55 protein-coding genes and 1 riboswitch are annotated in these 56917 nt (G+C 44.4%); of the genes, 26 read left to right on the top strand and 29 right to left on the bottom strand.

Going from position 1 to position 56917, the window contains the following annotated elements:
- Positions 1–84: 84 nt before the first annotated feature.
- Positions 85–3750, bottom strand: coding sequence for a phosphoribosylformylglycinamidine synthase (purL, locus tag BLS64_RS12765; protein ID WP_093113955.1), 3666 nt, complete (start codon positions 3748–3750; stop codon positions 85–87).
- A gap of 285 nt (positions 3751–4035) precedes the next feature.
- Positions 4036–5247 (bottom strand): RsmB/NOP family class I SAM-dependent RNA methyltransferase, encoded by a 1212-nt coding sequence (locus BLS64_RS12760; RefSeq protein WP_093113957.1) that lies wholly within the window; start codon positions 5245–5247, stop codon positions 4036–4038.
- 74 nt (positions 5248–5321) lie between these two features.
- Here BLS64_RS12760 and BLS64_RS12755 point away from each other — a divergent pair, with 74 nt between their 5' ends.
- A complete protein-coding gene (locus BLS64_RS12755; RefSeq protein ID WP_093113958.1) occupies positions 5322–6374 on the top strand; it encodes a WD40/YVTN/BNR-like repeat-containing protein in 1053 nt (350 codons plus the stop codon).
- Between the two features lie 62 nt (positions 6375–6436).
- Here the strand turns inward: BLS64_RS12755 and BLS64_RS12750 are convergent, their stop codons facing one another.
- The 7 genes from BLS64_RS12750 to BLS64_RS12720 all read right to left on the bottom strand — a co-directional run bounded on the left by BLS64_RS12750 (position 6437) and on the right by BLS64_RS12720 (position 13406).
- Complete coding sequence (locus tag BLS64_RS12750; protein WP_093114025.1) at positions 6437–6874, bottom strand: hypothetical protein; 438 nt, start codon at positions 6872–6874, stop codon at positions 6437–6439.
- A 1-nt stretch (position 6875) separates the two neighbouring features.
- A complete protein-coding gene (locus BLS64_RS12745; RefSeq protein WP_093113960.1) occupies positions 6876–7406 on the bottom strand; it encodes a hypothetical protein in 531 nt (176 codons plus the stop codon).
- A gap of 32 nt (positions 7407–7438) precedes the next feature.
- Positions 7439–7984 (bottom strand): RNA polymerase sigma factor, encoded by a 546-nt coding sequence (locus tag BLS64_RS12740; RefSeq protein WP_093113961.1) that lies wholly within the window; start codon positions 7982–7984, stop codon positions 7439–7441.
- Positions 7985–8286: 302 nt separating this feature from the next.
- Positions 8287–10110, bottom strand: a complete 1824-nt coding sequence (locus BLS64_RS12735) for an ABC transporter ATP-binding protein (protein ID WP_093113963.1) — start codon at positions 10108–10110, stop codon at positions 8287–8289.
- Between the two features lie 11 nt (positions 10111–10121).
- Positions 10122–11852 carry a phospho-sugar mutase gene (locus tag BLS64_RS12730; protein WP_093113964.1) on the bottom strand — a complete coding sequence of 577 codons (1731 nt, stop codon included), beginning with the start codon at positions 11850–11852 and terminating at the stop codon, positions 10122–10124.
- 53 nt (positions 11853–11905) lie between these two features.
- Positions 11906–12865, bottom strand: a complete 960-nt coding sequence (locus tag BLS64_RS12725; protein WP_093113966.1) for a glycosyltransferase family 2 protein — start codon at positions 12863–12865, stop codon at positions 11906–11908.
- 10 nt (positions 12866–12875) lie between these two features.
- Positions 12876–13406, bottom strand: a complete 531-nt coding sequence (locus BLS64_RS12720) for a DUF4199 domain-containing protein (RefSeq protein ID WP_093113967.1) — start codon at positions 13404–13406, stop codon at positions 12876–12878.
- A gap of 173 nt (positions 13407–13579) precedes the next feature.
- Here BLS64_RS12720 and BLS64_RS12715 point away from each other — a divergent pair, with 173 nt between their 5' ends.
- From BLS64_RS12715 to mtaB, 3 genes are all read left to right on the top strand, one after another.
- Entirely contained in the window at positions 13580–13831 is a 252-nt protein-coding gene (locus BLS64_RS12715) for a type B 50S ribosomal protein L31 (protein WP_093113969.1), read from the top strand.
- A gap of 134 nt (positions 13832–13965) precedes the next feature.
- Positions 13966–15138, top strand: a complete 1173-nt coding sequence (locus BLS64_RS12710) for a GlmU family protein (protein WP_093113970.1) — start codon at positions 13966–13968, stop codon at positions 15136–15138.
- A gap of 205 nt (positions 15139–15343) precedes the next feature.
- The gene (gene mtaB / locus BLS64_RS12705) at positions 15344–16678 is read left to right on the top strand and encodes a tRNA (N(6)-L-threonylcarbamoyladenosine(37)-C(2))-methylthiotransferase MtaB (RefSeq protein ID WP_093113972.1); all 1335 of its coding nucleotides are present in this window, start codon (positions 15344–15346) and stop codon (positions 16676–16678) included.
- Here mtaB and BLS64_RS12700 read toward each other — a convergent pair.
- Positions 16675–16974, bottom strand: coding sequence for an N-acetyltransferase (locus BLS64_RS12700; RefSeq protein WP_093113974.1), 300 nt, complete (start codon positions 16972–16974; stop codon positions 16675–16677). The genes mtaB and BLS64_RS12700 overlap by 4 nt on opposite strands.
- A 209-nt stretch (positions 16975–17183) precedes the next feature.
- Between BLS64_RS12700 and BLS64_RS12695 the strand changes: the two genes are divergently transcribed.
- Positions 17184–17882, top strand: a complete 699-nt coding sequence (locus BLS64_RS12695) for an alpha/beta fold hydrolase (RefSeq protein ID WP_093113975.1) — start codon at positions 17184–17186, stop codon at positions 17880–17882.
- A gap of 13 nt (positions 17883–17895) precedes the next feature.
- On the top strand, positions 17896–18837 hold the full coding sequence (locus BLS64_RS12690) for a lytic transglycosylase domain-containing protein (protein ID WP_093114027.1): 942 nt from the start codon (positions 17896–17898) through the stop codon (positions 18835–18837).
- 69 nt (positions 18838–18906) lie between these two features.
- Here BLS64_RS12690 and BLS64_RS12685 read toward each other — a convergent pair whose 3' ends face one another.
- On the bottom strand, positions 18907–19422 hold the full coding sequence (locus tag BLS64_RS12685; RefSeq protein ID WP_093113976.1) for a hypothetical protein: 516 nt from the start codon (positions 19420–19422) through the stop codon (positions 18907–18909).
- 164 nt (positions 19423–19586) lie between these two features.
- On the opposite strand from BLS64_RS12685, the gene rpmH reads away from it, so the two are divergent.
- The 3 genes from rpmH to BLS64_RS12670 all read left to right on the top strand — a co-directional run bounded on the left by rpmH (position 19587) and on the right by BLS64_RS12670 (position 23176).
- Complete coding sequence (rpmH, locus tag BLS64_RS12680; RefSeq protein WP_013071475.1) at positions 19587–19745, top strand: 50S ribosomal protein L34; 159 nt, start codon at positions 19587–19589, stop codon at positions 19743–19745.
- A 104-nt stretch (positions 19746–19849) separates the two neighbouring features.
- The gene (carB, locus tag BLS64_RS12675) at positions 19850–22702 is read left to right on the top strand and encodes a carbamoyl-phosphate synthase large subunit (protein ID WP_093113978.1); all 2853 of its coding nucleotides are present in this window, start codon (positions 19850–19852) and stop codon (positions 22700–22702) included.
- Between the two features lie 75 nt (positions 22703–22777).
- Positions 22778–23176, top strand: coding sequence for a DUF423 domain-containing protein (locus BLS64_RS12670; protein WP_093113979.1), 399 nt, complete (start codon positions 22778–22780; stop codon positions 23174–23176).
- Positions 23177–23185: 9 nt separating this feature from the next.
- Here BLS64_RS12670 and BLS64_RS12665 read toward each other — a convergent pair whose 3' ends face one another.
- The 7 genes from BLS64_RS12665 to BLS64_RS12635 are packed head-to-tail and all read right to left on the bottom strand — an operon-like array spanning position 23186 to position 30228.
- Complete coding sequence (locus tag BLS64_RS12665) at positions 23186–24145, bottom strand: bile acid:sodium symporter family protein (RefSeq protein ID WP_093113981.1); 960 nt, start codon at positions 24143–24145, stop codon at positions 23186–23188.
- Positions 24146–24691 carry an acyl-CoA thioesterase gene (locus tag BLS64_RS12660; protein WP_093113982.1) on the bottom strand — a complete coding sequence of 182 codons (546 nt, stop codon included), beginning with the start codon at positions 24689–24691 and terminating at the stop codon, positions 24146–24148.
- Positions 24692–24706: 15 nt separating this feature from the next.
- On the bottom strand, positions 24707–25843 hold the full coding sequence (locus tag BLS64_RS12655) for a serine hydrolase domain-containing protein (RefSeq protein ID WP_093113983.1): 1137 nt from the start codon (positions 25841–25843) through the stop codon (positions 24707–24709).
- Between the two features lie 6 nt (positions 25844–25849).
- Positions 25850–27220, bottom strand: a complete 1371-nt coding sequence (rmuC, locus tag BLS64_RS12650; RefSeq protein ID WP_093113985.1) for a DNA recombination protein RmuC — start codon at positions 27218–27220, stop codon at positions 25850–25852.
- A gap of 31 nt (positions 27221–27251) precedes the next feature.
- Positions 27252–28049, bottom strand: coding sequence for an ABC transporter ATP-binding protein (locus BLS64_RS12645; protein WP_093113986.1), 798 nt, complete (start codon positions 28047–28049; stop codon positions 27252–27254).
- A gap of 1 nt (position 28050) precedes the next feature.
- A complete protein-coding gene (locus BLS64_RS12640; RefSeq protein WP_245693466.1) occupies positions 28051–29082 on the bottom strand; it encodes an iron ABC transporter permease in 1032 nt (343 codons plus the stop codon).
- Positions 29083–30228 (bottom strand): ABC transporter substrate-binding protein, encoded by a 1146-nt coding sequence (locus BLS64_RS12635; RefSeq protein ID WP_093113989.1) that lies wholly within the window; start codon positions 30226–30228, stop codon positions 29083–29085.
- Between the two features lie 60 nt (positions 30229–30288).
- Positions 30289–30630: riboswitch (cobalamin riboswitch) on the top strand.
- Between the two features lie 32 nt (positions 30631–30662).
- Between BLS64_RS12635 and BLS64_RS12630 the strand changes: the two genes are divergently transcribed.
- Together BLS64_RS12630 and BLS64_RS12625 are read left to right on the top strand one after the other, a co-directional pair.
- Entirely contained in the window at positions 30663–32498 is a 1836-nt protein-coding gene (locus tag BLS64_RS12630) for a TonB-dependent receptor plug domain-containing protein (protein ID WP_093113991.1), read from the top strand.
- On the top strand, positions 32499–33542 hold the full coding sequence (locus BLS64_RS12625; protein WP_245693464.1) for a YncE family protein: 1044 nt from the start codon (positions 32499–32501) through the stop codon (positions 33540–33542).
- A 68-nt stretch (positions 33543–33610) separates the two neighbouring features.
- Here BLS64_RS12625 and BLS64_RS12620 read toward each other — a convergent pair whose 3' ends face one another.
- Both BLS64_RS12620 and BLS64_RS12615 read right to left on the bottom strand, forming a co-directional pair.
- On the bottom strand, positions 33611–35110 hold the full coding sequence (locus tag BLS64_RS12620) for a S41 family peptidase (RefSeq protein WP_093113993.1): 1500 nt from the start codon (positions 35108–35110) through the stop codon (positions 33611–33613).
- Positions 35111–35166: 56 nt separating this feature from the next.
- Complete coding sequence (locus BLS64_RS12615) at positions 35167–36618, bottom strand: S41 family peptidase (RefSeq protein ID WP_093113994.1); 1452 nt, start codon at positions 36616–36618, stop codon at positions 35167–35169.
- 128 nt (positions 36619–36746) lie between these two features.
- On the opposite strand from BLS64_RS12615, the gene BLS64_RS12610 reads away from it, so the two are divergent.
- From BLS64_RS12610 to BLS64_RS12595, 4 genes are read left to right on the top strand one after another with little or no spacing between them, the layout of a single operon-like run.
- On the top strand, positions 36747–37262 hold the full coding sequence (locus tag BLS64_RS12610; protein WP_093114031.1) for an RNA polymerase sigma factor: 516 nt from the start codon (positions 36747–36749) through the stop codon (positions 37260–37262).
- On the top strand, positions 37243–37680 hold the full coding sequence (locus BLS64_RS12605; RefSeq protein WP_093113996.1) for a hypothetical protein: 438 nt from the start codon (positions 37243–37245) through the stop codon (positions 37678–37680). The genes BLS64_RS12610 and BLS64_RS12605 overlap by 20 nt, the downstream gene beginning before the upstream one ends.
- Positions 37681–37690: 10 nt before the next feature.
- Positions 37691–38215: a DUF4252 domain-containing protein gene (locus BLS64_RS12600; RefSeq protein WP_093113998.1), complete on the top strand. Its 525-nt coding sequence runs from the start codon at positions 37691–37693 to the stop codon at positions 38213–38215.
- Position 38216: 1 nt separating this feature from the next.
- Positions 38217–38753: a DUF4252 domain-containing protein gene (locus BLS64_RS12595; protein ID WP_093113999.1), complete on the top strand. Its 537-nt coding sequence runs from the start codon at positions 38217–38219 to the stop codon at positions 38751–38753.
- A gap of 52 nt (positions 38754–38805) precedes the next feature.
- Here BLS64_RS12595 and purB read toward each other — a convergent pair whose 3' ends face one another.
- Both purB and BLS64_RS12585 read right to left on the bottom strand, forming a co-directional pair.
- On the bottom strand, positions 38806–40143 hold the full coding sequence (gene purB, locus BLS64_RS12590; RefSeq protein ID WP_176763480.1) for an adenylosuccinate lyase: 1338 nt from the start codon (positions 40141–40143) through the stop codon (positions 38806–38808).
- An 82-nt stretch (positions 40144–40225) separates the two neighbouring features.
- The gene (locus tag BLS64_RS12585; RefSeq protein WP_093114032.1) at positions 40226–40909 is read right to left on the bottom strand and encodes an SIR2 family NAD-dependent protein deacylase; all 684 of its coding nucleotides are present in this window, start codon (positions 40907–40909) and stop codon (positions 40226–40228) included.
- A gap of 123 nt (positions 40910–41032) precedes the next feature.
- Between BLS64_RS12585 and BLS64_RS12580 the strand changes: the two genes are divergently transcribed.
- Together BLS64_RS12580 and BLS64_RS12575 are read left to right on the top strand one after the other, a co-directional pair.
- Positions 41033–41689, top strand: coding sequence for a TrmH family RNA methyltransferase (locus BLS64_RS12580; protein ID WP_093114003.1), 657 nt, complete (start codon positions 41033–41035; stop codon positions 41687–41689).
- 32 nt (positions 41690–41721) lie between these two features.
- Entirely contained in the window at positions 41722–42249 is a 528-nt protein-coding gene (locus BLS64_RS12575; protein WP_093114005.1) for an SRPBCC family protein, read from the top strand.
- A 66-nt stretch (positions 42250–42315) separates the two neighbouring features.
- Here BLS64_RS12575 and BLS64_RS12570 read toward each other — a convergent pair whose 3' ends face one another.
- The 4 genes from BLS64_RS12570 to rlmH all read right to left on the bottom strand — a co-directional run bounded on the left by BLS64_RS12570 (position 42316) and on the right by rlmH (position 46150).
- A complete protein-coding gene (locus BLS64_RS12570; RefSeq protein WP_093114006.1) occupies positions 42316–43074 on the bottom strand; it encodes a carboxypeptidase-like regulatory domain-containing protein in 759 nt (252 codons plus the stop codon).
- A 58-nt stretch (positions 43075–43132) separates the two neighbouring features.
- Complete coding sequence (locus BLS64_RS12565) at positions 43133–44935, bottom strand: DEAD/DEAH box helicase (RefSeq protein ID WP_093114008.1); 1803 nt, start codon at positions 44933–44935, stop codon at positions 43133–43135.
- Between the two features lie 141 nt (positions 44936–45076).
- Positions 45077–45670, bottom strand: a complete 594-nt coding sequence (locus BLS64_RS12560) for a non-canonical purine NTP diphosphatase (RefSeq protein WP_093114009.1) — start codon at positions 45668–45670, stop codon at positions 45077–45079.
- 6 nt (positions 45671–45676) lie between these two features.
- Positions 45677–46150, bottom strand: a complete 474-nt coding sequence (gene rlmH, locus BLS64_RS12555) for a 23S rRNA (pseudouridine(1915)-N(3))-methyltransferase RlmH (protein WP_093114011.1) — start codon at positions 46148–46150, stop codon at positions 45677–45679.
- A gap of 50 nt (positions 46151–46200) precedes the next feature.
- Here rlmH and nadC point away from each other — a divergent pair, with 50 nt between their 5' ends.
- From nadC to priA, 4 genes are all read left to right on the top strand, one after another.
- Positions 46201–47058 carry a carboxylating nicotinate-nucleotide diphosphorylase gene (gene nadC, locus BLS64_RS12550; RefSeq protein WP_093114012.1) on the top strand — a complete coding sequence of 286 codons (858 nt, stop codon included), beginning with the start codon at positions 46201–46203 and terminating at the stop codon, positions 47056–47058.
- 2 nt (positions 47059–47060) lie between these two features.
- A complete protein-coding gene (locus BLS64_RS12545; RefSeq protein ID WP_093114014.1) occupies positions 47061–47978 on the top strand; it encodes a YihY/virulence factor BrkB family protein in 918 nt (305 codons plus the stop codon).
- A 21-nt stretch (positions 47979–47999) separates the two neighbouring features.
- Positions 48000–48560, top strand: coding sequence for a chalcone isomerase family protein (locus BLS64_RS12540; RefSeq protein ID WP_093114034.1), 561 nt, complete (start codon positions 48000–48002; stop codon positions 48558–48560).
- 97 nt (positions 48561–48657) lie between these two features.
- Complete coding sequence (priA, locus tag BLS64_RS12535; RefSeq protein WP_093114036.1) at positions 48658–51114, top strand: replication restart helicase PriA; 2457 nt, start codon at positions 48658–48660, stop codon at positions 51112–51114.
- Here priA and BLS64_RS12530 read toward each other — a convergent pair.
- Positions 51108–51818 (bottom strand): LytR/AlgR family response regulator transcription factor, encoded by a 711-nt coding sequence (locus tag BLS64_RS12530; RefSeq protein ID WP_093114015.1) that lies wholly within the window; start codon positions 51816–51818, stop codon positions 51108–51110. The two genes, priA and BLS64_RS12530, sit on opposite strands and share 7 nt — an antisense overlap.
- Before the next feature lie 165 nt (positions 51819–51983).
- On the opposite strand from BLS64_RS12530, the gene rpsF reads away from it, so the two are divergent.
- The 4 genes from rpsF (at position 51984) to BLS64_RS12510 (ending at position 53698) form a co-directional block, all read left to right on the top strand.
- Positions 51984–52322: a 30S ribosomal protein S6 gene (gene rpsF, locus BLS64_RS12525; RefSeq protein ID WP_093114017.1), complete on the top strand. Its 339-nt coding sequence runs from the start codon at positions 51984–51986 to the stop codon at positions 52320–52322.
- Between the two features lie 2 nt (positions 52323–52324).
- Positions 52325–52621, top strand: a complete 297-nt coding sequence (gene rpsR / locus BLS64_RS12520) for a 30S ribosomal protein S18 (protein ID WP_037324607.1) — start codon at positions 52325–52327, stop codon at positions 52619–52621.
- A 12-nt stretch (positions 52622–52633) separates the two neighbouring features.
- Complete coding sequence (rplI, locus tag BLS64_RS12515; protein ID WP_093114019.1) at positions 52634–53083, top strand: 50S ribosomal protein L9; 450 nt, start codon at positions 52634–52636, stop codon at positions 53081–53083.
- Positions 53084–53224: 141 nt separating this feature from the next.
- Positions 53225–53698, top strand: a complete 474-nt coding sequence (locus BLS64_RS12510) for a DUF6495 family protein (protein ID WP_093114020.1) — start codon at positions 53225–53227, stop codon at positions 53696–53698.
- A 96-nt stretch (positions 53699–53794) separates the two neighbouring features.
- Here BLS64_RS12510 and BLS64_RS12505 read toward each other — a convergent pair whose 3' ends face one another.
- A complete protein-coding gene (locus BLS64_RS12505) occupies positions 53795–55042 on the bottom strand; it encodes an ABC transporter permease (RefSeq protein WP_093114022.1) in 1248 nt (415 codons plus the stop codon).
- 143 nt (positions 55043–55185) lie between these two features.
- Between BLS64_RS12505 and hisS the strand changes: the two genes are divergently transcribed.
- Positions 55186–56556: a histidine--tRNA ligase gene (gene hisS, locus BLS64_RS12500; protein ID WP_093114024.1), complete on the top strand. Its 1371-nt coding sequence runs from the start codon at positions 55186–55188 to the stop codon at positions 56554–56556.
- Between the two features lie 77 nt (positions 56557–56633).
- On the opposite strand, the gene BLS64_RS12495 is transcribed toward hisS, so the two are convergent.
- Positions 56634–56917, bottom strand: a 284-nt coding sequence (locus BLS64_RS12495; protein ID WP_143019320.1) for an integrase core domain-containing protein, incomplete at its 5' end; no start/stop codon positions are given.

Here is a 56917-nt window from a genome sequence, read left to right as displayed (position 1 = left end):
TGGCAGATAAAAGGTGTTAGGGAAAGGTGAAAGAAAAAAGCTCCTGAACAAGAATTCAGGAGCTTTTCGATCTATAAAAATATTTTACTGGTGCTTTTCCAGCCATTTTCTGGCGTTCACCAAAGATTCGATCCATGGAGAGACTTCATCTTTCCTGTTCTTTGGGTAATAAGCCCAATTCCATGGAAAAGTAGACCTTTCCAGGTGAGGCATCATGGCCAGGTGCCTGCCGTCATCACTCACGATCATGGCCGCATTGTGATGCGAACCGTTAGGATTGGCAGGATAATCATCATATCCATATTCCCCGATTATGTTGTAGCGTTCCTTCTCATAAGGAAAACTGAACTTTCCTTCCCCGTGAGCCGCCCATATCCCGAGTCTTGTGCCCGAAAGCGAATGCATCATCACAGAATTGTTCTCTGCAATTTCCATGTTGGTGAAGGTACATTCGAATTTATGAGATTCGTTATGCAGCATTTTTGGCTTTTTTTCATGGCCGGGGTGTATCAATCCAAGTTCCATGAACAATTGGCAACCGTTGCAAACCCCAAGTGATAGGGTATTCTCTCTTGCGAAGAAATTGTCCAGCGCAGCTTTTGCCTTTTCGTTGTAAAGGAAAGCACCGGCCCAACCTTTTGCGCTTCCCAGAACATCAGAATTCGAGAAACCTCCAACCGCAGCAATGAAGTGGATATCCTCAAGGGTTTCCCGTCCTGTAATAAGGTCGGTCATGTGAACATCTTTCACGTCAAACCCGGCAAGGTCCATGGCGTAGGCCATTTCTCTTTCAGAATTCGAACCTTTTTCGCGAATGATCGCCGCCTTGATCCTTGGTTTTGAAGGGTCGATCTTCGGAAGCTTCCCATCGAAATGCTCCGGGAATTTAAAATGCAGCGGTTGCTTCGCGTAATTTTTATAGCGTTCGGCAGCGATATCTCTCCCGCTTTGTTTCTGGTCTAGCAAAAAGGAAGTCTTTGACCAGGTGTCTCGTAACGCAGGAATGTTGAATTCCAGTTCTTCACTTCCGTTCTTGATGGTCATGGTTTCCCCGTTCTTGGGAGAACCTATTTTAAAGAACTCAATTTTATTTTCTTCTAAAATGTCTTCTACGGAAGCATTTTTCGCCTGAAACACGATTCCGCAGTTCTCTGCAAAAAGCAGTTTTACGGTATCCTCTTCATTCAGTTGGGAAAGATCGAGTTTAGCGGCAAGATCCACATCAGCAAAACACATTTCCAGGAGGGTCGTTATCAGCCCGCCCGATGCCACATCGTGACCTGCTAGAATGAGATCCTTCTTAATCAGCTCCTGCATTACGTTGAAAGCGGCTGCGAACTTTTGATCATCCTGGATGGTAGGAGCTTCTTTTCCTACCTTGTTCAGGATCTGCGCGAAAGACGATCCGCCAAGTTTAAACGTATCCTGGGACAGGTTGATGTAGTAAATATCGCCACCGTCCTTTTGCAGTACAGGCTCAACTACTTTTTTAATGTCGTCACAATGCCCTGCGGCAGAAATGATCACCGTTCCCGGCGCCAGTACGTTCCCGTCTTCGTATCGCTGTTTCATGGAAAGTGAATCTTTCCCAGTAGGCACATTAATACCAAGGGAAATGGCGAAGTCTGAAACTCCCTGTACCGCTTCATATAAGCGGGCATCTTCTCCTTCATTGTTACAGGGCCACATCCAGTTCGCTGAAAGTGAAATAGATTTCAAGCCTTTTTCAAGCGGCGCCCAAACGATGTTGGAAAGCGCTTCCGCTATCGAATTCTTGGAACCTGCCACAGGATCGATCAGAGCCGAAACAGGGGAGTGTCCAATAGAAGTGGCTACTCCTTCTTTGCCTTTATAATCCAGTGCCATAACCCCGCAGTTGTTCAAAGGCAACTGCAACGGACCGGCAGTCTGTTGTTTGGCGACCCTTCCGGTCACACAACGGTCAACCTTGTTCGTTAACCAGTCCTTCGATCCTACAGCTTCCAGCTGCAGTACCTGGTTGAGGTAATCGTGCAGGTCTTCACGATAATATTCTACATCAGCATATTTTCGGTCAACCGTCTTATCTTTCATGATCATCTTTGGAGAACTTCCAAACATGTCGGTTAGGGCCAGGTCCATTGGTTTGGCTCCTGTTTTCTTGCTTTCAAAGGTGAACTGATGATCTTTGGTCACTTCCCCGACAGGGTAAAGAGGAGTTCGCTCTCTTTCAGCGATCTTCTTCATGTGTTCCAGGTCTTCTTCTGAAATGACCAGCCCCATTCTCTCCTGCGACTCATTCCCAATGATCTCTTTTGCCGAAAGTGTTGGGTCTCCTACAGGCAGTTTATCAAGGTCTATATTTCCTCCGGTTTCCTCTACCAGTTCGCTCAAACAGTTGAGGTGTCCCCCCGCGCCGTGATCGTGAATGGAAACGATCGGGTTTTTTTCGGCTTCCACCATGGCGCGAATAGTGTTCGCGGCACGTTTTTGCATCTCCGGGTTGGAACGTTGTATGGCGTTAAGTTCGATTCCGCTGCTGAATTCTCCGGTATCTGCGGAAGAAACCGCGGCACCACCCATTCCAATTCGGTAATTTTCACCTCCTAAAACCACGATCTGATCTCCTTTTTTGGGAGTATCTTTAATGGCCTGGTTCGCTTTCCCGTAACCGATCCCTCCTGCAAGCATGATCACTTTGTCATAGCCCAAAGCTCGACGGTCTTCGGAATGTTCAAATGTCAAAACTGAACCGGCAATAAGTGGCTGCCCGAATTTATTTCCAAAGTCTGAAGCGCCATTGGAAGCTTTGATGAGGATATCCATTGGCGTCTGGTACAGCCATGGCCTCTCGGGAAAGGCTTTTTCCCAGGGCCTGTTCTCCTCCAGTCGGGAGTAGGAGGTCATGTAAACCGCGGTTCCTGCAAGGGGAAGGGAACCTTTTCCGCCGGCAAGGCGGTCGCGTATCTCCCCGCCGCTTCCTGTAGCCGCGCCGTTGAAAGGCTCTACCGTCGTTGGGAAATTATGGGTTTCGGCCTTTAAAGATATGACCGAATCAAAATCTGATTTTTTATAGTAATCGGGTTTATCAGCCGACTTGGGGGCGAACTGCTCCACCCGCGGACCTTTCACAAAGGCGACGTTATCTTTATATGCCGAAACTATGTCGTTGGGATTTTCTTCGGAAGTTTTCCTGATGAGCTTGAAAAGGGAAGAAGGTTTTTCCTTTCCGTCGATTACGAAAGTTCCGTTAAAGATCTTGTGACGACAGTGTTCTGAATTCACCTGTGAAAATCCAAAAACTTCAGAATCTGTCAGCTTTCGTCCCAGTCTTTCTGAAAGTTTCTTCAGATACTCAACTTCTTCGGCATTCAAAGCCAGCCCTTCTTTATCGTTATAAGCGGCGATGTCTTCTACCTCAATAATTGGTTCCGGCTCAATGTTAATAGTGAAGATCTTCTGGTCAAGACCGTTATACTTCTGGGAGAGCATAGGATCAAAATCGTGGTAATGTTCGTCTACTTTGTAGAACTCTTCGATACGACGAATACCTTTAATGCCCATATTCTGGGTGATCTCCACCGCGTTGGTACTCCAGGGAGTGATCATGGCGGCACGGGGCCCAACAAAAAAATCTGCCAGGGCAGATTTCTCTAAATATTGTGCGTTTCCAAAAAGCCAGTCTAATTTGGCGATGTTTTCAGCCGAGAGGCTCTTATGCGTCTCCACCGCATAGACCTTGTTAGGATGATTTCCGAAGAATAGGATCATTCTGGGATAGTTTTGTGTTGTTGAGCGGCAAATTTACATTTTTTTAAATGAAATCCTTCAGCAAAAAAGCCTCAAAAACACCCTTTTAAAAGGGATCTTTATGGATGGTCTAATTGAATTAAGTTTGCCTAAAGCCCGGAGGATGACGATTGCTTTTTGTCCTCCGCCTGAAGGCGGAGGTAATTCATACTAAACTTCGAAAAGGATTTGCGAGAAAAATAAATAACCTCCGGATTTATCCGGAGGCTAAGAAGTTTGACTTGCAGATCGGGCTTTAGCCCAATATTATTTTTTCTCTAAAAGCGCCATATAAAATCCGTCGTAGCCGGTTTCGCTGGAGAGGATCTTTTCTTCCTTGGCCAGGCTGAAATCTTTTCCTTCTTCAGAAGCCAGGAATTTTTGTACCTGTTCCTGGTTTTCTGAGGGCAGCACAGAACAGGTAGCGTACACCATTTTACCGCCGCTTTTCACGATCCTGGAATAGGTTTTCAGGATCTCTTCCTGAGTCTTTTTGATGGTTTCGATGAATTCTGGCTGAAGTTTCCACTTGGCATCTGGATTACGGCTCAAGACTCCGAGACCGCTACAGGGTGCATCGATCAAAACGCGGTCTGCGCTTCCGTAGAGCTTTTTGATCACCTTGGAAGATTCAATAGCTCTGGGTTCAATATTATGAGCTCCGGCACGGCGGGCGCGTCTTTTTAGTTCTTTTAGTTTGTTGCCGTAAATATCGGTGGCGATCAATTGCCCTTTGTTTTCCATTAGAGCGGCCAGGTGCAAAGTTTTCCCACCGGCACCCGCACAGGTATCCACCACGCGCATTCCCGGTTTAACATCGAGAAATTCAGCTACCCGTTGTGAGGAAGCATCCTGCACCTCAAAAAGGCCATTTTTGAAGGCTTCTGTTTTGAAGACATTCGCTCTCTCTTTTAACTGCAGGGCATCGGGATATCCTTTTATGAATTCAGCCTCAATTCCTTCTTTTTGAAGTTCTTTCTGCAGTTTTTCTTTCGTTGTTTTCAAAGTATTGGCACGTAATATTACAGGCGCCTGCTCATTAAGAGCGTGGATCTCTTTTTCCCAGACAGGTTCTCCCAATTCCTTTACACCCATTTCATCCATCCAGTCGGGGACAGACTCGCGGTACTTCCTGATCTTGCTGAGCTCGTCAAACTTTCCCTTGATGCGGCGGGTAGGGGTAGGTTCTATCTGCTTCCAGTCGGGCAGGTCAATTCCGCGTAGCGTTGCCCAAACAGCGAACAGCCTGAAAAGATTTTCCCGGGAATAAGGCGCTTTCACTTCAGCGATCTCAGAATACAGCCTTTTCCAGCGAACAATATCATAAGTGGTTTCGGCTATGAAACTGCGATCTCGCGAACCCCAGCGCTTATCCCGCTTCAGGGTCTTTTCGATCACCTTATCGGCATATTCCCCTTCATTAAAAATTTCTCCAAGTGCATCTACGGTTGCAAAGACCAGGTTCCTGTGTAAGCGCATAAATTCTGTTTAAAGCCGCAAAGGTACGGTTTTTTGACCACGGAAAAATTTATCTTTACAGGCAAATTCCAGATATGAAAAGATTATTATTTCTGCTTGTAATTGTATTATTAAGTTGTAATTCAGATAAAAAGCAGAAGGAACCACCAAAGGAGCGTCAGCCTTTTTCTGAAGTTGAGGTCCAGGTCCTTATGGAAGATTCGGTGAGCATTAGGGCCATCGAGATCATGAGCGGGGGAGTGGCTTTCGCGGGATCGAACGGCTACTACGGATTTTACAATTCCGCAGAAGGAAAGGTTAAAATGAACCGGCAGCAGTATGACACCATTTATCCAGAATTCAGAGCGGTTGCTTCCACTGCGAATGATTTCTTCATGCTGAGCGTGGCAAACCCGGCACTTTTGTACAAGACCGGCGAGACCGGAAACATGGAACTCGTTTATAAAGAAGAACACGAAAAGGTGTTTTATGATGCCATGACCTTTTGGAACGACAAGGAAGGCATCGCCATGGGCGATCCCGTTGAGAATTGCCTGTCGATCATCGTAACACGCGACGGCGGAAAGAATTGGAGAAAATTGCCGTGTGAGCAGCTTCCCGAAGCGGCAGAAGGAGAAGCCGCTTTTGCAGCCAGTAATTCCAACATCGCGGTAGAAGGGGAGAAGACCTGGATTATTTCCGGCGGAATGAAGTCGAGAGTATTCTATAGTCCAGATAAAGGAAAAACCTGGGAGGTTTATGAAGCCCCGCTGGTGCAGGGGGAAAGCACAAAAGGTGCATATTCCCTGGATTTTTATGATGAGTACAACGGAGTAATAATCGGTGGGGACTATACTGCGCCCGAAGGCAAGACCGGGAATAAGGCTGTCACTTCAGACGGCGGGAAGACCTGGAAGCTAATCAGTGAAGGGGAAGGACCCGGGTACAAGAGCAGCATTCGCTATGTGCCGGGAGGTGAGGCGAAAGAGATGGTTGCCGTTGGTTTTACGGGTGTAGCCTACTCGGCTGATAAAGGACAGACCTGGCAGGAGCTTTCTGATGAAGGTTTTTACACCATCAGGTTCTTAAATGATACAGTTGCCTATGCCGCCGGAAAGAACAGGCTGGCAAAACTCATTTTCAGATAAAAAAAATGGTCCGGAAGGATAATTCCTCTCCGGACCACTTCAACTAACCAACCATACAAAGTTTACTTCTGCGAATTCTCGCGCCGGGAGCGGTATTCCCGCATCAGTTTCCGGTTGAATTCGTCTTCGAGCTGCTTGAGCTGCATGATCTTTTTGGCAGAGAAGATCTGCCTTAGATCACGATAATATTGTTTTTTAAGGAGGAAATCCTGTTTTTCGATCTCCACATATTCATTGAGCTTCCCGGTTGCCTCATCTTCGCTCATGCATTCCAGGTTTTCAATATCGGCTCTTTCCCTGCGGTAGAGATCCCTTCTTTTTTCCTGAAATTCATTATAGATGGGCCAGAATTGCTCAGCTTCTTTGGTCGTGAGATCAAGACCTTCGGTAATATGAGCAGTTTTGAGCGCCTTTATTTTTTCCCGGTGCTCATCCCTGTCCTGCGCCTGGCTTGTCATGCTGCCAAGTAGGAGAAGGAATAAAAAGATCAATTTTTTCATGTCATTCTTCATTAAGTAGGAGGGAAGGATCTTCCATGTTTTCGTTCAGGTACTCCAACAGGGCCTCCCTATCCAGGTTAGAACTGGGAGTTGTGGCAAAGCTGAAGTCACCTTCTTTAAGTAAATGTGTTTCTTCGGGGCTGGTATATTCAAAGGTTTCGAGCAAATAATTTTCCACTGCCAGCACGTCCAGGTCGTTATAATTAAAATTCTGTGAACGGTTAAACACCACAGAGCTAATGATCACCGCCAGCACGGCAGCAACTCCTGCCAGATAGGACAGGTGTTTTTTGTTGAACAGCGGCACCACCTTGACATCTTTCCTCTCTGCGGAAAGCTTTTCGTTCACTCGGGACTCGAAATCTTCAAAGTAAGTGTCGGGCACCTTAAAGGGAGAGGAGCTTTGTGGCAAGGCAGAATCCTTCTCTTCAGAATTGATCTGAGCCATTAGCCTGGCTTCAAGATTGGAAAAATAATTCTCCGGAACTTTAAAACCTGCATCTTTCCTGTATGGTAACCCGTTCTTTTTCATTTGATTATTTGACTGAATTTTCTCGGCAAGGTTTAATGGCTTTTTAAATATTCTTCTACTTTTTTTGTAGCAATGTGATAGGAGGCTTTTAATGCACCTTCTGAAGTTCCTAAGATATCAGAAATTTCCTTGTATTTCAACTCCTGGAAATACTTCATGTTGAAAACCTGTTGTTGTTTTTCGGGAAGTGTTGCGATAGCCCGCTGTAATTTTAGCTGAATTTTATCCCCTTCAAAATATACATCGGTTTCGAGATTATCGATGATCTGTTGCTGTAGTTCTTCTGAAGAAATGTGCAGTTCTCTTGCTCTTTTTTTTAGGAAAGTAAGCGATTCGTTCGTAGCTATACGGTACATCCAGGAAAACAACTGGCTGTCCCCTTTAAATTTCCCAATATTCCGGTAGATCTTGATAAAGGTATTCTGGAGCACATCATCTGCATCCTCATGGTTTTTTACGATGTTTCTTATCTGCCAGTAAAGCCGTTCCTGGTACAGGCGCAGCAGTTCTCTAAAAGCCTCATCACGCTTTTGAGGATCCTGAAGGTCACGTAACAATTTTTCTTCGCCGTTTTTCAATTTTCTGGGAGCAGCTTTTTTTTCAGAGGGTAAAGATAAGAGGAATTCCCCAACCTGATCTCAGCTTTTCAAATGACTAAAACATCGATGAAATACACAAAATAAAGATAAAATACACAAAAAGTTTGTTTGTATGAATTTTTGTAGTATCTTCACATTGTGAAAAAGTTATCTTTTTTGCTCCAAATAGTGGAGATCTTATCTCCGTTAGCCCCAAAACGGCAGGTAAGATTAAATGAAAAATGGATGAACCTACTTCATCCATTTTTTTATTCCTGTACTTTAAGAAAGTCTTTGTAGGCCTAATCGAAGGATTGCATTTCTACAAGTTTTTGATAGGTAGATCTTTTGGCTAAAAGTTCTTCATGTTTGCCCTGTTCAACGATCTGGCCTTTCTGCATGACCACGATCTTATCGGCATTTTGAATGGTAGAAAGCCTGTGGGCGATCACTATAGAAGTGCGGTTCTTCATCATGTTCTCGAGGGCTTTTTGCACCAGGCGTTCACTTTCGGTATCAAGTGCCGAGGTAGCCTCATCGAGGATCATAATGGGCGGATTCTTTAGCACCGCACGTGCAATGGAAAGCCGCTGTTTCTGTCCGCCGCTGAGTTTGTTCCCGCTGTCTCCAATATTGGTTTCCAGTTGCTGTGGCAGGTCTTTTACAAATTCCCAAGCGTTTGCGATCTTCAGGGCATCGATGATCTCCTCATCGGTCGCATTTTCCTTTCCAAGATTTACATTGTTCCTGATGGTATCATTGAAGAGAATACTATCTTGAGTAACAAGCCCCATCAAGTTCCGCAGTGATCTTTTGCTGATCTGCCTTATGTCAACACCATCGATCTTGATCGCCCCTTCATTGACATCGTAAAAACGGGTGATGAGGTTGGCAATGGTCGATTTTCCGCTACCCGACTGGCCAACAAGGGCCACCGTAGAACCTTTTGGCACCTCAATGCTGAAGTTGTTCAGTACATATTCGTCTTCGTATCTAAAAGAGATGTTTTCGATCTGTACGGCCTGTTCAAAATCTTCTTTTTCAATGGCATTGGGTGCGTCCACTATGTTTGATTCGGTTTCCAGTACCTGAAAGATCCTTTCTGCAGCTGCATCACCTTTCTTGACACTATAGGTCGCCTTACTTATCTGTTTTGCCGGGGTAAGGATGTTATAGGCGAGACCCATGAAGGCGATAAAGGTCGCACCGTCAAGTGTTCCTTCCACAAGCACCATGTTGCCGCCAAACCAAAGAATGATCACAATGACAAAGATCCCCAGGAATTCACTGGTAGGTGAGGCAAGATTTTGCCTGTTGATAAGGCTGTCAAGGATCTTTTTGAGCCGGTGTGTGGAACTCCTGAACTTGCTTCGGAATTTATCCTCGGCATTGAAACCTTTTACAATCTTAAGGCTTGAAAGGGTTTCTTCCACCAACGAAAGAAAATGCCCGTTCTCTTCCTGTGCCAGGTTGGACTGGCTTTTCAATTTTTTCCCGATCACCGAAATAATGAATCCGGAAATCGGCAAAAAGATAAAGACGAAAATAGTGAGCGTGGGGCTCATCAACAACATTGCTGTAATGGTAAAAATGATGGTGAGCGGTTCGCGAACGATCAATTCCAGAATAGAAAGAAAAGAAGTCTGCACTTCATTCACATCGGCCGTGATGCGGGAAATGGTATCTCCTTTCTTTTTTTCTGAAAAATAAGAAACAGGCAGGGCCAGGATCTTATCGTAAATGGCATCTCGAACATCCCTTAAAACCCCGTTTCTAAGAAAAGTGATAAAAAATGCAGCAAGATACCCGAACATGTTCTTGAGAAAGAACAGCACCACCACCACTCCACATACAAAAAGCAGGGCAGAAACCTCGTCCTGGTTTATCCTTTGAGTCACTTCATAATTAAAGGCTCCAGTGAAATAGCCTTTTGCGCCTCCCCAGCCTTCCCATTTCGGGGCTTCGGCCACTCTTTTGGTCTTATCGAACAGGATCTGGATCACCGGAATAAGTGCCAGGAAAGACAAGGTGCTGAAAAGGGCGTAAAAAACGTTGCAAATAATGTTCAGAACCGCGAACCTCTTGTAGGGTACGGCAAACTGAAGGATCTTTTTAAAATAATTCATTCAAAAGCGGCTTAAGCCAGTTTAAGCTCAGAGCGAATAGCGACTATCTTTTCTGAAAGTTCTTTTTCTATCTTTTCAAAGTCCTCTACAGAATCTAAAGGCGCATTGACACTTATGTAGAATTTGATCTTGGGTTCTGTCCCGCTGGGACGGGCAGCTACTTTTGTCCCGTTCTCTGTGTAATAGATCAACACATTCGATTTTGGAACTTCCAGTGGCTTGATGTCGGTATCGGTTAGCCCATATTCAAAAGCTTTGGAACTTTGGTAATCCTCGACCAAAACCACTTTTTCGCCGCCAATTTCGGCAAGCGGGTTTTCCCTTAGATCCACCATCATCTTCTTTATCTGTTCTGCCCCGTCAATACCTTTTTTGACCAGGGAGATCAGTTCTTCTTTATAGAACCCGTATTTCACATATAACTCCAGCATCTTTTCATAGAAGGAGATGCCTTCGGCTTTCATCTGGGCAGCGATCTCGCACGCAAGCAGGGTAGAGGTTACCGCGTCTTTGTCACGTACAAAATCCCCTACCATGAACCCGAAACTCTCCTCGCCCCCGCCAATGAAATCCAGCCCCGGATTGTCCTTGATCATTTTGGCGATCCATTTAAAGCCGGTAAGTCCTTCTTTGTATTCTACACCGTAATCCTGCACCAGGATCCTTAACATAGGAGTGGAAACAATGGTGGAGCCAACGAATTCTTTTCCATTGATCTTTCCTTGCTTTTTCCACTGCTCTAAAAGAAACCAGGTCATGACAAGCATCGTCTGATTTCCGTTTAGAAGAACCATTTCGTTACTACGATCCCGAACTGCTATCCCCAATCGGTCACTATCGGGATCTGTGCCTATAACAATGTCTGCATTCTCTTTATCTGCCAGCTCAAGCGCCATTTTCAAAGCAGCCGGTTCTTCCGGATTTGGTGATTCTACGGTAGGAAAATTTCCGTCCGGTTCTTTTTGTTCCTGAACTATGCTCACGTTCTTATAACCGGCCTGTTCCAGAACCTTTGGGATCATGGTGATGGAGGTGCCGTGCAGCGAGGTGAATACGATCTTCAGGTCATCTTTTGCTGAAGCCGAAGTGTCAAAGCTTCCGTTCTCAACAGAAGCTTTTGCGAAGGCTTCATCAACTTCAGAATCTATGAAAGTGATCAGATCCTTATTCGCTTCAAACTTGATCTCCTCATAATCAAGGGTAGCGATCTGTTCTACGATCTCCTTGTCCTGAGGCGGCACCAACTGGCCACCGTCCTGCCAGTAAACCTTGTATCCGTTATATTCAGGTGGGTTGTGGCTTGCGGTCAAAACGATCCCACAGTGGCAGTCAAGATATTTTACCGAAAAAGAAAGTTCCGGCGTAGGTCTTAAATTCGAGAATAGGAACACCTTTATATCATTAGCCGAAAAAACATCGGCCACTACCTGTGCGAGTTCCTTACTGTTATTACGGCAATCGTAAGCGATGACCACCTTTAGGTCTTCTTCAGGGAATTGCTTCTTTAAATAATCTGAAAGTCCCTGGGTGTTCTTACCAAGGGTGTATTTGTTGATCTTGTTGGTCCCCACGCCCATAATACCGCGCATTCCGCCGGTACCGAACTCCAGGTCCCTGTAAAAACTTTCTTTTAGTTCATTGGAGTCCTTCTCCAGCATTTCCCGAACCTCCTTTTGGGTTTCTTCATCAAAAGAAGGCTTCAGCCAGGCCTCTGCCTTGCTTTTTATATCGTAATAACTCATTTTGGTTGCATTTTTTTCAGCAACAAAAATAAGGATTTATGTGGGAAAGGGAATTAAAACTGGCCGGTAGTTTCGCTAATGCGGTATCGTTCCTGTTCCCGGCTGCTCCTAAGGATCAATTCTCCAAGGAAACCGGCAAGGAATAACAGCGTTCCAAGGATCATGCTGGTAAGGGAAATATAGAACCACGGATTATCGGTCACCAAAATGCTGGGCAGGCCGTGATAAAGCTTGTACAGCTTTGAAGCACCTATCCATGCCGCGGAAATGAATCCGAAGAAGAACATCAGCACTCCCAGGGCGCCAAAAAGGTGCATGGGGCGCTTTCCGAACTTAGACAGGAACCAGATGGTGATGAGGTCGAGAAAACCGTTTATGAAACGTTCAGCGCCAAATTTTGTTTTTCCGTATTTGCGGGCCTGGTGTTGCACCACCTTTTCATCAATTCTGGAATAACCCGCATTCTTCGCCAAAACAGGAATGTAACGGTGCATTTCACCGTACACATCTATATTCTTTACCACCGCCTTGCGATAGGCCTTGAGTCCGCAGTTAAAATCGTGTAGCTTTAATCCTGAGGTCTTTCGGGCGGCTGCATTGAATAATTTGGACGGCAGGTTTTTGGAAAGCACAGAATCATAGCGTTTTTTCTTCCAGCCCGAGATGAGATCGTAACCCTGCGCGCTCACCAGGTCGTACAACTCCGGAATTTCTTCAGGGTTGTCCTGCAGGTCGGCATCCATGGTGATGATGACGTCGCCTTCGGCTTTTTCGAAACCTACGTGCAGGGCCTGGGATTTTCCGTAGTTGCGGTTGAACTTAATTCCTTTCACAAAGGGATCTTCCGCAGCTATCTTTTTGATGATCTTCCAGGAATCGTCTGTACTGCCGTCATCGATGAACAGGATCTCATAAGAAAAAGAATTGGACCGCATCACAGACGCGATCCAATTATATAACTCGTTCAAGGATTCTTCTTCGTTAAGAAGCGGGATGACGATAGATAACTGCATGCACTATTTTTTAAACGTCGTAAGGCCTTTTTTGCTTCATGATAAGTCCGGCAACCAGACCTGTCAACAGGCCAAACAATAAATTACTCACTATGGTAACTGCAGAGGTGAACCAGGGTTTCATGAAAGTGGAATTCATTTCGGCAGCTTTATCCAGTTGCTGGTCTGTCATTTCGGGGAAACGCTCCACCATTTTTTCCCGCTGCATCTCTGCCATTTGAGCCATATAGTCGGGTTCAACATAAGTGGAAAGAATAAAAGCCCAGATCGCGGAAATAATTCCGGCGATAAGCGCAATTCCTACACCAACTTTAATGGCTTCTCCAATAGTGAGAAATCCGCCGTTCTCATTTTTAAACGCTTTCACTCCGTAGAAAACCACGGCAATAAAAATGGCAAAACTAATGACCGAAAATGACCAGTGCGGGTCCAGGTGATAATTGGCTACATACATGATCACCCCGAGAACGACCATGATAATACCAAGGATTAAACCGTAATTAAGAACAAATTTGCTTGCTTTGGCTTGCTGAGTTTCCATAAAACATTACATTTGGTTGATAATTACAGTTGGTAAGCAAATATAGGAAAACGTTACACACGTGGTGTAAAGTTTGATGAGAGGTGAAAAATATATTTGTAATACTTGTTGTTTTATAAAAATTAATTAAATTTGCACCTCGAAAAAATTACAAGATTTTAAAGAATAAAGAGATGAAGCAGGGAATCCATCCGGAAAATTATAGATTGGTAGCGTTTAAAGACATGTCGAACGACGAGGTTTTTATCACTAAGTCTACCGCGAACACAAAAGAGACTATTGAAGTTGATGGTGAGGAATATCCTTTGGTGAAATTGGAGATTTCCAGAACTTCTCACCCATTCTACACTGGTAAAGCTAAATTACTGGATACTGCCGGTCGTATCGATAAGTTCAAGAACAAATACGCGAAATTCAAAAAGTAATTTCCCGCAGATCATATTTTTAAAGCCTCCCAATGCGGAGGCTTTTTTTATGAATTATTTTGGAATGCCGTGGGTGCAGGGCATTTTCCCTTTTTAAATTTACTTGTACCTTTACCTTAAAAAGAACCAACTTCATGAATTACATACTCTTTGACGGTGCTGCCAGAAACCAGTTGCTGCCTTTTACCTTCACCCGACCTGTCGCCGATATCCGCATAGGGATTATGACCATTCGCGAAAAGTGGGAAAAGATCTTAAATACAACCACCTCGACTATTACAGAAGATTATCTTTCAGGGAAATGGCCCATGGTGGAAATGGAGGAGAACGTGATGATCAACGCGGCTTTTTTGCCGACGGCCGAACTGGTGGAACAAATCAGCAACCTGCAGCCGGGAGAAGCTATTTTTCATGAGGAAGATATCGTAGCCTTTTTCGCCTATGAAGATCAGGATGTAGACTTTGAATCCTGTACTTCTATTGAACTGGAAGGAAAGCCATTTTTTATTCAGAACACCTGGGATATATTCAGCCTGAACGGAGAGGCCATTGCTGCAGATTTCGAAGAGCTGACCCGAGACAGGAAAAGTCAACCGATCTCTTCGACCAATCAGGTAATAGCTCCTGAAAATGTGTTTTTGGAGGAAGGTGCCAAAATGGAGTGTGCGATCATCAATGCTTCTCAAGGGCCCGTTTATGTAGCTGCCGGGGCCGAGATCATGGAAGGCAGCATTGTGCGCGGGCCACTGGCCATGTGTGACCACGCCACTTTGAAGTTGGGAGCAAAAATTTACGGACCTACCACTGTCGGTCCGCATAGTAAAGTTGGGGGAGAGGTGAACAATTCTGTCATTTTTGGATATTCGAATAAAGGACATGATGGTTTTCTTGGGAATTCTGTATTAGGGGAGTGGTGTAATCTTGGTGCAGATACCAATACCTCAAATTTGAAGAACAATTACGCTGAAGTGCGCCTGTGGGATTATTCTTCGGAAAGATTCGCTCCCACAGGATTGCAATTTTGTGGATTAATGATGGGAGACCACAGCAAATGCGGGATCAATACCATGTTCAATACCGGAACGGTGGTAGGCGTGAGCGCGAACATCTTTGGAGCTGGTTTTCCGCGGAATTTCATTCCGAGCTTTAGCTGGGGCGGGAGCGGAGGCACTACTACTTACAAAACAGTTAAGGCCTTTGAAGTAGCTGAAAAGGTAATGGCCAGAAGGGATATCGAATTTTCAGAGGAAGATAAGGCTATTCTGGAAGAGGTTTTTGAACAGACCCAGAAATACAGGAGAGGATAAATACAATTAACAATGATCAGTGATCAATGATCAAGAGGCCTCGAAAATGATGTTTTCGGGGCTTTTTCTTATTTGAAGATCATGGAATTATTCAGGTTTTAGAAAACGAATAATAGTTGGTATCTTTGCGGGCCTTAAAAGCTTAATTTCTAAAAGGCATATAAATCATTGAAAATGGGAGTGTTAGCTTCCGGAACAAAGGATCATGGAAAACCCTAAAAAAGTAGCATTTTATACCCTTGGCTGTAAACTGAATTTTTCAGAAACTTCGACCATCGCGAGAAGTTTCAAGGATGAAGGTTTTCAAAGGGTGGATTTTTCCGAAGCTGCAGATATATACGTCATCAATACCTGCTCGGTAACCGATAATGCTGATAAGCGTTTTAAGACCATTGTGAAACAGGCGCAGAAGGTGAATGAGAACGCTTTTGTGATCGCGGTGGGATGCTATGCTCAGCTTAAGCCGGAAGAGTTGGCTGCGGTTGACGGGGTTGATCTTGTTTTGGGTGCGACTGAAAAGTTCAAGATCACTAATTACCTGAACGACCTTACCAAAAATGATTTTGGAGAGATCCATTCCTGCGAGATCCAGGAAGCAGATTTTTACGTAGGTTCCTATTCTTTTGGCGATCGTACGCGTGCATTCCTGAAGGTGCAAGATGGTTGCGATTATAAGTGCACTTATTGTACGATTCCATTGGCGCGAGGTATTTCCCGGAGCGATACCCTAGAGAACGTGCTTGAGAACGCGAAAAAGATCTCGGAAAAGAATATCAAGGAGATAGTGCTAACTGGGGTGAACATTGGAGACTACGGAAAAGGAGAATTCGGGAACAAAAAGCACGAGCATACTTTTCTAGACCTGGTGAAAGCGCTGGATAAAGTTGAAGGGATTGAACGTCTCAGGATATCTTCTATTGAACCGAATCTGCTGAAAAATGAGACCATAGATTTCGTAGCGAGCAGCAAGGCTTTTGTGCCTCATTTCCACATTCCGCTACAGAGCGGGAGCAATGAAGTCTTGAAGGCGATGCGCAGACGTTACATGAGAGAATTGTATGTGGACAGGGTAACCCGTATTAAAGAGGTCATGCCCGATGCCTGCATTGGGGTTGACGTGATAGTAGGTTTTCCCGGCGAGACAGATGAACATTTTCTCGAAACCTATAACTTCCTGAATGAGTTGGAGATTTCTTACCTGCACGTGTTCACCTATTCTGAAAGGGAGAACACTATTGCTGCAGAAATGGATGGTGTGGTCCCTGCTAAAGTAAGGAAGAAACGCAGTAAAATGTTACGCGGACTTTCGGCTAAGAAAAGAAGGGCCTTCTATGAGTCCCAACTAGGCTCTGTGAAAACAGTGTTGTTCGAAGGTGAAAATAAAGAAGGCTACATTCACGGGTTTACTGAGAATTATGTAAAAGTGAAAACTCCATGGAATCCCGGGTTGGTGAATACCCTTCACCAGGTTGAACTTCAAAAGATAGACGACGACGGGCTGGTGCGGTTCGAATTTATAGAGGAGCCGGCCTTAGCTTAGATATTTATTCCCACCGGTAACAGGTCTTTGTACTTGCGGCGGTATTTTCTCATAAATCTTGCGACCGCCGGGCTGGTGGGCATTACTCTGGTTTCTCTTGCCCTTATTTCGTCAAGAACTTTTGTAATGAAAGGTTCCAGGTAGCCCTTTTCTTTTAGGGTGTCGCTCATCACCAATTTGGTAAGGAAGATTTTACGGTCCTGGGAAGAATATTCGATCTTTGCTAGCTCTCCTTCAATTTCACTTTCAAACTGGCGTAAGAACTCATTGTCTGTGATAGATAATTCAGTTTTCATGTGATGTAAGTATTTGTTACTTAGTACATATCAAAAAATCAGCCAGAATAATCGGCTTTTTTTATAAAATCTTCCGAAGCTCTTAAAAAAGCCGGAAACGTCGAAGAGAAAAATTATCTTAAAATTTACCGCAAACGGTGAATTTCCTTTAAATTTGACCATAAAGTTAACCTTTTTGTACGAATTTTCAGCTGAAGGAGCTGTAAAAAATGAAGAAAGCCCCCATTATTCACGTTTATTGCATGCCCGGTCTGGCAGCCAATCCAACGATCTTTGAAAGGATCCAACTTCCGGAAGAAAAATATGAAATACACTGGCTTGACTGGCTGCTTCCGAAGCCAAAGGAAAGCCTGAAAGATTATTCTCTGCGGATGTGTGAAAGGGTGAAACATGAAGAACCTGTATTGATAGGAGTTTCATTTGGCGGGGTGATTGTGCAGGAAATGGCCCGATTCATGCAGGTTAAAAGGGTGATCATCATTTCAAGTGTTAAATCTGAAAAGGAACTGCCACGGCGAATGCGCCTGGCAAGGTGCACTAAGCTTTTTAAGGTGCTTCCCACCTCCCTGGCCGGACATTTGGACGCTTTTGAAACGATCGCTTATGGGGAGTTCATGAAAAAACGCCTCAAGCTTTATAAGAAATACATGTCTATTACAGATACCCGGTATCTGGATTGGGCGATTGAAAGAATGGTGTGCTGGGATCAACCAGAGCCTACGCCCGGCGTGGTTCATATTCATGGAGATAAGGATCTTATCTTTCCATACAAATACATTAAGGGCTGTATAACAGTCCCCGGCGGCACCCATGTGATGATTATTAACAGGTTCAGGTGGTTCAATGAGCACCTGGAGGAAATCATAGAAACAGGAAAGTTAATTGGAAAAGAAGAATTTAGAAACTAATAAAAAATTGAAGATGGATTTGAGGAATATACTTATCGGCGCCAGCCTGGTGGTAGTTTGCGTGTTAGGGATCAATGCTGTGCAGGATGCGCCCAGTGATGAGAACCAGGAGAAGAAGATGATCAATGATTATAACGTGTACGCGCTGCCAATGCCCGAAGATCTGGATTTTGCAGGTGAGCCTGTGCCCATTGAAATGCCCGATATTTACGAGCGTATGGACAGGGAACTGCTTGTGAATACCTACTGGCAGTCGAACACCCTTCTTCTTTTGAAACGAGCGAATAAATATTTTCCGGTGATCGAGCCGATTTTGGCTGAAGCCGGAGTACCCGATGATTTCAAATACCTCGCAGTTATCGAAAGCGGACTTACCAACGCGGTTTCTCCTGCCGGGGCAAGAGGATTTTGGCAGATCATGGAATCTACCGGAAAGGAATACGGGCTGGAAATAAATGACAATGTTGATGAACGTTATAATATCGAGAAATCAACTCGGGTCGCAGCCGAATATCTGAAAAAATCCAAAGAACGTTTCGGCAGCTGGACGCTTGCCGCGGCCGCATATAATGCGGGAAATTACGGAGTGGACAAGCAACGGGAAAGGCAGGATGTTGATGGATATTACGATCTGCTGTTGGGAGAAGAGACAGGTAGATATGTGTTCAGGATTCTGGCTTTAAAGGAGATCATGAGCAATCCGGAAAAATACGGTTTCAACTTCAGGCAGAAAGATCTTTACAAAGATGTGCCTTCCTATAAAGTGAAAGTAGATACGGCGGTGACCGATTTTGCCAAATTCGCTCAGGACTTTGACATCAACTATAAGATCCTGAAGATCCACAATCCGTGGCTGCGCGAAACGCATTTGAACAATAAGTCCCGCAAGGAATATTTGATCGAGTTGCCCGAAAAAGGATATTATTCTCCTGTTGATGATTCAGCGGCAGAATAAGTGGAGGCATACATTAAAACAAAAAAGGAGCCTGTTGAGGGCTCCTTTTTTGTTTCAGATCTAAAATCTTTAGATCTTTTTCATTTGCTGTTTCATCATTTTGATCTGATCGTCCAGCATATTGTGTTTGTCCAGCTTCTTTGCTTCCTGAAGTAGTAATTGAGCTTCTCTTTTTCTGCGTTTGGTCAGGGCAATACCCGCTAAGTTCAACTTGGCCATGGCCAGATCCTGGCTCATGGAAAGTCCTAATTTTACCGCGCGTTTAAAGAACTTTTCAGCCTGGGTGATATTTGTTTGTGAAACCATTAGTCCGTGAAGGTACCAGTAGTACCCCTGTTGTTTCTGTACCAAAGCTTTTTCGGGATCTTTTATCTTGTCGAGCCATTTTTTAGCTCCTTCAAAATCCTGTTTTCTCAGCCTTAAGAAAGCCATGAGGATCATTTCATTCTTATAGTATAGGAAAATGAAGATCCCTACTAGGAGCAGCAAAAAAATTCCGTTGCCGATGTTGCCTTCAACAAATTGCCAGATCGCGAGGGCAAAAAGGAGTCCGGCTATGATTAATTTGTAAATTTTATTGAACATTTCATGATTGTTTTGAAGGGCGCAAAGGTAAGAAAAACAATTGAAAATTATTTGCAATTAGGGTTTGTGCAAGTAAAAACTCTTTGTATATTTGCCCGCAGTTTTAAGGAGAGGTCTTAGAACGATTTTACAAGCGATTTCAAAGAAGATTAAAGATAATTATCATGAAAAGAACGTTTCAACCATCAAAGAGGAAAAGAAAAAATAAGCACGGTTTCAGAGAGCGTATGGCAAGTGTTAACGGGAGAAAGGTGCTTGCTCGTAGAAGAGCAAAAGGAAGAAAGAAATTATCGGTTTCTTCAGAGAACAGGCACAAGCACTAAATGATAATTAGTCTTCGAAAATATTAAGGTGTTACTTTTTTTAGTAACGCCTTTTTTTATACCCTTTAGCTTCATACTTTTACAAACACCACAAAACAAAATAAATGCCTAAGAATAAAGAACTTAAAAGCATATTGATCATAGGTTCGGGTCCAATTATCATAGGACAGGCCTGTGAATTTGACTATTCCGGAACCCAGGCCCTGCGGTCGTTGAGAGAGGATGGAATCGAGACCATCCTTATCAATTCCAATCCGGCCACCATCATGACCGACCCTTCTATGGCCGATCATGTTTACCTGAAACCGCTGAACACAAAATCAATTATCCAGATACTCAAAGAGCATCCGCAGATAGATGCCGTGCTGCCCACCATGGGTGGACAAACCGCTTTGAACCTCTGTATCGAAGCCGATGAAAAAGGCATTTGGGAAGATTTTGGAGTGAAGATCATTGGGGTTGACATTGATGCGATCAATATTACTGAAGACAGGGAGAAGTTCAAACAACTTATGAGCAGGATCGGGGTGCCTGTAGCACCGGCCAGTACTGCTACTTCTTACCTTGAAGGAAAAGAGATCGCGCAGGAATTCGGATTCCCGCTGGTAATTAGGGCGTCCTTTACCTTAGGAGGTTCAGGAGCTTCCTTTGTGCATAATGAGGACCAGTTTGATGAAATGCTGACTTATGGACTGGAAGTTTCTCCTATCCACGAGGTAATGATAGATAAGGCTCTTTTAGGCTGGAAAGAATATGAGCTGGAATTATTAAGGGACAAAAATGATAATGTGGTGATCATTTGTTCAATTGAGAATATGGATCCTATGGGGATCCACACCGGGGATTCCATTACGGTGGCACCGGCCATGACCCTTAGTGACGTGACCTTCCAAAGAATGCGTGACCTGGCGATCAAAATGATGAGGAGCATTGGAGATTTTGCAGGTGGATGTAACGTGCAGTTCGCGGTTAGCCCAGATGAAAAAGAAGATATCATAGCCGTGGAGATCAACCCAAGGGTGTCTAGGTCTTCGGCCCTGGCTTCTAAAGCTACAGGATATCCTATTGCCAAGATCGCTGCTAAGCTAGCGATTGGTTATACCCTTGACGAACTTGATAACCAGATCACCAAATCTACTTCAGCTTTATTTGAACCGTCGCTGGATTATGTGATCGTGAAGATCCCACGCTGGAATTTTGATAAGTTCGAAGGAAGCGACAGGACTCTTGGCCTTCAAATGAAATCTGTAGGGGAGGTGATGGGAATTGGACGCTCGTTCCAGGAAGCTTTGCATAAAGCAACTCAGTCTCTCGAGATCAAAAGAAACGGATTGGGAGCAGACGGAAAGGGTTACACTAACTACGACCAGATCATCGAAAAGCTGAAGAATCCGAGTTGGGACCGTGTTTTTGTGATCTATGATGCGATACAAATGGGGATCACCCTCAACCGAATCCATGAGATCACTAAAATTGATATGTGGTTCCTCAAGCAATATGAAGAACTGCACGCGCTTGAGATAGAGATCAGTAAATATAAGATCGATACCCTTCCAAAAGACCTGCTTTTAGAGGCCAAGCAAAAAGGTTTTGCCGACAGGCAGATCGCTTTTATGGTGGGTTGTCTTGAAAGCCAGGTTTACAATAAACGCAGTGATCTGGGGATAAACAGAGTCTACAAGCTGGTGGATACCTGTGCGGCCGAATTTAAAGCTGAAACTCCTTATTATTATTCCACTTTTGAAGCCGAGATCGAGACAAAAGACGGGAAGAAATATGTAGAAAATGACAGTACAGTTTCCGATAAGAAAAAGATCGTGGTGCTGGGGTCAGGACCAAACCGTATAGGGCAGGGAATCGAGTTTGACTACTGCTGTGTGCACGGGGTGCTAGCTGCTTCGGAATGTGGGTATGAAACCATCATGATCAACTGTAACCCCGAGACGGTTTCTACCGATTTTGATGTGGCTGATAAATTATATTTCGAACCCGTATTTTGGGAGCATATCTATGACATCATTCGTCATGAGAAGCCCGAGGGGGTGATCGTACAGCTGGGTGGACAAACCGCTCTGAAGCTTGCCGAGAAACTGGATCGCTACGGAATAAAGATCATGGGTACCAGTTATCAGTCTCTGGATCTTGCCGAAGACCGTGGTTCTTTCTCTGAATTGCTTCAGAAAAACGACATACCTTATCCTGAATTCGGGGTGGCTGAAACTGCTGATGAAGCCCTTGCGCTTGCCGATAAACTGGATTTCCCTATCCTTGTGAGACCTTCTTACGTTCTTGGAGGACAGGGAATGAAGATCGTGATCAATAAAAAGGATCTGGAAGATACCGTGATCGATCTTCTGCGAAAGATCCCCAATAATAAGCTCCTTCTAGACCATTATCTTGACGGTGCCATTGAAGCGGAAGCAGATGCCATCTGTGACGGGGAGAATGTACAGATCATCGGGATCATGGAGCATATTGAGCCTTGCGGAATTCATTCCGGAGACTCGAACGCGACCCTGCCTCCATTCAACCTGGGAGACCTTGTGATGCAGCAAATAAAAGATCATACCAAAAAGATCGCTCTGGCACTTAATACGGTAGGTTTAATCAACATCCAGTTCGCCATTAAAGACGATAAGGTGTATATCATCGAAGCCAATCCGCGTGCTTCCCGAACAGTGCCTTTTATTGCGAAAGCTTACGGACAGCCGTATGTGAACTATGCTACCAAAGTGATGCTTGGGGAGAATAAGGTGACCGACTTTGAATACAGCAGCAAGCTAGATGGTTATGCCATCAAGCAGCCGGTGTTCTCTTTCAATAAGTTTCCGCATGTGAACAAGCAGCTGGGACCTGAAATGAAGAGTACGGGAGAAAGTATTCTGTTCATCGACGATCTTAAAGATGATGAGTTCTACGAATTATACTCCAGGAGAAAAATGTACCTGAGTAAGTAATTTTAAACTATAGAAAAGAAATGCCACCTTTTTCGGGTGGCATTCTTATTTTTATATGAATCAATTGGGAAAAGAATGAAAGAATTTGTTTTAATAGTGGGAGGTGTTTATGGTGCCCTTGCCGTGATCTTTGGTGCCTTTGGGGCACATGGACTTAAAAAGATTTTAAATGCGGAGCAGCTGAAGAGTTTTGAAACCGGAGTTAAATATCAGATGTACCATGCTCTGTTGCTGATCCTGGTTGGAGTGATCTTTCCCTTTTCGGGATTTTCCCAAAACCTGATGGGATGGTTCCTCATTCTGGGCGTATTTTTCTTTTCCTTCAGTATTTATGGACTGGTAATAAGTGCAGCACGAGGCAGGAAAATGGCCTTTTTAGGGCCTGTTACTCCGCTAGGAGGACTGTTGCTAGTGATGGGTTGGATCCTTTTTACGGTGAATATCTCGGCAATAGCCGAGAATATCAGGTTTTAAAAAAATATCTCAAGCTGCCTCTCCCGTATCCCTAAGCCGGTATCTTTCGGCGAAAACCGCGATCACCAAAAGCTGCAGAATATGGTACAGCATTATAGGCAACAGGTAAATGGCATTTGCGGCACTGTTCCCAAAAATGATCTTTACCATTACCGATCCGTGCACCAGCGATTTCTTGGTTCCGGCGAATTTCGCAGTAATGTGATCTTCGGTATTTAACTTTATCCCCTTGGAGATCTGTCCAATTCCGAAGTAAACAATGAAGAGGAGAGCGATGACCAGCCCTAGCAGTTTTAAAAGATCGGTAATGGCCAGGGTGGAGAACAGACGGCTGCTGAAGGCAGTGCTGAAACTGGAATACACGATCAGCACGATCACCGACTTATCAAAAAAGCTGATCTTTCTGCTGTTTTTTCGGGCGGTTTTTCCGAATTTCCTCTGAAGGAGCAGTCCAATAATAAGAGGCAAGATCACCTGCAGAAAAAGCTTCTGAAAAACGCTTGAAAATTCAAAGGCCGCCGATCCCTTCATGAAGATGCTCATCCAAAGCGGGGTGATCACTACCCCGATCAATCCTGAAAGGCTGGCATTGAAGATGGCTGTGGGTATATTGCCCTTGGCTAACGAGATCATGACGATAGAAGAGCTGACCGTTGAGGGTAATGCTGCCAGGAAGAACAGGGCCAGCCACAGGTCTGAACCTGTTCCGCCTTCGAAAAACGGAATAAAACCAAAAACCAGCAGTGGAAAAAGCAGAAAGGTGCTCAGTTGGATTAGGATATGTACCTTATAATTGTAAAGTCCTATTTTAAATTCTGAAGGTGAGAGTTTTAGTCCGTAGAAAAGGAAAATGAACCCAATGCCAATATCGGTAATGGTTCTTAAGGGCAAAGTTTCAGGGCCCTGTGGCAGTAACCACGCCAGGAGGATCGAAAATAGCAGTGCGGCTATGAATCCGTTGAACTTCAACTACTGTTCGATTTTTACATTGTAGGTTTCCACGATGTGCAGGTGCTCTTCAGAAACAAAATCGGTTTCGTGGAATTCCTGTCGCCTCATTTTCTTGTTATCGTAACGTTTGATGCTCTTGGCAAAGCGTCGTATGTCGTCGCTGGTTTTGAGGATCAGGCCGGGAACCTTTATAGATTTTCCATCGCTGTCTTTGGCCACCATGGTAAAATAGGAGGAATTACAATGTTTTACCTTTCCCGTCTGGATATTTTCAGCCTCCACTCTTATGCCGATCAACATGGAACTGGAACCAACGAAATTCACAGATGCTTTCATGGTCACCAGCTCCCCGATCTCGATGGGATTCAGAAAATCGACTGTGTCTACACTGGCGGTCACGCAATAAACTTCGGAATGTTTTGAAGCGCAGGCAAAGGCTATCTGGTCTAAAAGTGAGAGCACATAACCTCCGTGGATCTTCCCGTTGAAATTTGAATGGGAGGGAAGCATTAGCTCAGATATGGTCACTTGTGATTCTGCAATGGTCTTAAACTCTTTTCTCATCTCTTTCTGTCTTGTTTAAAGTGATCTGTACAGGATGTTCATGAATTCTTCGACCTTTGAAGGTTCCAGCCAGCGGGTCACCACAACCAGGTCCTGTTTTTGGTCAATAATGATAAAATTTCCGCCAAAGCCGGCAGCATAAAAGACGTGATCCGGAATATTTTCCCAGTTCCTGTCGCCTTTTTTGTTGAGCCACCACATGTAGCCGTAGTTAGGATTCGCGTTTGCCGGTTCCACGGCTTCCTCTATAAGTTCTTCTGAAAGCAGCTGTTTCCCGTTCCAGTTTCCGTTGTTGAGAAACAGCAGTCCAAAACGTGCCATGTCCTTGGTGTTGATGAACATGCCGCCACCCGAATGTCCGCCACCGCTTACCGACTGCATTTTGAGTCCGTCAAGGGTTACCCACGAATTCTCATAACCGTACCACCGCCAGGTAGTGGAAGCGTCAATGGGATCAATGATCCTTTCTTTTAATACCTGCGGAAGAGGTTTCCTGAAGACGTTGAGTAGGGAATAAGCAAGAACGTTCACCCGAACATCGTTATATTTGAAAAAGGATCCGGGAGCATTCAGTTTTCTGGCCCGCCACTCATCGATGGTTTTATCTGAAGGAGGGCGGTCTGCCCAGTCAAATCCGCCCCAAAGCTGCCCGCTCCAGTCAGAAGTTTGCTGCAGCAGATGCTTCCAGGTGATCTGGCTGTTGTGCTCGCCCTTAAAAGTGTCATCCCAAACATATTTTTCAACTTTTTCATCAACCTCGTTGATCAGTCCCTGCTGCAGGGCAAGCAAGGCCGTGGTTGACAAAAAACTTTTGGTCACGCTAAAGGTCATGTCAACTCTTTCTGTATCTCCCCATTCCCCGATGATGTACCCGTTCTTGAGAATGATCCCTGCAGGGCCACCGCGCCTTTTTGTAGGCCCCAGGATCTGGTGGTAAGGCTCATGCTGAAAGCCTTTGAGGATGGCCTGGCGAAGGTCTCTTGATCCTGAATATTCATTCTTCTCAGCAAATTCTATCGCTTTTGTGAGGTCGATCTTGTATTCTGAAGCTTCTTTCTTCTCCCAGCTATCTTCCGAAGGAAAATATATTTCCTGGGCAGAAATACTCAGGAGAAAATTAAAAAGGAGTAGGCTTAAAAAGGTCTTTTTCATTACAGCTTAATTTAGTCGGTTTTGAGGTTCTTCTTCATTTTCGGCCCTGTCGATCCACTTTTGGGAAATTCGTTGTTTCGGCGAAATGCCCAGGGCTTCTAATTTATCAATGTCTTTTATAAGGTTTTGCTGGCCAGTGAGCTTTTTCATCGCGGCTTCATAAGCAGTAGAAGTGGAGTTGAGGCGATTGCCCACAGTTTCCAGGTCATCTAGCAGGATCTTGAACTTGTGGTATAGCGAAGCCGCATGATTGGCGATCTCCATGGCATTTTGCTGTTGCTTTTCATTGCTCCACAAAGTGTCTATAGTTCGCAATACAGAAAGCAGAGTGGTGGGGCTTACCAGCAGAATGTTCTTTTGGAATGCCGTATAGAAGAAGGAATTATCTGCATTTTGGGCCAAGTAAAGGGCCGGCTCTACTGGGATGAACATCAACACGAAATCGGGCGACTGGATCTTATACAGGTCCTCGTATTTTTTCGAACTCAGGTCAAGAATATGATTGTTGAGGCTGCGCAGGTGTTCCTTCAAAAATTTGCCCCTTTGAGCCTCATCTTCTTCGTTTATGTATTTCTCATAAGCCACCAGAGAAACCTTGGAATCAATGACCATGCGTTTGTCCGCCGGCAGGTGCAAAACTACATCGGGGAGCAGTTTTTTTCCTTCTTCGGTCTCATGCGCTCGCTGCACAAAATATTCCCGGTCTTTCATTAGCCCTGATTTCTCCAACACTCGCTCCAGGATCAATTCGCCCCAGTTGCCCTGAGTCTTGTTTTCTCCTTTTAGAGCTTTGGTGAGATTGTTCGCCTCTTCGCTTATCCTGATGTTCTGCTCGCTTAGCATTTGCAGGTGCTTGCCCAACTGGGCATGCCGCTCAATGAAGTCATTGGAATTCTTTTCCACCTTCTCCTCAAAGGTCTTGATCTTCTCCTGCAGTGGACTTAAGATGTTCTGAATATTCTCTTTATTAAGGCTGGTAAATTTTTCTGATTTTTGGTCGAGGATCTTATTGGCCAGGTTCTCAAATTCCCTGCTGAATTTTTCCTGAAGTTTCTCAACTTCCGCTTTTTGTTCCTCCAGCTTCTCCCTAAGGTTCTCCAGTTCAGAATTTCTTTGGGTAAGCTGATTCCTGAAAAGGTCCTTTTCTTCCCGGATGTTTTCCCGCTCCCCGCAGACTTCGGCATATTGCCTGTCTGCAGTCTCTTGGGTTTTTCGAACTTCTTCCCTGTAATTCTCATACTGAAGCTGAAGCTGGTTGTTCCTTTCCTGCAGCACGCTTAGGTTGCCTTTGCTCCTGAAGCCGGCGATGATAAATCCCAGTACGGCTCCAAAAAGGAGAATAAATAGAGAGATTCCAATGAGGGTGATTTCATTCATGGGAGGCACGATTTCTTCAAAGATACTGTTTTCAGGATTTTATTCTGAAAGATCTTGTAGCCGGATCGAAAAAGATAAGGTCCTCGGGAAATATGCTTTCAAAAGCCCTTTTTTGGATCAGTTCTTCAGGGCTTCCCTGAATAACGCCGTCGGGTTTCATGAGAATGATCTTGTCGCACAATTCCAGCGCCAGGTTGATCTCGTGGGTAGCAAAAAGGATAGCTTTTCCGGTTTGGTCAGTGAGTTGCTTCAGAAGTTTCAGCACCTGGGCTTTGTGGTACATGTCTAAATGGGAAGTGGGTTCATCCAGGATCATGATCGGGGTGTCCTGGGCCAGAGCCCGGGCGATCAATACTTTTTGAAGTTGTCCGTCACTTAATTCATAGCATTTTTTATGCTGAATGTCTCCAATGTTCACCAGCTGCAATGCTTTTTTAACCTGGCCTCTATCTTCTGCGGAAAGATTACCGATCCAGTTGGTATACGGCTGTCTTCCCAGGGCGACCAGTTCGGCTACGCCCAGGTTCTTTGAAATTGGTTGTTCGGTCAGGACCAGGCTAATGAGGGCCGCGAGTTTTTCCGAAGAAATCTCTTTCCTGTCATGCCCGTTGATGAGTACCTTTCCGCCCAATTCTGGCTGGATTCCGCTCAGGGTTCTCAAAAAAGTAGATTTTCCCACTCCGTTCACCCCGATCACGGCCACCAATTCCCTCTCCTGCACAGATACATCGATTCCCGAACTAATTACCGTTTCCCGGTCTTTTTTGCGATAACCGGTCTGAAGGTCCTTTGTTTGCAGCACGATATTTTGTTCTACGTTCTTCTGCATCTTAAAAAAGGAATTTTCGTTTCCTTACCAGCAGCCAGATCACCACCGGCGCCCCAACTAGTGAAGTGATCGCATTAATAGGCAATGTAAGGTCTGTTCCGGGTAGCTGGGCCAGGATGTCGCAGAGTAACATCAATATCGCGCCTCCCAAAATGACAGCGGGTAATAGAATTTTATGATCATTCACCGGGATCACCTGTCGTATCAAATGCGGCACCGCCAGGCCTACAAAAGCGATGGGGCCGGCAAAAGCCGTGATGCTTCCTGCCAGGAAGCTTGTGGAAATGATCAATAAGGCACGGTTTTTCCCAATGTTCATTCCCAGGCTTCGGGCGTATTGCTCCCCTAAAAGCAGGGAGTTGAGGTTCTTTATGCTATAAATGGCTATTCCGGTTCCCAGGAACCAGAAGAATGCCAGTACCCCCAGTTCGTTCCAGGAAAGGTCGCCCACGCTTCCGTAGGACCAGAAAACGTATTGCTGTAATTGGGCAGCGGGACTAAAGTAGGCCAGCACGCTCACTACGGCCGAGCTAAGGCTGGCAAACATCAGCCCGATGATGAGGATGGCCATGGTGTCTTTCAACCTTATCGAAGCCAGCATTACCGCGAGCAATACCAGTAAACTTCCCACACTCGAGGCGATCACCAGACCCCAGCTTGAAAATACGGCGGTAGCCGCGATCCCTCCGAAAAGAGAAGCGCCCATCAATACCAGCGCCACTCCCAGACTGGCGCCGCTGCTAAGACCCAGCACATAAGGGCCGGCTAACGGATTTCGGAACATGGTCTGCATCAACATTCCGCTTACCGCGAGTCCAGATCCTGCCAAAACCGAAGTAAAAGCTTTCGGTATACGATAATCCATGATAATGTAACGCCAGCTTTCTTTACTGTTCCCGTCGGAGAATATCATCCCGAGTATTTCGTCAAAAGGTATGCTTACCGAACCCAGGCTTACGTTCAAGAACCAGGTGACTATTGTCGCGATCAACAACAACATGAGGCTTATGCTATACCTTTTGGAACTTTTCAATTACTGTAAGGGTTTATAGAATGTTGTTTGATACTCCGGCAACAGTGAGGGGTGAAGGATTGAGATCAGGTCTTTCAATACCAGGTCCGGACGAATAGGCGCCAGTTCGTAAAAGATGACGCCGCCGGTTTCTCCTTTTTCACTGCTGAAGGTGTAGACCTGTTTTTCCTGAAATGCTGAAAATCGGGTGTAATGCGGGGAGGCACTGCGCATTTCCTCATATGACTGAAATTGCGCCGGTCCTATCCAGAAATCGGCAGAAGCGGCTTGTGATAGTACAGCTTCAAAAGACAGGGACAGACTACCCGTTCCTTCAGAATCTGCAAAAAGATATTCTGAATTGGCATCTTCCAGGAAGATTGCCTGCCAGCTGTTTCCTGCGGGCAGGTACCACTGATCTTTATACATGGCGCCCGCGACTACAGATGGGCTTTCTTCCGCGCTTTTTGCCAGTTCTTTGGCTTGATTATATTCTTTCTCTATTTGCTCAAAAAAGGAATTTGCCGAATCTATTTTTCCGTAGAGGGCGCCAAAGAATTTGATCCATTCGGCCTTTCCGAGGGGAGAATTTTCGGTCCAGTCTGAATTGAAGACTACCGGAATTCCGCTTTTTTCTACCGTGTTCAGGCTCTTGTTGCTGCCGTCGATGGAGAAGGCCACGATCAAATCGGGTTGGAGGCTGAGCAGGCTTTCGGTGTTCAAAGCTTCATTTTTGCCAAGTTCTTTGATCTTGCCTTCAGCGATCAATTTTCGAGTGGCTTCCGAAGAAATATAATCCAGCCCGGGAAAGCCCACCAGCGTTTCTTCTTTATTCAATATTTCCAAAGAAGGAATGTGCGTAGTGGAGGTGACGACGATCTTTTGCACCGGAACCTTGATCTTCTGATCAAATTTTAGTCCTTCGGGAATTTCCGCATTTTCTTCAGCCAACAGGTATTTGAAAGATCTGTCGGCATTTGGCCAGGGATCTTTGACAGTGATGATTCGGAAATTTCCGTAGTCAGTAATAGAAAGCCCCGAAGCGTATTTGATGGGAATTTCTTTTCCATCAGGCAATTTTGCCATTTCTTTCCGGCCTTCTTCAGACTTACAGCCAAAGAAGATTCCGAAGAGAAACAGCAGGAGTATGTGAAAAAGCGGTTTCATATCTGTATCAAAAGTAAGATTATTTCAAAATTTGATAGGGAGATAAGCTGAAATGTTTATTTTCGTACCAGAAATTTTGGTTCGGTTGTTTTCTGAAAGTTCAGAAATTAAAAACACCGATTAAAAGGGAATCAGGAGAAAGGAAGTTAGAAATTAGAAGTACGAATTTCGAATTTTAACTCATTTTCGATTGAAGTCCGGAAGACGAATGAAGCAGGAAGTAAAACTTCTAACTTCTAAGATCTCACTTCTAACTTCAAATAAGCCTGAGCTGTTCCCGCAACTGTAAGCTTAGTCCCACATTTTGGGATGCCTTTGTAGACTTCATACCACTGTTCTTGAGAACGGGAAGGTGCACAAAAGGACGCGAGCCAGGAGACCTGCCAAATTCAACTTTTTAAACCTGTGGCTTTCGGGAAAAAAGCCGGTGGAAAATGAAAAGCAAGAAAATTTACATCTTGGTTCTATTCCTGCTATATGTCCTTCAAGGCTTGGGACAAAAAGACTCTGTCAATGTGCTGGAGGAAGTCGTGATAGACGCCAAATTGAAAGACTTCTCTACGGGGCAAACAATCATTACCATACCGGATTCTCTAAAACGGGGCACACGTCCTTTATTAACTTCTTTATTAAATTATAATTCTCCCATTTATTTTAAGGAGAATGGGCTGGGGATGGTTTCCTCTCCCTCTTTTCGTGGAACAGCTGCGTCTCACACGGCAGTTCTGTGGAATGGAATTAATGTCAATTCTCAACTGAACGGCCAAACCGATTTCAACACAATCAATGCAGGCGCATATGATCAAATAAGCATTAGGGGTGGAGGAGGGAGTGTGGTCTACGGTACCGGAGCTATAGGGGGGACTGTACACTTAAATACACGGTTATCTTTTAAGGAGAAACTGGAGAACGAATTGTATGTGGGGTATGGCAGCTATAATTCCTTAGATGCCCAGTACAGTGTAAAGGCCGCAAGAGGAAATTGGAGTGTATCGTTATCGGGTGCCCATAATAGTTCAGATAATAACTATCTGTACCCTAATGACCGTGGTGAAAATATGAACGGGCAGTTCTATAACAACACTTTTAACCTGGGTGTAGCCTATCGTTTGGATCCAAGTAATATTTTTCGGTTATACAGTGGAATTTTTTCCGGGGAACGTCATTTATCTTTAGTAAGGCCGTCAGAAACCAGGAGCAAATATCAGGATGCCCACATGCGGTATTTACTGGAATGGGAAAACAAAATGTCTGCTTTTACTTCCCTTTTAAAAATGGCCTATTTAAAAGAGAAGTATGAATATTACAGTGACATTGCTTCTGATAATTCGTCGTTTGGTGATGCAGAAAATTTTATCCTCAAATACGACCTGACTTATTCTGTGTCTGAAAAAATGCAGTTCAGCACGGTACTTTCCAACACGAATACTAAGGGAAAAGGAAGCAATCTGGGGGAGAATAGCAGGAATATTTTTTCGGTAGTGATACTTATGAAGCACCGGCCGACAGAGAAATTCAGCTATGAGAGTGGTATTCGAAAGGAAGTGACCGGCAATTATGAAAGTCCGATTTTATTTTCCTCGAGCGGGATCTACCGCTTCTCAGATCTTTACCGTCTCAAGGTAAATGCCTCAAGAAATTTCCGGATCCCAACTTATAATGATCTCTACTGGACCTCTGCCGGAAGACCAGGTTTAAAGCCAGAGACTTCCTGGCAGGGAGAGATAGGAAATGAATTTAAATGGCGACAATTGGAGCTGAATCTTACTGGATATTACATAGCCATTAAAGATATGATAAGATGGCTGCCGGAGAGCGGCGGGGTTTGGCGCCCCCGCAATGAAGACGAAGTGCATACCTATGGAACAGAGGCTTACCTGCAGTGGGAAAAAGGCCTGGGAGAGATACAGGTGGCGTTGAGGGGGAGCTATTCCTTTACTATTTCTGAGAACCAACAAACCGGAAAGCAATTGATATATGTACCCTTTCACAAGGCAACCTTTATGGGGCAGGGAAATTTTAAATCCTGGGAAATAGAGTATCAGCTCTTATATAATGGGGAAGTCTTTACCCGCTCAGATAATAATTCCAGGTACAATTTGAACAGTTATATGGTATCCAATATTGGAGCCTCTTACACCTTCGGGAAAAATGATAATTACCAGCTAGGGGGGAGAGTGCAAAATGTTTTTAATACTGCCTATGAAACTGTAGAAAACCGGTGGATGCCGGGGAGAAATTTTAATATAAACCTAACCTTTATTTTTTAAATGATGAGAATTATCAAATTGCTTTTAGTTGTTTTTGCCGCCTTCCTATTCAATTCCTGTAATAAGGATGACGATACAGTTCTTGAACAACCCTCTCCTGCCGGAGATTATGTTGACGGAATTTTTGTTCTCAATGAAGGTTCTCAGTCAGCGGGTACCGTGACCTTCATCAGGAGTGGCCTTCAAAGCGCCGAGCAGGAGATCTATGCTGCAGTAAATGACGGCGATGACCTTGGGAATTATGCGCAATCAATATTCTTTACAGAAGAACTGGCTTTTATTATATCTGGCGGATCTAATCTTATAACAGTAGTAGATCGTTACACCTTTGAACTGGCAGGAAAGATTGACAGCGGCCTTGCAGCGCCCCGTTATGGTGTGGCTGTAGGTGGTAAAGCCTATGTGACCAACCAGGCTGCCTGGGACAGCAGTGACGATGATTATATCGCGGTAATAGATATTGAGTCCCTTACAGTCGAGGAAACTGTGATTGCCGGTTCTGTCGTTGAAGATATTATTGAAGGAAACGGACTCCTGTATGTGCAAAATGCCGCGTATGGATCAGGAAATCAAATTAGCATCTTCAATCCTTCGAATAATACCATAGAAGGAACAATTACAACAGGGGATGGGTTGAATTCGATAGATATTGAAAATAACATGCTGTATGCCTTGTCTTCCGGAAGATTAGAAAGCTTTGATCTGTCTACTCATAATAGCATTTCTGAAATCACTTCTGAAGGTTTAACAGGGGCTCAAAATCTGAATGTTGAAAACGGGAAAATATACTATACCATAAACAATGGCGTATACTTTATTGAGGCGACTGCTACAGAGCCTGCTGCCAGTCCGTTAATTGAGTACCATAGTAATTCTGATTATGGTGTGATGTATGGCTTTGAGGTAAAGGATGAGCACATTTTTATTGCTGACGGTGGAGATTTTGCTTCCAATAGTTTTGTTCAAGTTTTCACTACAGGAGGAGAACTATTGGAGACTATTGAAGTAGGTGTAGGGCCAAACGGATTCTACTTTAATGATTAAATTTCACAGACTATATTGGAATTAAAAAATCCCGCTCTCGCGGGATTTTTTTGTTCTAAGATTCCAATTTAATTCAATTCTGCAGGGATTATCTCTGGAAGATGGATCTTGTCAAGATATACTCTTTGATAGTTGGGTTTGAACATATCGCTTTCCCAGATGAATTTGAATTCCTGTTCGACTCTCTTTTGCATTGCGCTAGCCGGTTCCGGGGCTTTTCCCAGCACGGTATTAATGGCTGCGTTTAATAAGGTTTCATTGGGATCACCTAAAGTTCCCAGGTTTCCTAAGTCCTCCGAAGCTTCAACATCTGGGAATAGTCCGTCAACAAAGTCCGATTCATCGTCTTTGTTTGCATATTTTACAATAAGGGGCTGAAGGGCGTAATTGTGGTTTGGGTTTACATGCACTTCCCCGTCCTTATTGGTGTAACTTAAATTAGGAGAATCATAGAGAGTAGCCGAAGCCTGGAATTTTCCTCGTGTAGTTCCTCCTATTTGTACCACATCTATATATGGCTCTAAAGCATGAATTACCAATTCACTTGCGGAAGCTGAACTTCTGGTAGTGATAACATATACTTTTGTGAGGTTAAGGCTGTTAATAGATTCACCATTTCTTATAGAATTATTGAAATACATGAGAAGATCCTCTGGCCTGTTTTGCTCAAAATAGGTTTGATAATATTGGTTGTACTCATACTTTAATATGATCTGCTCATTGAATTGGCCTGTGATCATGCTTGAAAGATCAATAGCAGTTTCTACATTACCGCCCCCATTGTATCTTAAATCAAGGATAAGACTGGAGATGTTACGGCTTTTAAATTCTCCGAAAACACTGTTTAGCTGTGCATCAAAATCTGGCGTAAAGCCGTTATATAAAAGATAGCCTATGTTCTCCCCTTCTATTTCAAATACGTTGTGTGTAAAAATGGGATCTTCAGCAATCTCCACTTTACTCAGTTCAACTACCTTATCGGTATGGGTAATTGTGTCATCTATTAACTCATCAATTCTCATTGAAAAAGAAGCCTGACCTAAAAGTTGTTGGTAATTGTTTACGTTTAAGCTGCTTCCGTCAATCTCGGTAAAAAAGTCCCCTCTTTTAACTCCTGCTTCTTCGGCAGGGCTGCCTGGTATAACATATCTAACATAACCAAAAACATCAGTGTTATTACCAAATGTGTGTAACCTATAATTCATTCCTGTAGTACCTGAAATTCCTTCGTTTAGAAGTTTTTCTAGAGCCACATAATCTTCAGTCATGAAGCTGAACTGGTCATGATCGGCTACCAGGTCATAATAGAGATTTACAGGATCGTTATAACCTTCTAAGAAATCCAGAAAATCATCCTGAGAAGAAAAATATCCATCTTGCAACTGAGGCACATCGGCTTCATAAAGATATATTTCATTCATTGCACCAAAAATGAATTCCTCTACTTCAAGATTTCGTCTTTCCTGTTGTATTTCTTCTTTAGGTTGAGGTTCTACGGTATCATCTTCCTTGGAACAGGATCCGAAAAGAATTGCAAGCAGCAGTAGGGGGAATAATAATTTATTCATAATCACTCATTTGTATTAAGTTGGTAAATCTAAGGTTCCTGTCTCAGCTATAAAAGTTAATTTATTTGTTCAGGCTGTTTAGGCAGGGCTTCCTTTTCGGAATACATTTTTTGATATAACAGATCATCCATGCCGCTTCCTCCAATATCTCCGGAGATCGTTCTTCGCTTGGTAGCGGAAAAATCCTGGGGAATTCCCATAATTGCTTTTAAAGCAGCATTGAGTAATGGTTCCTGCGGATCACCCAAAGTGCCAAGATTTTCAATGTCTTCTGTGATCTCAATGTCGGGAGCTAGGCCATTATAATAGTCTGTACGGCCCACTGCATTTAGGGTCTTGTAGATCAAAGGCTGAATGGCATAGGTATGGCCGGGATTGGCATCAGATCGGTTAAAGTCGGGCGAGTCATAAAGGGTGGTAGAAGCCTGAAACTTCCCCGTAGTAGCCTCTCCAACCTGGATCACATTGATGTAAGGATCAAGTCCGTTGATAAGCAGTTCACTGGCCGAGGCGGTCCTTAGGGTGGTGATCACATACACCTCGTTAAGATTAAGGCTGTTGATCTGTTCCCCGGTTCTTATAGTGGAGTTAAACCTGTTGATAAGATCGTCCGGGCTGTTCTCTTCAAAATAGGTTTGATAATCATCATTCCACTGCTCGGTGTAGAAGACCTCTCCTTTGTTTTGCCCGGTGATCATACTGGCCAGGTCATTGGCCGTTTCTACAGAACCTCCTCCATTATACCTTAGATCAACCACAAGATGAGTAATGTTTTCAGCTTTGAATAATCCGAAGGTTTCATTCAATACCCCGTCGAAGGTTCCCGTAAAGCCGTTATACATGAGGTAACCGACCCTGGCATTTTCCGTAGGAATTATTTTAGAGATAAAAATAGGATTGGTAGTGTACTCCTCTTTTTCAAGAGTTATGGTCTCACCCGTGGAAGAGATGGTTCCGTCTTCTATGTTGGCCAGGCCAATGGTATAAGTTTCAGGTTCCAGGAGTCGGGAGTAATTATCCACGGTCAGTTGTACGCCGTCAATAGTATTAAAAATCATACCTCTCTCTATGCCTTTTTCTTCTGCGGAAGTATTGGGAAGCACATATCTTACGTACCCAAGTACATTGTTCGAGCCTTCGCTATATCTTCTTAAACCGAATTCCATTCCGTTGGAAACCCTAATGCCATCCAACGATTTTTCCAGTTCTATGTAATCATCAACCAGGAAACTGAATTCGTCTTCAGCAGCCACCAGTCCATTATAAAAAAGGTCTTCGGGAGAGGAAAAGGTATTCAGGAATTCGTTCAATTCCTCCTGGTTAGCAAAACGATCATCGGCAAGATCGGGCACCTGCCCCTTATACAGGTAGATGTTGTTCATGCCTCGCCATATAAAATTTTTAATGTCGAGCGAGGATGTCGGTCTAATGACATCATCCATGTCATCATAACAACCAACCAAAAGGAATAAGGAACAGAACAGGAGTAGGGTTTTAGGGAATTTCATAGTTTTACCAATTGAGGAAGCCCCTAAATTACACGGATAAAAGAAAAATTGAAACTTTTTGGTAACAAAATTGATAGGTGGCCGTCGTAATGGTAAGAGGCGATAAAAAACAGCTTACTAACCAAAAAATGAAACAGCAAAAGTTTACAGACCTCATGAAACCGGTACAGGACAAAATGTACCGTATGGCCTTGCGGCTACTGGTTTCAAAAGAGGCTGCGGAAGATGCGGTCCAGGAGGTAATGCTGAAGTTGTGGAGCAGAAAACAACAGTTAAGTTCTTATAACAACCTGGAAGCTTTTGCCATGACCGTGACCAAGAATCATTGTCTGGACCAGTTAAAACTGAAACAGAACAATAATTTGAGGATCGTTCACAGCAATTATGAAAGCGGAGAAGCTTCATTGCAGCATAAGGTTGAGGTAAATGATGATCTAAACTGGGTGCAGAAGATAATTCAGGAGCTTCCGGAGCAACAAAAGATCCTGATCCAGCTTAGAGAAGTAGAACAATATGAATATGAAGAGATCGCTGAAATGACCGGAATGCAGCAGACAGCGATAAGAGTGGCCCTGAGCAGAGCCCGAAAAAAGATAAAAGAAGAAATGATAAAAAGACACCGCTATGGAATCAAAAGCAATTGAAACCCTTTTGGAGAAGTACCTGGAAGCAGAGACTACCGTGAGGGAGGAAGAAAGGCTCAGAGCCTACTTCACATCGGGTGATGTGGCCCCGCACTTGCAGCAATATGCCCCCATGTTCACCTTTTTTAGTGTGGCAAAAGAAGAATGCTATTCGGGAAAAGTAAATATCAAACCCGGAAGAAAGAAAGTCTATTCCTGGGTGGCCATTGCGGCAAGTATAGTGATCTTGCTGGGAGTGGCCCTTGACCAAAACAGCAGAGTGAACGAGTTCGGTACTTATGAAGATCCCGAGCTGGCCATGCAAAAAACCAAAGAAGCCCTTGAAATGGTTTCCCGGTACATGAATACCGGAACCGAAGACCTGGGATACCTGCAGGAATTTAATAGTACCAAAAATAAAATTGTAAAAAACCCTTAAGATAAAAACGATGAAAAAATTAACCTTAGCCTTAATGGCCCTGTTATTACCCTTCTTGTCCAATGCTCAGAATTTCGAGAAATATGAGGATATGAAAGAAGTGGATGCGGTAGTGATCACGAGCAAAATGTTTAAACTGCTTACCAAGATCGACCTTAATGCCGATGATCCTGAAACGCAGGCTTATATTGACCTTATTGAGAACCTGCAGGAAATGCGCGTGTTGTCTTCCACCCAGGAGGGCGTTCGCAAGCAGATGGCTACAGATGTTTCTTCTTACATAAAAAAAGGAGGCCTTGAAGAACTCATGAGAGTCTCTGAAGACGGAAAAGTGGTGAAATTCTACTACAAACCCGGTAAGAGTGAGGATTATGTAAGCCAGTTGTTCATGTTCATGGAAGGCCGCGAAAAGACCAAACCGGTCTCTGTTATCCTGAACATCACCGGAGAGATCAACCTGGCACAAGTATCCAAGTTGGCCAATGACTTCAAGATCCCGGGAGGAGATGAGTTGAAAAAAGTTGAAACAAATTAAAATGAAAAAGACAGTTTTAATACTGGTACTACTAACCCTTGGGCTTGTTTCATGTGAAAATGAGACAAGCCTTCAGGAGTTTTACGTGGAGAACCAGAACGACAAGCAGTACCTGGCTTTTGATATTCCGGCCAGTTTGCTAACAGGTGAAAACTCAAAGCTTACTGCCGAACAAAAAGCCACTTTGGAGACCATCAGGAAAGTGAACATCCTTGGCTTTCCTAAAAAGGCTGAAAACGAAGATGCTTTCCGGGAAGAACAGGAGAAATTATCGAACATCCTGAAGTCTGATAAATACAACCTTTTGATGAAATACGGCGGCGGAGACCGCAAAGCCGAACTGTACTATATGGGAGAAGAAGATGCCATAGATGAATTGATCGTGTTTGGCAGCGATGAAGAAAAAGGTTTCGGAATTGCCCGTGTGACGGGAGATGATATGAATCCCGAGGCGATCATCAAGCTGTTCAGGTCATTTGAAAAAGGAGAATTGGATGTCCAGGGGCTTCAGAACTTCAATACCATGTTCAAAGACTGATGTCAGATCTTTTAAAGAAAAAGAGGCCCGAAATTTATCGGGCCTCTTTGTTTTATATCCCCGTGTATGTTTGGGGAGTGATCTGCTTGAGTTCTTTCTTTACCTCTTCAGAAACTTCTAGCCCGTCAATGAAGTTTGAAATGCTTTCCTTGTTGATCACCTCATTGGTTCGGGTGAGTCCTTTAAGAGCTTCATAAGGATTGGCAAAACCTTCGCGTCTCAGTATAGTCTGAATGGCTTCGGCTACCACCGCCCAGTTATTTTCAAGGTCGGCATTGAGTTTGGTTTCATTAAGAAGAAGCTTGTTAAGCCCTTTTAACGTAGAAGAGAATCCAATCAAAGTATGACCAAACGGTACTCCAATGACCCTCAGCACGGTGCTGTCTGTAAGATCCCGCTGCAGGCGGCTTACCGGCAGTTTGGAAGAAAGGTGTTCGAAAAGGGCATTTGCGATGCCTAAATTTCCCTCACTGTTCTCAAAATCTATAGGGTTCACTTTATGCGGCATAGCCGAGGAGCCGACTTCCCCTTTTTTGATCTTCTGCTTGAAGTAGTCCATAGAAACATAAGACCAGATGTCTTTATCAAGATCAAGGATGATGGTATTGATCCTTTTTAAGGCATCAAAAAGCGAGGCCATATGATCGTAATGTTCTATTTGTGTAGTAGGGAAGGAATGGTGCAGCCCAAGAATATCTTCCACGAAATGATTTCCGAAGGCCTTCCAGTCGGTATCGGGATAGGCTACTTTGTGGGCATTGAAATTTCCGGTTGCGCCTCCAAACTTCGCCGCATTTGGTATTTTCTTTAAAAATTCGATTTGCTCCTTCAGGCGCTGTACAAAAACCTGGATCTCTTTTCCCAGGCGGGTAGGAGAGGCCGGCTGCCCATGGGTACGGGCCAGCATAGGGATGTCTTTCCATTCCGCAGCCAGTTCAGAAAGTTTTTCCAAAAGGCTGTTAAGCGAAGGAAGATAAACGGCTTCCATAGCATCCTTAATGCTTAAAGGAACCGCGGTATTATTGATGTCCTGCGAGGTAAGTCCAAAATGAATGAATTCCTTGTGGGCCGAAAGTCCCAGTTCATCGAACTTTTGCTTGATGAAATACTCAACCGCTTTTACATCGTGGTTGGTGACTTTCTCGATATCCTTGATAGCCTGCGCATCCTCCGAAGAAAAATTCGTGTAGAGATTCTGCAGTTTTGGAAAAGCCTGCTGTTCTACTTCTTTCAATTGTGGCAAACCTGATTGGCACAGGGCAATGAAATATTCTATTTCAACTTTAACTCGGTATCCTATCAGGGCTTCTTCACTAAAAAAAGCTGCAAGTTCTTTTGTTTTCTGAAAATACCTTCCGTCTATTGGAGATATCGCTTGAAGGGCAGTCATGGTTATGGCTTAAAAATTAAGGGGTAAAGATACGGCTTCAGGTTTATCCTGTAAAAGATATTTCTTCGGAAAAATGGAAATTCTATGCTTTTTCCAGCAGATTCTTAACCACTTTCGGCACCCCGCTCGAAGCTTTTTCAGCATAGATCGTCAACCTATGATTCTCGCTTACGCTGGGCTTCGGGTCTATAAAATAAACCGGAATATCATCAGAAATGAAATCCACGAGCCCGGCTGCGGGATACACCTGCATTGAAGTTCCTATGATGATGAGGATTTCTGCTTCCGCAGTGATCTCTATGGCCTTTTCCATCATGGGCACTGCCTCGCCAAACCATACCACATGAGGCCGCAGCTGATAATTATGTTCGCAAAAATCCCCCAGTTTTATATCTCCTTCCCAGTCCATAACCAGGTTTTCATCAAAGGTGCTGCGGGCTTTTTTCAGTTCTCCATGCAGGTGGATCACATTTTGGCTGCCGGCCCGTTCGTGCAGGTCATCAATATTTTGGGTGATGATGTGCACGTCAAATTTTTCTTCAAGATCCTTTAAAGCGAGGTGGGCGGCATTGGGTTCTACCTGGCGAAGTTGCCTTCTTCGTTTGTTGTAAAAATCCAGCACCAGCTCCTGGTCCTTTTCCCAGCCGATCGGTGAGGCCACCTGCATTACATCATGGCCTTCCCACAAACCATCGGCATCTCGAAAGGTTTTAATCCCACTTTCGGCACTAACTCCCGCACCCGTTAAAACCACTATCTTTTTCATCATTTCTGAAGCTTTAATAAAGCAAAAAATATAAGTAATTTTTCTGAAACTCCGGAGTCTAAATGACTCTTACATTGTTTTGCTGAAGGGGCTCATTAGCCCATAATTTGCTATTTTCGCAGCATGGATGAAAACCTCGAAATTCTGCATTATCTGGAATCTTTTCTTACAGAAAGAAGGAGAATGTTATTCAACCGGGTGCTCGATCAAAGGACTAACCATTTTACTGTGGCCATTCAGGATGTCTATCAGCTGCACAATACCAGCGCGGTGATACGAAGTTGTGATGTCTTTGGGGTGCAGAATGTGCATGTGGTAGAGGAGGTGAACCGTAAAAAGATCGATCGCGAGATCGCCATGGGGGCACAAAAATGGGTTGATGTTAATCGATATCATTCCGCCGAAGATTGCATGAAAAGCCTGCGCAATAAAGGTTATCGCATCATAGCGACTTCCCCGCATAAGGGAATACCCGTGCAAGACCTGGATATCACCCGGCCTGCCGCTTTTTTCTTCGGATCTGAGGTGGAGGGGCTTTCTGAAGAGGTCTTTCAGGAAGCCGATGAATACGTTTCCATTCCCATGGTGGGTTTTACCGAAAGCCTGAACATTTCGGTTTCCGCAGCCATTATCCTGCAGGAGGTGACGGCCAGGCTTAGAAAAAGCGGTATTGAGTGGCAGCTTTCCGAAGAAGAAAAGATCCTCAAAAAACTTGAGTGGGCCAAAAAAACGATAAAAAGTTCAGATGAATTGATAAGGCACTTTCAGGCATCGCAATAAATGGTTACTTTAGGACCGTTTAACAAAACTTTATGACCTTATTCTTTTATATACTTATTGGCATTATCACCTTCATTGCCTTTCTGCATGCCTGGTCCAGGAAGGATTATGAGCTGAGCAGGACAGTGGTGATCAATCGGCCAAAAGCTGAGGTCTACGCCTACATCAGGCAGCTAAAAAAACAATCTTCCTGGATGCCCTGGTTTTTGAACGATCCGCAATTTGTAATAAAATATAAGGGAGAGGACGGCAAACTGGGAGCCGCTTCATACTGGAAAGGAAATAACAGGGTAGAGGGCATTCAAAAGATCACCAAGTTGCACGAGGGTAAACTGCTGGAAACAGAACTGCTTTTTCTGCGTCCCTACAAATCTTTAACGCTGAATTACATGGCGGTGAAAGAGCTGGAGCCAGATCGTACCAAAATGGTGTGGGGGGTGAAGGGAGTTCACCGGTTTCCTGCTTCGGTCTTTATGTGGCTCTACGGAATGGAGCGCGCCATTGGAAAAGATTTTGAAACGGGCCTGCAAAACCTGAAGCAGATCCTGGAAAAGAAATAGCCCAAAAATATAAAAGCCAAAAGTTCTCACTTTTGGCTTTCTTTTGTTCTGTAGAAAAATATCTTTTTACCTGTTCAAAACCTTATATTCTTCATAACAGCCGCTCATGGCATCCAGGATCTGCAGATCATTGGCAGATTCTATGAAATCCTTTGAATAATCACACCTTCTCAGCACCTCGTCAATGTCCATGCGATCTATTTGCAGTACAGCCATAAGGGTCTGCCGGTCGAATTTGCTTTGAAGCAGGCGACGGATCTCGTCATCTTTCTGCATTTCTCGGAGCTTCCGCATTTGTTTCGGCTTTTTTCCGAAGATATTATACAGGGCATCTGCCGGATTGAAGACAGCGCCCAGCACCCGTGAAACGGCATTTGGACTGTGGTCTCCTCCTTCATAACCCTGGTTCAAACCGGAAATGCTGTAACGGTAGTTCTCGTAAATAGGAATGTTCTTGGCATCTATCTCCAGGTACCCCGTAAGCTGCACCGGGCGCACCACCACTTCTTCAAGGGCGATGCCGAGTTCGGTCATCTTCACTTTCACGGCGCCGTATTTCAACCAGTCATTGGTCACTCTTACCCTGATAGGTTTGAATCCCAGGTAGGAAAAATACAGCGTGTCGTTCACTTTTGCCGGGATCTCGAAATCCCCTTCGGCAGTTGTGACGGCACCCTTGACCTGGTTGAGGTTCACCACGTGGGCGTTTTCAATGGCCACATCATTGGCTGCATTTAACACTTTTCCGGTTACAACGGTAGGCTCCTCCTGACCAAAGGCCATGAATCCTATAAGCAAAAAAAGCGGGGCTAATAATTTTCTCATTCTGGTCTGCAAACTAAGGTTTTCTCAGGGAAAATCATACCAAAGTGTTAACGAAAACTTATTTTTTCGAACGGCGTCTTTTGATGGAACTTTCAATGCTGTTCCCTCTTCCGCCCGATTTTTTGCTTCTTCGTTCTCCTCCGTCTGCCGATCTTCTTCTTCCGCTCACCGGAGATTCTGATCTTTTACGGCCTTTTCCGGAAAAAGATTTTTCTGAACCACGTCCTTTGCCTTTTCCTTTAAAGCCTTTCTTCCCACGATCTTTTCCGGCGCTGTTCTTGGTGACTTCCACGTTAATGTGTCGCCCGTGCAGTTGGAAATCTTCAAAAATGGTAAGCACTTCCTGTGTTTTTGAGCTGTCCACGTTAAAGAAGGAAAAACTGTCTTTTACTTCCACGCGGTTCACTTCATCTCTTCCAAGATCAAGGGTTGCCTTAAGGAAATCTTTCAGGCTCATCCAGTCAAAATCGTCTTTTGCACCCACATTGATGAAGAAACGGGTAGAGTCACTGTTATCTGAGAAAGAATCGGCTTCGGCTCTTGAATTAAGATCCTTTGCATTATTATAGTAATTGAAGAACCTGGTGAATTCCACCGAAAAGAACTTTTTAAGCAGCTCTTCCTTGCTAAGGCCTTCGAACATCTCATTGATGCTCGGCAGGTAGCGGTCTATTTCATGGTTGATCTTGGTCTCTTTAATGTCGTTTGCAAGGTGGAACAACTGCACTTCACAGATCTCCATTCCATCTGGAATATCTTTTCTTTCAAAGTCTTGCCCAATGATGCGCTCAATGCCTTTGATCTTTCTTACCTCGCTTTTAGTAACGATAACCATAGAGACCCCGCTCTTTCCGGCTCTACCGGTGCGTCCGCTTCGGTGAGTGTAAGTTTCGATCTCGTCAGGTAACTGGTAATTTATAACATGGGTAATGTCATCTACATCAATTCCTCGTGCAGCCACATCTGTCGCTACCAGCATCTGGATCTGTCTTGAGCGGAAGCTCTTCATCACCAGGTCACGCTGGTTCTGGCTCAGGTCTCCATGTAATGCCGCTGCATTATATCCATCTTCGATAAGTTGCTCGGCAACTTTCTGGGTATCCCGTTTGGTTCGGCAGAAGATAACCGAGAAAATATCGGGATTTGCATCTGCCAGTCTCTTCAGCGCTGCATAACGGTCACGCCCACCTACTACATAATATTCGTGAGAAACGTTGGAAGTTCCGGTGTTCTTGGTTCCCACAGTGATCTCCACCGGGGTACGCATGAATTTCTTCGCAATGGTCGCCACTTCCTTGGGCATGGTGGCCGAAAACAGCCAGGTGTTCTTCTCTTTTGGAGTGTGTGACAGGATAGCGGTAATGTCTTCAAAGAAGCCCATATTCAGCATTTCATCGGCTTCATCAAGTACGCAGTAGTCGATATTGGAAATGTCTACCAGGCCTCTGTTCACCATATCCTGCATACGTCCGGGTGTTGCCACTACGATCTGCGCTCCTTTTTTGATCTGGTTCGCCTGCTCGGTAATGCTGGCACCTCCGTAAATAGCCACAGTATTAAGGCCTTTGAAGTACTTTGAGTAGTTCTTTAATTCGTTAGTGATCTGTAAACAAAGCTCACGGGTAGGAGACAGGATAAGTCCCTGGGTCTTTCTGCTGTTTACGTCAATTTTCTGGATAAGCGGAAAGCCAAAAGCCGCAGTTTTCCCTGTTCCGGTTTGGGCAAGAGCCACAATGTCGGTCTCTTCCTCTAAAAGGATCGGGATAGCTTTTTGTTGAACTTCAGACGGAGTTTCAAACCCCATGTCGGTAATGGCTTGAAGCAATTGCGCATCAAGTCCAAGTTGTTGGAATGATTTCATTCTAAGATGTAAGTATTCGATTATTTATGTTAGTGTTACATAAGAAGCGAATCGACATACTTAAAACCTAAACTTCCAGCAACACGTCCTCACCCTGAGGAATTTCGAGCGGCAAAGATACTCTTTTATTTTTGAAGTGTGTTAATATTTATTCTGGCTCAAGAAAACCACCAGTTTTTGAGTGGCACGGCCGCGGTGACTGATACGGGATTTTTCCTCCAGATCCATCTCTGCAAAGGTTCTTGAATGACCATCAGGTTGAAAAACAGAGTCATATCCAAAGCCTTTCTCCCCGGCTCTTTTCTTAAGGATCTCCCCCTCGCAGATCCCTTCGAAAGAGTGTTCTTTTCCGTCAAGAACTAGGGCGATCACCGTTTTAAAGCGCGCTTTGCGGTTGTTCTTATCGTTCAACTCTTTAAGCAGTTTATCTATATTGGCTTCGTTGTTCTTTTCCTCCCCGGCATACCTGGCCGAATATACTCCGGGCGCGCCGTTGAGCGCCTCCACTTCCAGTCCCGTATCGTCGGCGAAACAATCATAACCGTATTTTTCCTTCACATAACGTGCTTTTTGAATGGCATTTCCTTCAATAGTGTCAGAAGTTTCGGGAATATCTTCCTGGCAGGCAATATCCTGCAGGGAAAGCAGCTCCAGGGAATCTGGCAGCAAAGCCTTGATCTCCTTTAGTTTGTTGAGGTTGTTGGTGGCGAATACCAGTTTTACTTTTTCGGTCATAATCTTTTATTTGTGGTGGTAGGGTTCGTTCTTTAAAATGGTAAAAGCACGGTAAAGTTGTTCTGTAAAGAACAGGCGCACCATCTGGTGTGAAAAGGTCATTTTTGACAGGGAGATCTTCCCGTTGGCTCTCTGGTACACTTCTTCGGAAAAACCATAAGGCCCGCCTACTACAAAAATGAGCTGCTTCATGCCGCTGTTGAGCCGCTTCTGAATGTATTCTGAAAAACCTTCCGAAGAATATTGTTTTCCATTTTCATCGAGCAGAACAAGAAAATCTGAAGAGGTCACTTTGTCCAGGATCAGTTTTCCTTCCATGACCTTTTGTTGTTCGGTGTTGATGTTCTTTGTCTTTTTAAGATCGGGAATGATCTCAAGCTCAAATTTGTTGTAATGCCCCAGCCTTTTTACATAGGTGTCGATGAGGCTTTGCAGGCTGTTATCATCGGTTTTTCCTATGGTGAGCAATTTTATGGTCATGGTGTTAAATTTGTCTTTACTTTGTAACTTTAGCAAAAATAAGGACTGCAATGATTTCAAAGGAACAATTTGAAAAGGAAATTGAAATAATCATAGAGAATGCGCTAAGGGAAGATGTGGGAGACGGCGATCACAGTTCGCTGGCCTGTATCCCGAAGGAGGCTACAGGAAAAGCAAAACTCCTGGTAAAAGATGAAGGTATTCTTTCGGGAGTGGAATTTGCCCACCGTGTATTCGAAAAAGTGGATCCGCAGTTGAAGATGGAGGTCCTTATAGAAGACGGCAGCAGGGTGAAAAAGAGAGATGTCGCTTTTTATGTGGAAGGTTCTTCGCAGTCCATTCTTAAAGCCGAGCGGCTGGTGCTCAATGCCATGCAGCGTATGAGCGCGATCTCTACCAAGACCCGCACCTTTGTTGACAGACTGGAAGGCACAAACACCGGGATACTGGATACCCGTAAGACCACACCGGGAATACGAGCCCTGGAAAAGTGGGCGGTGAAGATAGGCGGGGGTGAGAACCACCGTTTCGCACTTTACGATATGATCATGCTGAAGGACAATCACATCGATTTTGCCGGGGGAATTAAGACCGCTATTCAAAAAACCCAGAAGTATCTTAAGGATAAACAGCTTGACCTGAAGATAATAGTAGAGGCGAGAGATCTTAATGAAATAAGGCAGATCCTGGAGATGGATGGAATCCACCGCATTCTGTTGGATAATTTCTCTTATGAACAGACCCGGCGGGCAGTAGAAATGATCAACGGAAAATGCCAGACCGAATCGAGTGGCGGCATCACCCTTGAAACCGCCAGGCCTTATGCCGAATGCGGGGTAGATTATATCTCAAGCGGGGCACTGACTCATTCCGTTCACAATCTTGATCTCAGCCTCAAGGCTGTGTAGCAATGGGCGCGGAAGAAGTAAAACGTAAAAAGAAGAGCCGCTGGGTGCGCTGGTGGACCGGCCACGCCAAAGAGGTTGTGCTTCCGGGAATGGAAGGTCTTTCCCTGTACGATTTACTCATTATATTTTACGCGGGCATTGTAAAAGGTACATTTTCGGCCAGGGCCAGCGCGATCTCGTTCAGTTTCTTTATGGCGCTTTTCCCGTTCCTGCTCTTTATGCTGAACCTCATTCCGTTCATCAACTTTATAGATGACTTTCAGATAGAATTTCTTGCATTCATTGATAATCTGCTGCCGCCCGATACCAAAGAGTATTTCAATGACATTTTCTTTGATATCGCCGCCCGAAAAAGGGGAGGGCTCCTATCTGTAGTTTTCCTGCTCTCCATTTTCCTGATGGCGAATGGGGTAAACGCGGTTTTCACAGGTTTCGAATTTTCCTACCACACCAAGGTCAACAGGTCCATCATTAGGCAATATGTGATCGCTGTTGGGGTTTCCATCATTCTGGCGCTATTATTGCTTATTACTGTGGTGGTTACCATTTATCTCACTTATCTTACCGAAGATCTTAAAAGTGTGGGTGTGGTGAATAACGCGGTAATTTGGGCAGATGTGGGAAGGTATATGACGTTCATTAGTATGGTATATATAGCCATTGCCACTTTATACTATTTCGGAACAAAGGAAGGAAGGCTGAGCCGTTTCTTTTCAATAGGTGCATTTTTCAGTACTTTTTTGATCGTGGTAACCACTTTTTTGTTCGGATTGTATATCGAGAACTTCTCTGCCTACAACGAATTATACGGGTCGATTGGCGCCCTGTTGATCCTGATGGTGTATATATGGATAAATTCTAATATATTGTTGCTTGGATTTGAGCTGAACGCTTCGCTCCTTAAACTTAGAAAAAGATAAAAACCCTCTAATTAAATGATTATGAAAAAACTGATGTTATCAATAATGGCGGTGATGATGGCCTTTTCGGTTAGTGCCCAGAAAAAGGTAGGAGATGCCGTGTTGCCTGTCAGCGAGACCTTTCACGGAGAAACCGTTACTCTTAATGGGGCCGGTATAAGGGAAAAGCTGTGGATAGATCTTTATGCCGCAGGTTTATACCTGAACGAAAAAACGAGTGATGCCACCGAGATCCTTAACGGGGACAAACCCATGGCTATAAAACTGCATATAGTTTCAAAGCTGATTTCCAGCGATAAGATGGTGGAAGCGGTGACCGAAGGTTTTGAAAAATCCACCAACGGGAACACTGCACCCATACAGAAAGAAATAGATACCATGTTAGGCTTCTTCAAGGAAGACATTAAAAAGAACGATGTTTTTGACCTCGTTTACCTGCCTGCAAAAGGTGTGGTGGCCTATAAGAATGGAGAGGAAAAAGGGATCGTGAAAGGAAAGGAGTTTAAAAAGGCCCTTTTCGGGATCTGGTTATCCAACCGTCCTGCAGATGATGACCTAAAGGAAAGTTTGCTGGCTCAATAGACTTCAGCACATAAAATGAACAGAAACCATTCTTTTTAGGATGGTTTATTTTTTTGTGCTTAAAAGCTTTTATTTTTGTCAAAAATCAGCACCCCATATGCCTCACTTCATCAATGTGATCCTTCCTTTGCCTTTGGAGAAACATTTCACTTACAGTGTTTCTGCCGGGGAAGCGGAATTTCTGCAGCCGGGAATGCGGGTAGCTGTACCTTTCGGAAAATCCAAGATTTATACCGGAATTGTTTCGGCCGTTCATCAGGAGGATCCTAAGATCTATGAAGCTAAGCCTATCGAACAGATACTTGACAAGACACCTATTGTTACGGCTGCTCAATTAGCCTTCTGGAAATGGCTGGCTTCTTACTATATGTGTGCCGAAGGAGAGGTGCTGCGGGCGGCAATCCCCAGTGCTTTTCTGCTGGAAAGCGAGACCATCGTGCAGCTTATGAAAGATGTGGAGGTGGAAGAAGAGGAGCTGACAGATGACGAATACCTGTTGTATGAGGCTTTGCAGAGGCAATCCTCTTTAAAGATCAATGAGATCATCCAGCTGCTGGATAAAAAGACGGTGCTTCCTGTGATCAATTCCCTGGTAGAAAAGAAGGTGGTGGTGGTGAACCAGGAGATCTATGAGCAGTACCGGCCAAAAATGGAAAAATACGTGCGGCTTGATCCGAAACATGCTTCCGAAGAAGGTATGCACCAACTGCTCGATGAGCTCAACCGGGCTCCCAAACAGCGGCAGGTGATCTTCACCCTGTTTTCCCTCAGCGCGAAAGACAAAGACAAGCCTTTAAAACTGAAAACCCTTGCCAAAGAAAGTAGGGTGTCTACAAATATCATAAAATCGCTCGTTCAAAAAGGCGTGCTGGAGGAATATGACCGCCAAACCGACCGCCTGCAATATGGAGGAGGGGAGGTTTCCGGCTCGATGGAGCTGAACGAATACCAGGAACAGGCGCTGCAGGAGATAAGAGCGGCTTACGAGGAAGAGAGGGTGTGTTTGCTGCACGGGATCACCTCTTCGGGAAAGACCGAGATCTATGTGAAACTAATAGAGGAGATGGTGGCCACTGGCAAACAGGTGCTGTATCTTTTGCCCGAAATTGCCCTTACTGCCCAGCTCATTTCCAGGCTGCAGGCTTACTTCGGCGAAAAGGTGATCGTATATCATAGTAAGTATTCTGTCAATGAAAGGGTAGAGGTGTATCAAAATGTGCTGAACAACAGCAGTAAGGCTAAAGTTATTGTGGGGGTAAGGTCCAGCGTTTTCCTACCGTTTCACGACCTGGGGCTTATCGTTGTTGATGAAGAGCACGAATCCACTTTTAAACAATACGATCCTGCGCCGCGATACCATGCCCGCGATGCGGCTGTGGTGCTGGGGCACATGCACAATGCCAGAGTTTTGCTGGGTTCGGCCACTCCTGCCCTGGAATCTTATTTTAATTCCGAACATTCCAAATACTCCCTTGTCAATCTAAACAGGCGCTACGGAAATGTTTTGCTGCCCGAGATCGAGGTCGTGGATATTAAGGAGAAGCACCGAAAAAGGAGGATGACCGGGCATTTTTCTGACAGGCTCGTGGAGGAGATCAGGGAAACCCTGGCCGAAAAGGAACAGGTGATCCTGTTTCAAAACCGCCGGGGCTTCAGTCCAATTCTGGAATGCAATACCTGTGGACATTCGCCGCAGTGCCCCAATTGCGATGTGAGCCTTACCTATCACAGTCATAACAATCAGCTTAGGTGTCATTACTGCGGGTATAATATGGCGCTTCAGAAGAAATGCATGGCCTGCGGCAGCCCCGAACTTTCCACCAAGGGCTTTGGGACCGAAAAAGTAGAGACAGAACTAAAAGCCCTTTTTCCAGATCATAAAATCGGACGAATGGATCTTGATACCACCCGCGGAAAACACGGGTATGAAAAGATCATTACAGCATTTGAAGAAGGGGAAATAGAAATTCTTGTAGGAACGCAAATGCTCACAAAAGGACTCGACTTCAGAAATGTGAGGCTTGTAGGAATAATGAATGCAGACACGCTGCTCAATTTCCCCGATTTCAGGGCACATGAAAGAAGTTTCCAGTTGATGCTGCAAGTTGCCGGAAGAGCGGGACGGACAGAGAAAAGAGGAAAGGTTCTGATCCAGACCTACAATCCGCATCACCAGATCGTACAGCAGGTTTCCATGAATAATTACGCCGACATGTATAAGGAGCAGCTGGAAGAAAGACGGCAGTATAAATATCCGCCATTTTACAGGTTGATCCGCCTTACCCTAAGAGGCAGGGATTATTCCAGGGTCAACGAGGGGGCAGACTGGCTGGCCACTTCTTTGAAAAATTCATTCTATGAGAATGTGCTGGGGCCCGAGTTTCCTCCTGTGGGGAGGATCCGGAATGAGTATTATAAGAATATCCTGATAAAGATCCCTCAAAAACAGTCTTTAGGGAAGACCAAGGGGTTGATCGAGAAGGTGCTGCAAAGCTTTAAAGCTGTAGGGGCTTTTCGCAGTATAAGGGTAGTGGTGAACGTAGATCCTTATTGATTGGCGGCTAAGGCCTCAATAAGATTGGCTTTTTTGTGACGGCTTAACGGGATCTGTTGTTTGTCGATCTCGATATTCCTGCTGTTGTAGCGCTCTATCTTGTCCAGGTTCACGATATATGATTTGTGGATCCTCAGGAATTTATTGGAAGGCAGCTGGCTCTCAAAAGATTTCATGGTAGCAAGAACCACGAAATTGTCTTTTTCGGTCACGAACTTCACGTAATCCCCTAAGGCTTCGATGTACTTAAGTTTGTTCAGGAAGACCTTACGATTCTTAAGGTTGCTTTTTACAAAGATGTAGTCGTCATCTTCTGCCGGAGCGCCTTCATGCTTCAGCTTATAAAGGTTAATTGATTTTGATACCGCGTTGAGGAACCGCTCTTTGGAAATTGGCTTGTGCAGGTAGTCTACCGCGTCATAATCAAATGCTTTAAAGGCATATTTGGTTTTTCCGGTAACGAAAATGATCTGCGGTTTGTTGGGCAGATCATCCAGCAGGTCGAATCCAGAAAGGATCGGCATCTCGATATCAAGAAAAATAAGGTCTACTTCCGTATCCAAAAGACCATTTTTGGTTTCAATGGCATTATTGTATTCGGCTACAAGTTTCAAATTGGGATGATCTTTGATGAGCTTCACGATTGACAATCGTTGTAAGCTCGAATCATCGACTACGGCGCATTTTAGTATGACTTCTTCCACTTGTTAATAAGGTTAGCACTAGCAATAATAATGAAAAAATCTTACAAGTGAAAGTAATTTTGAATTTGGGCGATGAAAAAAGCAGTTTAACCCTTGAAAAGGGGCTTTGAAAAAAGAATAATTAATCCTATTTTTGCAGCCAATTTAATTTAAAGTAAATTTTTTATGAATCATTATGAAACTGTTTTCATCTTGAATCCCGTTTTATCTGATGACCAGATAAAGGAAACAGTTAAGAAATACGAAGATTTTCTTGTTTCTAACGGTGCCAAGATGATATCAAAAGAGAACTGGGGGTTGAAAAAATTAGCTTACCCAATTCAACACAAGAAAAGTGGTTTTTATCACTTGTTTGAGTACACCGTACCAGGAGAAGCAATCGCTCCGTTGGAAGTTGAGTTCCGCAGAGATGAGCGCATGATGCGTTATCTTACTGTAAAGCTTGACAAATATGCCATCGAGTGGGCTGAAAAGAGAAGAAACAGAAACAAAGAAAAAGCGTAAGTATGTCATCTATAGAGCAACAAGCTAAAGGAAAGAAAGATGGGGAAATAAGATATCTTACCCCATTGAATATCGAGACAAGCAAGACCAAGAAGTATTGCCGTTTTAAAAGATCAGGAATTAAGTATATCGATTACAAAGATCCTGATTTCTTAATGAGCTTCGTGAATGAGCAAGGAAAATTATTGCCTCGTCGTTTAACAGGTACTTCTTTGAAATATCAGAGAAAAGTGGCTGTAGCCGTGAAACGCGCACGTCATTTAGCATTAATGCCTTACGTTGGCGATTTATTAAAATAAAAAGGGGCTATTATGGAATTGATATTAAGAAAAGACGTTGAAAATTTAGGTTTCAAAGATGACGTGGTAACCGTTAAACCGGGATACGGACGTAACTTTTTGATCCCTCAAGGATTTGCCGTATTGGCAACCCCTTCTGCAAGAAAGGTTTTGGAAGAGACTTTGAAGCAGCGTTCATATAAAGAGAAGAAACAGATCGAAGATGCACAAAAGCAGGCCGATAAACTTAATGGACTTGATATTAAGTTGACCGCCAAAGCAGGTGCAGGAGATAAGATCTACGGATCTGTGACCAGCCAAGACTTAGCTGATGCATTAGCTAAGGAAGGTGTTGAGATCGAGAAGAAGTACATCACTATCGCCGGTGGTAACATCAAGCGTTTGGGTCAGTATGACGCTACCCTGCGTTTTCACCGTGAAGTGATCGCCAACTTCAGCTTTGATGTTGTTGCAGAAGCGTAATCACACTTTATAAACTTACTAAGCCTGCTTCTTTTGGAGTGGGCTTTTTTATTTATCGGTATTGAGTAGTGAGATATGAGAATTGAGACTGAAACAGATCAGTTTACACAACATTAAATTTTAAACCTTAAACTTTCAGCAATGAAATACGCCCGATTATCAAAAGAACAGTTTGAAGAACTACACCAGGAATTCATCAACTTTTTAGCCTCTCAATCCATTACCGGAGATGAGTGGGAAGATATCAAGATCAATAAGCCAGAAGTGGCGGAAGAGGAGCTGGATATCTTCAGCGATCTTGTGTGGGAAGGGGTGCTGAATCAGGCGCGCTTCCTGGAGCATTTTTCGCCTAACCAGATCTACCTTTTCAAGATCACCGAAACAACCTTGAACCTTATCGCCATAAAAGTGGAAAACGAGCAGGTTGATGTCACTACCCGACAGGGTTACAACTGGCTGCAGCAAAATTTGATGGATGACCGCGTTTCACTGTATACATCAGCAAAAGCCGTCAGCGATGACCGCAATAAAGACATTTTCGCGCTGGTGCAACAGGGAGCGGTTATTACGAAAGGGGAACTTTACGAGTTCTTCGAGAAACACCTTAATTTATAAATTCCAAATAACAAATTCCAAATTCCAATGCTTTCTAGCAAGCATTACTATAAGGAAAAAAATATTGGAATTTGGTGCTTGAAAATTGGAATTTCTCTACTCGTATCTGAGTGATTCTATAGGATCCTGTTTAGCTGCTTTGGCCGCAGGATAACTTCCTGCCAGCACGGCGACGACAATGGTGATGGCGGTTGCCCAGATCATCGCCATCCACGGAGTGGTGAAATCAAAGCCTGCCGCGGAAGAGACTGCGAAACCAATTAATATTCCGAAGATAATTCCGAACAGGCCTCCGATCTGCCCAATAATTAAGGTTTCCATGAAGAACTGGGTAGCGATGGTGTTCTTTTTAGCGCCCAAAGCCTTTCTTACACCGATCTCGCGGGTGCGTTCACTTACCGAAACCAGCATGATGTTCATAAGCGCTATGGAAGAGCCAAAAATGGTGATGATGGAGATGACCCACGCGGCGATGTTCAGGTATTTGGTGATGGAAAAGATACGGTTTATGAGGTCGTCACTCCTGGTGATCCCAAAATTGTTCTCTTCAATGGGGCTTAGCCCGCGAATATTCCGAAAGGTGATGATGGCCTCTTCCTGTGCGCCTTCCAACAGTTGCTTGTCATCTACTTTTACGCTGATATTGTAATTGATGTCGGGAGCGGTGAACATGGAACGGGCAATCTGGATGGGGATCAATACCCTCAGATCCTGTCGGTTTCCGAAGGTGGAGCCTTTGGACTCCAGAACGCCAACCACCCTGAATTTTGCTCCTCTTATGGATATGGTCTTGCCGATGGGATTCAGGTTTTTGAAAAGTCCGTCTTTGAAGTCGGCTCCCAGGATGGCCACATTGTTATTGTTCTCAACATCAAAGAAATTCAGGTCCCGACCTTTTTCCACTTCCAGTCCGGAATTGGATACATAATTCTCGTTTATTCCCAGGACGGTCACTTCGGGGTCGGTCTTTTCGTTCTCATACTTCACTTCTGCAGAAGAGGTCCCGGTAAAGGAAATGGAGATGTTGGTCTGCGGAAATTCGTATTTGTCCTTGAATTCTTTCACTTCCCGATACCCCAGGATGGGATTTATCTTTTCCCGACCGTTGCGGCCGCCGCCGTTCACCCTTATCTGCGATTCATACCGCTGCAGGTTGAAGGTATTGGCGCCCATAGAGGCAAAGTCACTGGAAATGGTATTTTCCAGCGCGGCCACAGCGCTTAAGATCCCCACCAGGGCGGTGATCCCAATGGCGATGATCATGACGGTAAGGATCGTCCTTAAAAGCTGACTTTTAATGGAAAAAAAAGCGATCCTGATGTTCTCTTTAAAAAGTGGAAACATTCGCAGCAAAAGTATATGTGAATTAGACGCAGGGAAGCTTTAGTTGTTACAGGAAATTTGAGCTTTGCTGTTTTCGGCGGAAAAAGGAGCAGGGCATTCTTTTATTTTTTCAGATATTTGCGCTTCAGGAAAAAACGATCAAAATGGCACAGAAACCTTCTATTCCCAAAGGTACGCGGGATTTTTCCCCTTCCGAAGTGGCAAAAAGGAACTACATCATACAAACTATCCGCGACCAGTTTCAAAAGTTCGGCTTTCAGCCAATTGAGACGCCGAGTTTTGAGAACAGCGAAACCCTGATGGGGAAATATGGGGAAGAGGGTGACCGGTTGATCTTCAAGATCCTGAATTCCGGCGATTTCCTGAAGAAGGCCGACAAAGAAGCTTATGAGGCCAAAGACAGCCTCAAGATCACATCGTCAATCAGCGAAAAAGCGCTGAGATATGACCTTACCGTGCCTTTCGCCCGGTACGTGGTGCAGCACAGGAACGAGATCGAATTCCCTTTTAAGCGGTACCAGATCCAGCCCGTTTGGCGGGCAGACAGGCCTCAAAAAGGGCGTTTTCGCGAGTTCTTCCAGTGTGACGCAGATGTGGTGGGAAGTACCAGCCTGTGGCAGGAAGTGGAATTCGTGCAGCTTTATGACGCCGTTTTCAGTGCTCTTGACCTGAAAGGGGTGACCATCAAGATCAATAACCGCAAGGTACTTTCCGGCTTTGCCGAAGTGATCGGGGAATCAGACAAGCTGATCGATTTTACCGTCGCTCTTGATAAGCTGGACAAGATAGGTGAGGAGGGAGTGAAAAAGGAGATGCAGGAAAAAGGCATTTCTGCGGAAGCCATTCAGAAGATACAGCGGGTGTTTGACCTGAAGGGAGATTTTGCCGAAAAGATAAAGGTGCTGAAAACCATACTGTCCACTTCTGAAGTCGGTAAAAAAGGTATCGAAGAACTGGAGTTCATCAACATGTCCATTGAAGCCCTGGGGCTGGAAACCGCCACGCTCGACCTGGATGTGACCCTGGCCCGCGGACTCAACTATTACACCGGCGCTATTTATGAGGTATCAGCCCCCAAAGAAGTGAAGATGGGCTCCATTGGCGGCGGCGGCCGATACGATGATCTTACCGGCATCTTCGGACTCAAAGATGTGAGCGGAGTAGGGATCTCTTTCGGGCTTGACAGGATCTATCTGGTGCTGGAAGAACTCGGTCTTTTTCCTGAAACCGTTTCTAAAGATATCGAAGCCTTGTTCATCAACTTTGGGGAAAGCGAAAGCCTCTACTGTTTTCAGGCCATTAAAGCGTTGAGAAAGGCAGGTGTCGCCGCGGAACTTTATCCCGATGAAGCCAAGATGAAAAAGCAGATGACCCACGCCAATCGCCGCGACATTCCTTACGTGGTCCTGGCAGGGAAAGAGGAAATGGAGCAGCAAAAATTCACTTTAAAGAACATGCGTTCGGGAGAACAATTCACTGTTTCTCAGCAAGAGCTGGTGGAGAAGTTGAAGTAGAGGCGGTTCTCAGTTCTCAGTTTTCGGTTTTCGGTTATCTTATTGAGCTTGCCTGAATATGGTTGCCTTTTTTCAGGTTAATAATTAATCTTTAATATTGGTCTTTGTTCAGTAGTTAAGTGCTGAACAAAGTTTACAAATTCTTGTGGTTTTTTATTCTTTAGTGAACCATGTGGCCGCTCATTGTTGTATAAATAAACCACCTTTTTTATCATTCTCTGAGCCTCGGTTAATGTTAGATCCATATGTCTAAAATCTATGTATTCGTTTTTGAGAATACCATTCAACGATTCCGCATGAGCATTTTCCCAGGCTTTTCCACCCATACTGGGAGTGGTTAAATAATGTTCATGGAGTTTTT

Origin of the sequence: Salinimicrobium catena (genome assembly GCF_900102915.1) — a bacterium.
GTDB lineage: Bacteria > Bacteroidota > Bacteroidia > Flavobacteriales > Flavobacteriaceae > Salinimicrobium > Salinimicrobium catena.
Note: the sequence above shows the minus strand (reverse complement) of the source record. Positions and strands in the feature narration are given on the sequence as shown.

What these genes read in the sequence shown, in the direction of transcription:
- BLS64_RS12560 (WP_093114009.1), bottom strand. Translation starts at nt 45,670, where the DNA reads ATGACCGAAAAAGTAAAACTGGTATTCGCCACCAACAACCTCAACAAA.
- BLS64_RS12730 (WP_093113964.1), bottom strand. Translation starts at nt 11,852, where the DNA reads ATGAGTTATTACGATATAAAAAGCAAGGCAGAGGCCTGGCTGAAGCCT.
- BLS64_RS12725 (WP_093113966.1), bottom strand. Translation starts at nt 12,865, where the DNA reads ATGCAGTTATCTATCGTCATCCCGCTTCTTAACGAAGAAGAATCCTTG.
- BLS64_RS12575 (WP_093114005.1), top strand. Translation starts at nt 41,722, where the DNA reads ATGACCTTATTCTTTTATATACTTATTGGCATTATCACCTTCATTGCC.
- purL (WP_093113955.1), bottom strand. Translation starts at nt 3,750, where the DNA reads ATGATCCTATTCTTCGGAAATCATCCTAACAAGGTCTATGCGGTGGAG.
- BLS64_RS12610 (WP_093114031.1), top strand. Translation starts at nt 36,747, where the DNA reads ATGAAACAGCAAAAGTTTACAGACCTCATGAAACCGGTACAGGACAAA.
- BLS64_RS12580 (WP_093114003.1), top strand. Translation starts at nt 41,033, where the DNA reads ATGGATGAAAACCTCGAAATTCTGCATTATCTGGAATCTTTTCTTACA.
- BLS64_RS12750 (WP_093114025.1), bottom strand. Translation starts at nt 6,874, where the DNA reads ATGAAAAAATTGATCTTTTTATTCCTTCTCCTACTTGGCAGCATGACA.
- BLS64_RS12720 (WP_093113967.1), bottom strand. Translation starts at nt 13,406, where the DNA reads ATGGAAACTCAGCAAGCCAAAGCAAGCAAATTTGTTCTTAATTACGGT.
- BLS64_RS12505 (WP_093114022.1), bottom strand. Translation starts at nt 55,042, where the DNA reads ATGTTTCCACTTTTTAAAGAGAACATCAGGATCGCTTTTTTTTCCATT.
- BLS64_RS12670 (WP_093113979.1), top strand. Translation starts at nt 22,778, where the DNA reads ATGAAAGAATTTGTTTTAATAGTGGGAGGTGTTTATGGTGCCCTTGCC.
- purB (WP_176763480.1), bottom strand. Translation starts at nt 40,143, where the DNA reads ATGACTGCCCTTCAAGCGATATCTCCAATAGACGGAAGGTATTTTCAG.
- BLS64_RS12565 (WP_093114008.1), bottom strand. Translation starts at nt 44,935, where the DNA reads ATGAAATCATTCCAACAACTTGGACTTGATGCGCAATTGCTTCAAGCC.
- rpmH (WP_013071475.1), top strand. Translation starts at nt 19,587, where the DNA reads ATGAAAAGAACGTTTCAACCATCAAAGAGGAAAAGAAAAAATAAGCAC.
- BLS64_RS12710 (WP_093113970.1), top strand. Translation starts at nt 13,966, where the DNA reads ATGAATTACATACTCTTTGACGGTGCTGCCAGAAACCAGTTGCTGCCT.
- rpsF (WP_093114017.1), top strand. Translation starts at nt 51,984, where the DNA reads ATGAATCATTATGAAACTGTTTTCATCTTGAATCCCGTTTTATCTGAT.
- BLS64_RS12605 (WP_093113996.1), top strand. Translation starts at nt 37,243, where the DNA reads ATGGAATCAAAAGCAATTGAAACCCTTTTGGAGAAGTACCTGGAAGCA.
- BLS64_RS12545 (WP_093114014.1), top strand. Translation starts at nt 47,061, where the DNA reads ATGGGCGCGGAAGAAGTAAAACGTAAAAAGAAGAGCCGCTGGGTGCGC.
- BLS64_RS12585 (WP_093114032.1), bottom strand. Translation starts at nt 40,909, where the DNA reads ATGAAAAAGATAGTGGTTTTAACGGGTGCGGGAGTTAGTGCCGAAAGT.
- BLS64_RS12690 (WP_093114027.1), top strand. Translation starts at nt 17,896, where the DNA reads ATGGATTTGAGGAATATACTTATCGGCGCCAGCCTGGTGGTAGTTTGC.
- mtaB (WP_093113972.1), top strand. Translation starts at nt 15,344, where the DNA reads ATGGAAAACCCTAAAAAAGTAGCATTTTATACCCTTGGCTGTAAACTG.
- carB (WP_093113978.1), top strand. Translation starts at nt 19,850, where the DNA reads ATGCCTAAGAATAAAGAACTTAAAAGCATATTGATCATAGGTTCGGGT.
- BLS64_RS12755 (WP_093113958.1), top strand. Translation starts at nt 5,322, where the DNA reads ATGAAAAGATTATTATTTCTGCTTGTAATTGTATTATTAAGTTGTAAT.
- BLS64_RS12685 (WP_093113976.1), bottom strand. Translation starts at nt 19,422, where the DNA reads ATGTTCAATAAAATTTACAAATTAATCATAGCCGGACTCCTTTTTGCC.
- BLS64_RS12745 (WP_093113960.1), bottom strand. Translation starts at nt 7,406, where the DNA reads ATGAAAAAGAACGGGTTACCATACAGGAAAGATGCAGGTTTTAAAGTT.
- BLS64_RS12540 (WP_093114034.1), top strand. Translation starts at nt 48,000, where the DNA reads ATGAAAAAACTGATGTTATCAATAATGGCGGTGATGATGGCCTTTTCG.
- BLS64_RS12630 (WP_093113991.1), top strand. Translation starts at nt 30,663, where the DNA reads ATGAAAAGCAAGAAAATTTACATCTTGGTTCTATTCCTGCTATATGTC.
- BLS64_RS12635 (WP_093113989.1), bottom strand. Translation starts at nt 30,228, where the DNA reads ATGAAACCGCTTTTTCACATACTCCTGCTGTTTCTCTTCGGAATCTTC.
- BLS64_RS12625 (WP_245693464.1), top strand. Translation starts at nt 32,499, where the DNA reads ATGATGAGAATTATCAAATTGCTTTTAGTTGTTTTTGCCGCCTTCCTA.
- rmuC (WP_093113985.1), bottom strand. Translation starts at nt 27,220, where the DNA reads ATGAATGAAATCACCCTCATTGGAATCTCTCTATTTATTCTCCTTTTT.
- BLS64_RS12655 (WP_093113983.1), bottom strand. Translation starts at nt 25,843, where the DNA reads ATGAAAAAGACCTTTTTAAGCCTACTCCTTTTTAATTTTCTCCTGAGT.
- BLS64_RS12715 (WP_093113969.1), top strand. Translation starts at nt 13,580, where the DNA reads ATGAAGCAGGGAATCCATCCGGAAAATTATAGATTGGTAGCGTTTAAA.
- rpsR (WP_037324607.1), top strand. Translation starts at nt 52,325, where the DNA reads ATGTCATCTATAGAGCAACAAGCTAAAGGAAAGAAAGATGGGGAAATA.
- BLS64_RS12615 (WP_093113994.1), bottom strand. Translation starts at nt 36,618, where the DNA reads ATGAAATTCCCTAAAACCCTACTCCTGTTCTGTTCCTTATTCCTTTTG.
- rplI (WP_093114019.1), top strand. Translation starts at nt 52,634, where the DNA reads ATGGAATTGATATTAAGAAAAGACGTTGAAAATTTAGGTTTCAAAGAT.
- priA (WP_093114036.1), top strand. Translation starts at nt 48,658, where the DNA reads ATGCCTCACTTCATCAATGTGATCCTTCCTTTGCCTTTGGAGAAACAT.
- BLS64_RS12595 (WP_093113999.1), top strand. Translation starts at nt 38,217, where the DNA reads ATGAAAAAGACAGTTTTAATACTGGTACTACTAACCCTTGGGCTTGTT.
- BLS64_RS12510 (WP_093114020.1), top strand. Translation starts at nt 53,225, where the DNA reads ATGAAATACGCCCGATTATCAAAAGAACAGTTTGAAGAACTACACCAG.
- BLS64_RS12570 (WP_093114006.1), bottom strand. Translation starts at nt 43,074, where the DNA reads ATGAGAAAATTATTAGCCCCGCTTTTTTTGCTTATAGGATTCATGGCC.
- hisS (WP_093114024.1), top strand. Translation starts at nt 55,186, where the DNA reads ATGGCACAGAAACCTTCTATTCCCAAAGGTACGCGGGATTTTTCCCCT.
- BLS64_RS12620 (WP_093113993.1), bottom strand. Translation starts at nt 35,110, where the DNA reads ATGAATAAATTATTATTCCCCCTACTGCTGCTTGCAATTCTTTTCGGA.
- BLS64_RS12600 (WP_093113998.1), top strand. Translation starts at nt 37,691, where the DNA reads ATGAAAAAATTAACCTTAGCCTTAATGGCCCTGTTATTACCCTTCTTG.
- nadC (WP_093114012.1), top strand. Translation starts at nt 46,201, where the DNA reads ATGATTTCAAAGGAACAATTTGAAAAGGAAATTGAAATAATCATAGAG.
- BLS64_RS12735 (WP_093113963.1), bottom strand. Translation starts at nt 10,110, where the DNA reads ATGAATTATTTTAAAAAGATCCTTCAGTTTGCCGTACCCTACAAGAGG.
- BLS64_RS12660 (WP_093113982.1), bottom strand. Translation starts at nt 24,691, where the DNA reads ATGAGAAAAGAGTTTAAGACCATTGCAGAATCACAAGTGACCATATCT.
- BLS64_RS12760 (WP_093113957.1), bottom strand. Translation starts at nt 5,247, where the DNA reads ATGCGCTTACACAGGAACCTGGTCTTTGCAACCGTAGATGCACTTGGA.
- BLS64_RS12645 (WP_093113986.1), bottom strand. Translation starts at nt 28,049, where the DNA reads ATGCAGAAGAACGTAGAACAAAATATCGTGCTGCAAACAAAGGACCTT.
- BLS64_RS12700 (WP_093113974.1), bottom strand. Translation starts at nt 16,974, where the DNA reads ATGAAAACTGAATTATCTATCACAGACAATGAGTTCTTACGCCAGTTT.
- rlmH (WP_093114011.1), bottom strand. Translation starts at nt 46,150, where the DNA reads ATGACCATAAAATTGCTCACCATAGGAAAAACCGATGATAACAGCCTG.
- BLS64_RS12695 (WP_093113975.1), top strand. Translation starts at nt 17,184, where the DNA reads ATGAAGAAAGCCCCCATTATTCACGTTTATTGCATGCCCGGTCTGGCA.